Origin of the sequence: Streptomyces sp. NPDC048521 (genome assembly GCF_043199855.1) — a bacterium.
GTDB lineage: Bacteria > Actinomycetota > Actinomycetes > Streptomycetales > Streptomycetaceae > Streptomyces.
Genome location: NZ_JBICWR010000001.1, coordinates 687,946 through 744,883, shown reverse-complemented (window position 1 = coordinate 744,883; position 56,938 = coordinate 687,946). Strand labels below are relative to the sequence as shown.

Genomic DNA, 56,938 nt, shown 5'->3' with positions numbered 1-56,938 from the left:
CCCGGCCCATGCCAGTGCGGCGGGCATGAGCTGAACGAACCGTACCCTTGCCGCCATGCGACACGGCTCGATCCCGGGCGCCCACGGGCGCGTCCGGCCCCTTTCCCTGCTCGGTGACCCCGTCCTGCGCGAGCCCTGCCCGGAGGTCACGGACTTCGGTTCCGAACTGGCCGACCTCGTGGAGGACTTGTTCGCGACCATGTACGCGGCACGGGGGGTGGGCCTGGCCGCGAATCAGGTGGGGGTGCCTTTGCGGGTGTTCGTGTACGACTGTCCCGACGACGAGGACGTCCGTCACCTGGGTCATGTGGTGAACCCCCGTCTGGTCGAGACGGACGGCGTGGTGATCCGCGGCCCGGAGGGCTGCCTGTCCCTGCCGGGCCTGGAGGCGGGGACGGAACGCCACGACCATGCGGTGGTCGAGGGCTTCACGGTGACGGGGGAGCCGGTCACCGTGCACGGCACCGGCTTCTTCGCCAGGTGTCTGCAGCACGAGTGCGACCACCTGGAAGGCACGGTGTACGCCGATCACCTCACGGGGTGGCGCAAGCGCAGACTGAACAGGCGGATCGAGCGGGCGTCATGGCACCGGCCGGGTGGGCCCGCTCAGGGGCGCGGGGACCTGCGGGACCGGCCCCCACACACCCGCACGTGAGGGACGGGGGTCAGAACCCCGGACCCCCGATCCTGTCGCCCGCGGCCGCTAGGCGCCCCCACAGCAGATCCGCCAGCGACCGCACCAACTCGGCCCGGGAGCACGGCCGCTCCCCGAGCCACCAGTCCCCGGCCGCGTGCATCATCCCGACGATGCCGTGGCCCCAGACCCGGGCGAGCCGCTGACTCTCCGGTCCGAGATCGACTCGCTCCTCGATGACCTGGGCCAGCTCCTCGCCCATCCGCCGGAGCAGCGGAGCGCTGTGCTTGCCGACGTCGAAGCCCTGGTCGACCCCTGTGCTGCCCTCCGACGGGTGCATCAGGAACCGGTACACCTGAGGCCGGGCCTCGATCGCCGCGAGGTACGTGTCCAGCGTGGACTCGACCCGCTCCCGTCGATCGGCGGGAGCGTCCAGCGCCGCCCGCAGGGAGTCGAGCAGCGCGTCGGTGTGCCGCTTGGCAAGCGCCGCGTAAAGTCCGCCCTTGTCGCCGAAGTGGCGGTAGAGGATCGGCTTCGTGATTCCCGCCTCCGCCGCGATCGCGTTCATCGACGCCTGCGGGCCGTCGCGCAGCACCACCCGGTCCGCGGCCTCCAGCAACTCGCGCCGTCGGCGGTCGGCGGACCGCTGCTGGTCGGTCCGCTGCGTGGTGTCCATGTGCTCTCCCCACCCGTGCTGATTCGGTGACGCCTGCGCAAACTAACACTGACTGTGCCTCTGACATCGAACGGGATACCGAGGCGTCATCAGCGGTTGACTTTTCCTACCCGTCAGTAACAGACTCGGGTTACCGCTAGTAACATCGCACTGCCGCCGCTGGAGGGGACATGGCCGAGTTCACCATGGAGCTGAACGACGAACAGAAGGAAGTCCGGGACTGGCTCCATGGCTTCGCGGCGGACGTGATCCGCCCCGCGGCCGCCGAGTGGGACGAGCGCGAGGAGACTCCCTGGCCGGTCATCCAGGAGGCCGCGAAGGTCGGCATCTACTCCCTCGACTTCTACGCACAGCAGTACTTCGACCCCACCGGCCTCGGCATCCCGATGGCCATGGAGGAGCTGTTCTGGGGCGACGCGGGCATCGCCCTCTCCATTGTGGGCACGGGTCTGGCCGCCGTGGGCGTTCTCGCCAACGGAACCGAGGAACAGATCGGCACCTGGATCCCGCAGATGTACGGCGACCAGAACGACGTCAAGGTGGCCGCGTTCTGCTCCTCCGAGCCCGACGCCGGCTCCGACGTGGCCTCCCTGCGCACGCGGGCCGTCTACGACGAGGCCAAGGACGAGTGGGTGATCAACGGCACGAAGACCTGGGCGACCAACGGCGGCATCGCCAACGTCCACGTCGTCGTCGCCGTGGTCGACCCGGAGCTGGGCTCCAAGGGCCACGCCTCCTTCATCGTCCCCCCGGGCACGCCCGGCCTGGCGCAGGGCCAGAAGTTCAAGAAGCACGGCATCCGTGCCTCGCACACCGCCGAGGTCATCCTCGACGACGTCCGCGTGCCCGGCTCCTGCCTGCTCGGCGGCAAGGAGAAGCTGGACGAGCGGCTCGCCCGCGCCCGGGAGAGGGCGAAGGCCTCCGGCGGGGAGAGGGTCAAGAACGCGGCGATGGCGACGTTCGAAGCCTCGCGGCCGGCCGTGGGCGCGATGGCGGTCGGCACCGCCCGGGCCGCGTACGAGGTCGCCCTCGACTACGCCAGGACCCGTGAGCAGTTCGGCCGGCCGATCATCGACAACCAGGGCGTCGCCTTCCAGCTCGCCGACATGCGGACGCAGATCGACGCGGCCCGGCTGCTGGTGTGGCGGGCCTCGTGGATGGCGATCAACGGCAAGCCGTTCACGGCGGCCGAGGGGTCGATGTCCAAGCTCTTCGCCAGCGAGACCGCGAAGAAGGTGACCGCGCAGGCCATTCAGATCCTGGGCGGCAACGGGTACACACGGGAGTACCCGGTGGAGCGGATGCACCGGGACGCCGCGATCTACACGATCTTCGAGGGGACGAGCGAGATCCAGCGGCTGGTCATCGCCCGGACCTTGGCGGGGATGCCCATCCGGTAGTGCCGTCGGGGTGCGGGTGCGCTGCGCGTGCCGGCGCGTCGTGGCCTGTCGCGCAGTTCCCCGCACCCCTTCCGGCCGGGACTCTCACCGGTGCCGCAACGGTGTGAGCTGCTCGATGTCGTACTTCGCCCGCAGAGCCTCGATGGCCTCGTGGTCCGGCGGGCCGCCGTTGCCCAGGATCTCCAGCAGCTCCTCGAAATAGCGCTCGTGATCCGGTGGGGGAGACGCCTGGAAGAACATCCTCGCCGGGGTGTCCGTCGGGTTGGCGAAGGCGTGAGGGCAGCCCGGGGGTACGACGATGACCGTGCCCGGGGTGGCCCGTACGACTCTGCTGCCCGAACTCGACTCCCACTTCTGCCAGTTGTCGGGGGTACGGATGCGGGGCTCGAAGGCGAGCACGTCCAGCTCGCCCTCGAGGACGTAGAACAACTCCTCGCTGCGGGTGTGCACGTGCGCGCCGACGTCGAAGCCCGGCGGGACCTCCACCTCGAAGGTGGAGGCCATCCGCGAGTGGGTGCCGGTGACCTTGAACGTCACCCGCTGGGCGGGCGTCTCGACGACACGTCCGTGGCCCGGTGGTACGAGCAGCCCCTCGATCGGTGCCGCCTCCCGGTTCGGTGCGTCCGCCTGGGTCGGTGCCCTCCCCCGGGCCGCGGGCCCTTCGGGTACCGCCAGTCCTTCGGTCGTCGTCATAAGGCGCTCACCACGTCACGGGAAGGGCCTCGGGGCCCCGGATCAACGCGCCCTTGCGGAAGGGCACCTGATCCGGTGGCACGGCCAGCTTCAGGCCCGGGACACGGTCCAGCAGGGCGTCCACCAGGAGTTCCGACTCCAGCCGGGCCAGCATGCCGCCGGGGCAGTAGTGCGGGCCGTGGCCGAACGCCACATGCGGGTTCGGGTTGCGGGAGAGGTCGATGGTCTCCGGGTCCGGGAAGACGTCCGGGTCGCGGTTGGCGGCCAGGTAGGAGACGTAGACCGGGTCGCCCGCGCGGATGCGGGCGCCGGAGATCTCCACGTCCTCCAGGGCGATCCTGGACAGCCCGACCGCGTTGCGGTGCGGGATGTAGCGCAGGAGTTCGTCGATGCCCCTGGGGCGCGTCCTGGGCTCGTCGCGCAGCTGTTCGGCCAGCTCGGGACGGGTCAGCAGCAGGTAGAACATCTGCCCGCTGTTGTTGGTGACCGCCTCGCCGCCGATCTGGAGCAGGACGGCGAGGCCGACGGCCTCCTCGAGGGCGACCTCGCCCCGGCCCACGGCGGCACCGAGCAGCGAGGTGACGTCCTCGGCCGTGCTGTTCTCGCGCAGCCCGATCAGGTCGGAGAAGTAGGCGCTCATCTCGCGCTTCGCCTTCTCGCTGACCTCCTTGCCGTGCGCGGAGGACAGGATCAGCTGGGTCCAGAGGTGCATCCGGTGCCGGTCACCGGACGGCACGCCCATCAGCTCGCAGATCACGGCGATGGGGAACGGGCTGAGGACCGCCGCCGTGAGATCGGCGGGCGGGCCGTTCTTGAGGAGTTCGTCGACCAGCTCGTCCAGCATGGCGCGCGCCTCGTCGCGGACGCGTTCCACACCCTTCGCCGTGAAGGCGGCGGCGACCGAGCGGCGCAGCCGGGTGTGGTCGGGCGGGTCGAGGAAGCCGACCGCGCCCGGGTCGGGGATGAAGTGCGGGGCGAGCCGGGTCACCGTCGTCGCCATGACCGCCTCACGGCTGAACCGGGGGTCGTTGGTCACCCTGCGCACGTCGTCGTACCGGGTGACCAGCCAGGCCCAGCCCTCGCCGTTGGGCAACTGGACGCGGGTGACCGGGCCCTCGCGCATCAGCTCGGTCAGCACCGGGTCGAAGTCCGTCCCGGTCAGGTCGAGCGCAGGCCATGGCCGGACCGGGGGCATGGTCTCGGTGAGCGTGTCGTCGATCATCGCCCGTCTCCGTCGGAGGAGACCCAGCGGCCCACCGTCATCTCGGCGGTGATGCCGGGTCCGAACCCGGCGAGCAGGCCACGCGCCCGGTCCTCGGCGCCGCCCTCGTCGAACAGCCGGCGCAGCGCGTCCAGGACGACGGCGCTGGCGATGTTGCCGTACTCGGTGAGCGTGGCCCGGCTGAACCGGAACGCCTCCGGTTCGACCTGCAGGAACTTGCTGAGGTCGTCGAGTATTCGGGGACCGCCCGCGTGGATGATGTAGAAGTCCAGGTCGGACGCGTCCCAGCCGTGCGTGCCGGCCAGGTCCTTCAGCGCCGGGGCGAGCGGCTCCATGGTCGTCGGCACCCGCTTGTCCAGCAGGAAGTGGAAGCCGGTCGCCCGGACGTCGTAGGCGATCCAGTCCTCCGTCTTCGGGATCAGGTAGGAGCCGTTGCGCTCCAGCCGGACACCCGTGCCGCCGTGTCCGCGCACCACGGCGGCGGCGATGCCGTCGCCGAACAGGCCGTTGGAGAGCAGCGAGCCGACGCCGAGGTCGGTGGGCTGGTAGCACAGCGAGCAGAACTCGCAGGCCACGATCAGAGCGTTGGCGTTCGGGTAGGCCGAGCAGAAGTCGTGGGCCCGGTTGATCGCCGCGCCGCCGGCCGCGCAGCCCAGCTGGGCTATCGGGAGCTGGCGGGTGGTGCTGTCGAAGTCCATCTCGTTGATCAGCCACGCCGTGAGCGAGGGCATCATGAAGCCCGTGCACGACACGTAGATGATCACGTCGATGTCGCTGGTGAGCAGCTCGGCGTCGTCGAGCGCGCGCTGGATCACCGCGGGGACCCGGGCCTTGGCCTCGGCCTCGTAGAGCTTGTTGCGCTCCTCGAAGCCGGGGTGCTTGAGGGTTTCCTCGATGGGCTGCACGATGTGCCGGGTCTTCACGCCCGTGTTCTCGATCAGCCGCAGGGCGAGTGCCAGTTGAGGGTGGTCCGCGTGGCGGGAGCGCGCCAGCTCCAGCGTCTCCTCCATCGTGATCACGTGCTCCGGGACCGACACCGAGGGTCTGCACAAAGTCGCCATGAACCGTCCCTGCTTTCCGCGCGCCGGCGGGCCTTCGCCCACCGATCCGTAGGTGGTTCACCTCTGTGGGTGCTCCACCCACCGTCACCCGAGAGGGCGACGATCTCGCGTTGGGTTACTCCGAATCGGGGACCCCGGGTGTGGCTCGAAGGACGATCTGTGCGGCCGGACGAGGGAGAACGCCGTGACCACCGTTACGGCGAAGGAAGTGCCGACACGCGTGCTGAGCAGCTACGGAGCGCCGCTGCTGTGGGCGATGCAGGCCACGTCGATACGGTCCGCCAGCTTGGCCAGCTCGATGGTCAGCGCGGCCACCGTGTCCTCGTCCAGCCCCTGCTCCCCGGCCTCGACGAGATGCAGCCACCGCCCGCCCACGGTCCGCAACAACTTACTCACGTCGGCCGCAGCGACCTGCAAGGTACCGCGGTCGTCGACGATCAGAGGCAGGGTCACTTCGCGGTTCACAAAAGGGGATGGTAGCCGCGCAGTGCTCACGCACCCTGCCAAACCGTGGTGATGTTGCAGAACTCGCGGATTCCGTGCCCGGACAGCTCACGCCCGTACCCCGACCGCTTCACGCCGCCGAACGGGAACGCCGGATGGGAGGCGGTCATCCCGTTGACGTAGACGGCACCCGCCTCCAGGTCCCGCGCGAACCGCTCCACCTCGTTCTCCTCCCGCGTCCACACGTTCGAACTCAGTCCGAAGGGCGAGTCGTTGGCGATCAGAATCGCCTCCTCCAGGTCACCGGCCCGGTACAGCGTGGCGACCGGCCCGAACGCCTCCTCGCGATGGATGCGCATCTCCCGGGTGATGCCGGCGAGCACGGTCGGCGGGTAGTACCAGCCGGGCCCGTCCGGCCGCTCCCCGCCGCACAGCACCTCGGCCCCGCTGCGCCTCGCGTCGTCGACCAGCTCCTCCAGGTCGTCCCGCCCCCGCTCGCTGGAGAGCGGCCCGATCTCGGTGTCCTCCTCCAGCGGGTCGCCGACCTTGAGGGCCTGCATGCCCGCGACGAACTTCTCGGCGAAGGCGTCGTAGACGTCGGTGTGCACGATGAACCGCTTGGCGGCGATGCAGGACTGTCCGTTGTTCTGTACGCGCGCGGTCACCGCGACCCGGGCCGCTCGGTCGAGGTCCGCGGAGGGCATCACGAGGTAGGGGTCGCTCCCGCCCAGCTCCAGCACCGTCTTCTTGATCATCTCCCCGGCGGTGGACGCGACCGCCCGGCCCGCGGGCTCGCTGCCCGTCAGGGTGGCCGCCTTCACCCGCTCGTCGCGCAGGATGTCGTCCACCGCGCCGGAGCCGATCAGCAGCGTCTGGAAACAGCCCTCCCCAAAGCCCGCCCGGTGGAACAGGTCCTCCAAGTACAGGGCCGTCTGGGGGACGTTGGAGGCGTGCTTGAGCAGGCCCACGTTGCCCGCCATCAGCGCGGGCGCGGCGAACCGGACCACCTGCCAGAGGGGGAAGTTCCACGGCATCACGGCGAGGACGGGTCCGAGCGGCCGGTAGCGGACCTGGACCCGCGAGGCGCCGGAGTCCTTCACGTCCGCGTCGGCCGGCTCCTCGTCGGCCAGCAGCCCCTCGGCGCGTTCCGCGTACCAGCGCATGGCCTTGGCGCACTTCGCGGCCTCCGCCCGCGCCTGCTTGACCGGCTTGCCCATCTCGGTGGTCATGATCCTGCCGATCTCCTGCTGGTCCTCGTCCAGCAGGTCGGCGGCCTTGTTCAGCAGCCGCGCGCGTTCGGCGAACGTGGTCGTCCGGTACGTGCGGAAGGTGGCCTCGGCGAGCTGGAGCCGGCGTTCCAGCTCCTCCTCGCCCATGGGCTCGTACGTCTTGAGCGTCTCGCCGTTCGCCGGGTTCACCGTCGCGATGGGCATGGCTGACCTCCCTGGGAGCGGGCTTGCTTCGACCTTCGCGCGCGGCACGGCCGACCGCAACGCGTGAGGCCCTGTTCAGCCCGAGTGCTCCGCCAGGCGGTCGAGAAACGCGGCCTGCGCCGGGATGACCACCTCACGGGCCCGGTCCAGAGCGAGCCACGCCACCCGGTCCAGCTCCGGGAACTCCTGTGTCCGGCCGGACCTCGGCGGCCACTCCATGGTGAAGGTCCCCGGGTTGATCGACTCCGGGTCGAGGTCCGCCTCGACCGCCCACGCCGTGACGATCTTGCCGTTGCTCTGCACGACCTCGCCGAGCGCCACGGCCTCCCCGTCGGGCGGCGCCAGCCCCAGCTCCTCCTGGAACTCCCGCCGGGCCGCCTCCCAGGCGGGCTCGTCCGGCTCGTACTCGCCCTTCGGTACGGTCCACGCGCCCGCGTCCTTCTTGGCGAAGAACGGACCGCCCATATGCCCGAGCAACACCTCCAACCCCGCGTCGGTGTGCCGGAACAGCAGTAGACCCGCGCTGCGCTTCGTCGCACGCACCGTCACGGCAGGACCTCCGGGTGAGCCGCCAGCAGGGCCTCCACCGTATCGGCGTCCTCAGGCCGTTTGTCCTCGCGGTAGCGGACCACGCGGGCGAAGCGCAGGGTGACACCGGCCGGGTAGCGGGAGGAGCGCTGCAGACCGTCGTAGGCGATCTCCACGACGAGCTCGGGGCGGACCCGCACCACCCAGCCGTTGTCCTCGACCGCCAGTTCCCGCAGCCGCTCGGTCTGCCAGGCGAGCATGGCGTCGGTCATGCCCTTGAAGGTCTTGCCGAGCATGGCGAAGCCGCCGTCGGGGGTGCGGGCGCCGAGGTGGAGGTTGGAGAGCTTGCCGGTGCGGCGGCCGTGTCCCCACTCGGCGGCCAGCACCACCAGGTCGAGGGTGTGGACGGGCTTGACCTTCAGCCAGGAGGCGCCGCGCCGGCCCGCGCTGTACGGCGCGTCCAGCGCCTTGACCACCACGCCCTCGTGGCCGCGGGCCAGGGTGTCGGCGAGGAACCGTTCCGCCTCCGGGATGTCCCGCGGCCCGGCGGCCACCGTGCGCCGGACCCGCATCGGCTCGGGCACCAGCCGGGCCAGCTCCGCGTGCCGTTCGGCGAAGGGCAGGTCGAGGAGGTCGCGGCCGTCGACGGAGAGGGCGTCGAAGAAGACGGGGGAGACCGGGACCTCCTCGGCGGCCTTCGCCACGTCCGTCCGGGAGCCGACCCGGCCCGCCGTCTCCTGGAAGGAGCGGGGCCGGCCCGCGCCGTCGAAGGAGATCACCTCGCCGTCCAGGATGAAGCGCTCGCCCCGCAACGCCCGTGCGGCGGCGGTCACTTCCGGCAGCCGGTCGGTGATGTCGTCCAGCGTGCGGGTGTGGACGCGGACCGTGTCGCCGTCCCGGTGGACCTGGACCCGGATGCCGTCCAGCTTCTCCTCTACCGCGCAGGCCCCCAGTTTCTCCACCGCCTCGGCGACCGAGGAGGCGCTGTGCGCCAGCATCGGCAGCACCGGGCGGCCCACGGTGAGCCGGAACCGGTCCAGCGCCCCGGGCCCCTCGCCGAGCAGGGCCTGGGCCACCGTCTGCAGCGACCCGGCGAGCATCACCGCCCGCCGTACGTCCGCCGGGTCCGCGCCGGTCGCCTGGGCGAGCCCCTCCACGGCGACCGCGTCCAGCGCGCCCTGCCGGACCTCGCCGGTGAGCAGGCCCAGCAGGAAGCGCTGTTCCTCCTCGGTGGCCGCGCCCATCAGCTCCCCGACGAGCCGCGCCCGCTCCGCCTGGGAGCCCGGCCCGGCCACCTTGCCCAGCTCGGAGAGCCGGGCGTCGACCTCCCGGACGGTGAGGGAGGGCTCGGCCGCCGGCGGGACCGGCCGGCCGAGCACCTTCCAGCCGACGCCGAGCCGGCCCTGCGGCAGCCGTCCGGCCAGATAGGGGATGACGATCGGCACGTCGTCCGCCTCCGCCTCCCGGAACAGCTCCGCGAGCAGCGCGGTCTTGCGGGACCGGGCCGCCGTTGCGGCCACCTCCCGGGACACCTGGGCGAGCCGGCTCAGCAGCATGGAGTCATGGTGCCTCAGCGCTCAGCCGGACGCACATGCCTCAGCCGCGGGTACGTCGTGGCCGGCGCGGGGCGGTACCCGCACCTCAGGCACCGTCCCGTGCCCCTTCGGCGCTGCTGTCCAGGTCGGCCATGAGCAGCTCCCCGTTGATCGCGGCGCCCGCCCGGTAGCCCCGGCTGACCGCGTTCACCACCTGCTCGGCGAATCCACTGGCGTTGCCCGCCGCCCACAGCCCGGGCACGCTCGTCAGGCCCCGCTCGTCGATGACCGGGTAGGCACCGAAGGGCGTCTCGGCGAGCTGCGCGCCCAACCGGACCAGCAGGTCGTTGTTGGGCACGGGGCGCGGGGCGGCGTACAGCACCTCGCGGTCGTGGACCGTGCCGTCCGCGAGCCGGATCCCGGTGAGCCGGTCGTCGGCGACGACGAGTTCCGCGACCCGGCCGGGCACGACCGTGACCCCGGCGGCGGCCAGCCGGCGCAGGTCGTCGTGGCTCAGCTCCGACTCGCTCACCTCGTGCAGGAAGAACCGCACGTCCTTCGACCACTGCGTGACCATCAAGGCCTGGTGCACGCCGAGCACGGAGGTCGCGAGCACCCCCGTCGGCAGGTCGCGCACCTCCCAGCCGTGGCAGTACGGGCAGTGGACCACATCCCGGCCGAACCGCTCGGCCAGCCCCGGGACCGGCGGCAGCTCGTCGCGCAGGCCGGTGGCGATCACCAGCTGCCGGGCCCGTACGGTCCGGCCGTTCGCCAGCTCCACCGTGAAGCCCGCGCCGTCCCTGCCCGCGTCCACGGCCCGGTCCCGGACCAGCTCCACTCCGTACCGGGCGATCTCCTCCCGCCCGACGGCCAGGAACTCGGCCGGGGACATGCCGTCCCGGCTCAGATAGCCCTGCATGTGCGCGGACGGCGCGTTGCGCGGCTCCCCCGCGTCGACGACCAGCGTGCGGCGCCGGGCCCGGCCCAGCACCAGGGCGGCGGACAGCCCGGCCGCACCGCCTCCGACGACGACCACCTCGTAGCTCTCGGTCATGTGACCACCTCCGCTCCCGACGGTGGCCCCGGTCCTGCGGCATTGACAAACGAACTTGCCGAACCTGCAATACGGGCATGAGTACCGACGACGTTCTCGCCGAGGTGGGCCCGCGACTGCGGCGCATGCGCAAGGAGCGGGAGGTGACCCTCGCCGCGCTGTCGGAGGCGACGGGGATCTCCGTGAGCACTCTCTCCCGGCTGGAGTCCGGCCTGCGCAGGCCCAGCCTGGAACTGCTGCTGCCGATCGCCCGGGCCCATCAGGTGCCGCTGGACGAGCTGGTCGGTGCCCCGCCGGTCGGTGATCCGCGGGTGCGGGCCCAGCCCGTCCAGCGCTACGGCCGCACCTTCTGGCCGCTGACCCGCCAGCCCGGCGGACTGCAGGCCTTCAAGGTCCTCGAACCGCAGCGCAACCAGGAGCCGGAGCCGCGCTCCCACGAGGGCTACGAGTGGCTGTACGTGCTGTCGGGGCGGCTGCGGCTGGTCCTCGGCGAGAACGACGTGGTGCTGTCGCCGGGGGAGGCCGCGGAGTTCGACACACGCGTGCCGCACTGGTTCGGCTCGACGGGGGAGGGGCCCGCGGAGTTCCTCAGTCTGTTCGGGCCTCAGGGAGAGCGCATGCATGTCCGGGCGCGCCCCCGCAGGCCGTGACACACGCGTCACCGGCGGACTGTTCCCTGATCGGCAAGCGACCGCTTAGTATGCCGTCGGACCCGGTCAGAGAAGCAGCTCCCGTGGAGGCCCCGCATGCAGGCATGGCAAGTGCACGAGAACGGCGAGCCGAGCGAGGTGATGCGCCTGGCGGAGGTGGAGCGGCCCACGCCCGGTGACGGCCAGGTGCTGTTGCGCGTGCGGGCCGCCAACATCAACTTCCCGGACGCGCTGATGTGCCGGGGCCAGTACCAGGTACGTCCGCCGCTGCCCTTCACACCGGGCGTGGAGATCTGCGGCGAGACCGAGGACGGCCGCCGGGTGATCGCCAACCCCACGCTGCCGCACGGCGGTTTCGCCGAGTACGCCGTCGCCGACGCCCGCGCCCTGCTGCCCGCGCCCGAGTCGCTGGACGACGCGGAGGCCGCGGCGCTGCACATCGGCTACCAGACCGGCTGGTTCGGCCTGCATCGCCGGGCCCACCTGGAAGCGGGGGAGACCCTGCTCGTGCACGCCGCCGCCGGTGGTGTCGGCAGTGCGGCCGTGCAGCTCGGCAAGGCGGCCGGAGCCACCGTGATCGGCGTGGTCGGCGGCGCCGAGAAGGCCGCCGTCGCCCGGAAGCTGGGCTGTGACGTTGTCGTCGACCGCCGCGACCAGGACGTGGTCGCGGCCGTGAAGGAGGCGACCGGCGGGCGGGGCGCCGATGTGATCTACGACCCCGTGGGCGGCGATGCCTACGCCCAGTCCGCCAAGCTGGTCGCCTTCGAGGGGCGGATCGTCGTCGTCGGCTTCGCCAGCGGCACCATCCCGAGCCCGGCGCTGAACCACGCCCTGGTGAAGAACTACTCGATCGCGGGCCTCCACTGGGGCCTGTACAACACCAAGAACCCGAAGCTGGTCCTCCAGTGCCACGAGCAGCTCACCGAGCTGGCCGCGCGGGGTGCGATCAAGCCGCTGGTGAGCGAGCGGGTCCCGCTGGCCGACGCCGCCACGGCCGTGCAGCGGGTCGCCGACGGCGTGACCACCGGCCGGGTGGCCGTCGTCCCCGAGAAGGGAGCCATCGCATGACCGACGCCGAGGAACTGCGCAGCCGCACAAGGGAGTTCCTGGCAGCGCACCCGCCCGCCACGACGGACCGCACGGAGTTCCTCCGGGCCCGCTTCGACGCCGGCCTGGCCTGGGTGCACTACCCGGAGGGCCTCGGTGGCCTGGCCGCCCCGCGCTCCCTCCAGGCCGTCGTGGACGCCGAGCTGGAGGCCGCGGGCGCGCCCGACAACGACCCCCGGCGCATCGGCATCGGCCTCGGCATGGCCGCGCCGACGATCCTGAAGTACGGCACGGAGGAGCAGAAGCGCCGCTATCTGCGTCCGCTGTGGACGGGGGAGGAGGTCTGGTGCCAGCTCTTCAGTGAGCCCGGCGCCGGTTCCGACCTGGCCGCCCTCGGCACCCGCGCCGTACGGGAAGGCGACGACTGGGTGGTCAACGGGCAGAAGGTGTGGACGTCCAGCGCCCACGTCGCCCGCTGGGCCATCCTCATCGCCCGCACCGACCCGGACGTGCCCAAGCACGCCGGCATCACCTACTTCCTCTGCGACATGACCGACCCCGGTGTCGAGGTGCGGCCGCTGCGCCAGATCACCGGGGAGGCCGAGTTCAACGAGGTCTTCCTCACCGACGTCCGCATCCCCGACGCCCGTCGCCTCGGCGAGGTCAGCGACGGCTGGCGGGTCGCCCAGACCACGCTGAACAACGAGCGCGTCGCCATCGGCGGCATGCGGCTGCCCCGCGAGGGCGGCATGATCGGCCCGGTCTCGAAGACCTGGCGCGAACGCCCCGAGCTGCGCACCCACGACCTGCACCAGCGACTGCTGAAACTGTGGGTCGAGGCCGAGGTCTCCCGCCTGACCGCCGAACGCCTGCGCCAGCAGCTCGTCGCCGGCCAGCCAGGCCCCGAGGGCGCCGGCATGAAGCTCGCCTTCGCCCGCCTCAACCAGGAGATCAGCGGCCTCGAGGTCGAACTCCGCGGCGAAGAAGGCCTGTTGTACGACGACTGGACCATGCGACGCCCCGAGCTGGTGGACTTCACCGGCCGCGACGCCGGCTACCGCTACCTCCGCTCCAAGGGCAACAGCATCGAGGGCGGGACCACCGAGGTCCTGCTGAACATCGTCGCCGAGCGCGTCCTGGGCCTGCCCGCCGAGCCGCGCACCGACAAGGACGTCGCCTGGAAGGACCTGGCCCGATGAGCACACAGCCGGATCTTCTCTACTCCGAGGAGGAAGAGGCGCTGCGCGCCGCCGTCCGCGACCTGCTCACGGACCACTGCGCCGCCGCGGACGTCATCGCCCGCAGCGAGTCGGACGCCCCGCACGACCTCGCCCTGTGGAAGTCCCTCGCCGACGGCATGGGTCTCGCCGGCCTCCTGGTGCCCGAGGCGCAGGGCGGCCAGGGCGCGTCCCACCGGGAAGTCGCCGTGGTGCTGGAGGAGTTGGGCCGGGCGGTCGCCCCCGTGCCGTATCTCACCAGCGCCGTCGTGGCCACCGAGGCCTTGCTCGCCTGCGGCGACGAAGAGCTGCTGGGGCAGCTGGCCTCCGGGCGGACCATCGGTGCCCTCGCGGTCGGGCTGCACTCCGCTGCGGGCGCCGCCTTCGCCGTCGTACGCGCCGGGAACGGCGTCCTGCACGGCGAACTGACCGGGATCGCGGACGCCGCCGTCGCCGACGTCCTGCTCGTCCCGGCCGACGACGGCGGCCTGTACGCCGTGGCCGCCGACGCGGTGACCATCACCCCGCAGGCCTCCCTCGACCTGACCCGGCCGCTCGCCACCGTCACCCTCGAGGGTGCGGCCGGCCGCCGGGTCGGCGACGCCGAACCCGCCGTACGCCGGGCCCTGCGCGCCGCCGCCGGACAGCTCGCCTCGGAGCAACTGGGCGTGGCCGACTGGGCGTTGACCGAGACGGTCCGGTATCTGAAGGTCCGCAAGCAGTTCAACCGGCAGGTCGGCGGCTTCCAGGCGCTCAAGCACCGGCTCGCCCAGCTCTGGCTGGAGGTCGTCAACCTCCGTGCGGCCGCCCGCGCCGCCGCCGACGCGCTGGCCTCGGGCGAGGACGCCGACGTCTCGGTCGCCGTAGCGCAGGCGTACGCGGCGCCCGTCGCCGTCCATGCCACCGAGGAGGCGGTGCAACTGCACGGCGGTATCGGTATGACCTGGGAACACCCGGCCCACCTGTATCTGAAGCGGGCCAAGGCCGACTCGATCGCCTACGGCACCGCGGGCGCCCACCGCGAGGCGCTGGCCGGACTGGTCGGCCTCCAGGCACCCTGACGCACCACGGTGAAGCCCGCCCCACCTGGGGCGGGCTTTGTCGTGCGCCCACCGCGGTGAAGTGAACAGAGGGCGGTAGTCCGGCCAACTCTGCGCCCCAGAGGGCCCGTTGGGCGGGAAACGCACGCATACTCTCCCCGGTCCCGTCCGGCACCTCATGGGAGGCAGCGCATGGCCCTCACCACCCGTCGCAGAGCCCTCACCACCCTCGGCGCCGCCCTCGCCGGCGCGGTCGCCGTGCCCACCGCGCAGGCGTGGGCGGCCGGCGGCCACCGCGGCAGGCGCCCGCTGTGGCACGCCCACGCCCACAACGACTACGCGCACCCGCGCCCCCTCTACGACGCGCTCGACCACCGCTTCGGCAGTGTCGAGGCCGACATCTTCCTCGTCGGCGATCAGCTCCTCGTCGGCCACGACGCCACCGAGCTGGATCCGTCCCGCACCCTGGAGTCCCTCTACCTCGACCCGCTCGCCGCCCGTGTGCGGGCCAACCACGGCACCGTCCACCGGGGTGGGCGCCGGCCACTGCAACTCCTCATCGACATCAAGACCGAGGGCGCGTCGACGTATCTCGAACTGGACCGCCACCTCAGGCGCTACCCGCGCCTGTTCACCCGGTACGCGCACGGCCGCGTCCACCCCGGACCGGTCACCGCCGTCGTCTCCGGCGACCGCGCGGCCCGTACGCCGATGGAGGCGCAGACCGAGCGCCGCGCCTTCTACGACGGCCGGCTCACCGACCTCGGCGGCAGCGCCCCCGCCGCCTTCGCCCCGCTGATCAGCGACAACTGGACGCTGAACTTCACCTGGCTGGGCGACGGGCCCTTCCCGGACGCGGAGCGGCAGAAGCTGCGCGGCATCACCGCCGCCGCTCATGCGCGCGGGCAGCGGATCCGCTTCTGGGCGACCCCGGACACGGCCGGTCCGGCCCGGGACGCCCTGTGGACGGAGCTGCTCGCCGGGGGCGTCGACCACCTCAACACCGACGACCTCGCCGGCCTGGAGGCCTTCCTCGACGCCCACCCCTCCGCGTAAGACCACACGATCGGAGGACACGTCAGCCGCCCGGCGGAACCCTCCGCTACGCCACACTTGCGGCCGAACGCCGCTCCTGGGCGTGGCGGAGGAGGTTCCCGATGGCCGTTTCCATCTCTGTGGTACTGCTGCTCCTGATCCTGGCCGTGGTCTTCATGCGCAACGGCGCGCTGAAGATCTCCCACGCCCTGGTCTGCATGCTGCTCGGCTTCTATCTGGCCAGCACGAGCATGGCGCCCACGATCCACAGCGGGCTCACCGCCACCGCGGAACTGGTGAGCAGCCTGCGGCCCTGAGGACGCGGGGCCGGGTCAGCCGGCCGAGAAGACCCCGATGCCGTTCGGCACCGGGCGCTCGGCGCCGCCGCTCGGGTGGTTGCGGACCGTCACGGCGGTGGCGTCCTCGTCGCGGGTGACCAGCTCCGTCGAGCCGCCGCCGTCGAGGTTGAACGCGTCGGACGCGCCCAGTGCCCGCATGGTGTCCGCCTCCTCCGCGACGGTCATGCCGGTCCGGTAGGCCTCGGCCCCGTCCAGCGCCAGGACCAGCAGTTGCTGTCCGCCGCCCTTGAAACCCACGACCGTGCGGACCGCCGAGGCGGTCCCGTCCAGGCCGGACAGCGGCTTGCCGTCGCGCAGGACGGGGAAGCCGCCGATCGCGAACGTGTACGGCACCCCGGACGTGGCCGCCACCAGGGTGTGGGTGACGGTCACCGGGTCACCCACCGAGAGCCTGCGCAGCCGCTGCGCGCCCTCCTCGCGGCCCAGCAGGACCGTGGTGTCCGCAGCGATCGAGCCGCTGCCCGGGGCGTCGGACACGGAGACCACCCGGCCGCCCTTCACCTGCACCTCGTAGGTGTCGGCGCTGCACGGCGCCGCCCGCTGGGTGTCGGTGCCGCAGACGGCGCGCTCCCGGGAGGCGCTGCCCCACTTCGCGGTGAAGGCGCCGACGGAGTCCAGCGGGAGCGCGTACTGGTTGAGGCCCTTGAGGGGCAGCCGCCCCTCCGGCGTGCCGACGGTGCCGACGAGGGAGAGGCGGTCGAGGCGGGCCCGCCGGTCGGTGCCCACGCCGAAGACGTCCTGGGTGTCCGTGCCGGAGGGGAGTGCCGGCCCGAACCGCTGGCCCTTGGGCACCGCCGCCTTGAGCACCTGCCCGTCCGCGACGGCCGGTCCGACGGGCGCGCCGGTGGCCGGTACGCCCGGGTGCTGGGTCTCGGTGATGTTGAAGAAGTCACCGTTGACGCCGGCGACGGCTCCGGCCGAGTCCGCCAGCCGGGAGACGGTGGCCCGGGCCGCCACCGCACCCGGGTGGAGCAGGCCGACCCTCACGTGCGGATTGCCCAGGTCGACCGTGAGCAGATGCGCGTGCGCGATACCCGCGGCCGCGGCGACGTCGAACTGCCGGTAGGTGACGCCCGGCGCGATCCGCCGGCCGGCCGGCGCGGCACCGGCCGGTGCCGCACCCGCCAGGGCCGCGCCGGCCAGCACACCGAACGCCGTGACCGCCGTGAGAACCGCTCTGCCCGCTGCCGAATGCCTGCGACGTCCGGTCACCGTGCCCCCTGATGTCTCGTCAACTTCCCTTGCTCCCAAGGGCAGTGGACCAGACGGTGGGGACCGACGGGACGACTAGACGTCGACTACGCGAGAACGGGTGAGAAAACGCACCCCCTCGGGTGCCTCCAGCGAGAAACCGCTGCCCCGTCCCGGAACGACGTCGACGATCAGCCGGGTGTGGCTCCACGCCCGGTACTGGCTCCGCGACATCCAGAAGGTGACGGGCTCCTCGACGCCGTCCACCGACAGCTCCGCCAGCAGCACGTCCGAGTCGCCGGTGCGGAACTCGCCGTCCGGATAGCACATCGGCGCGCTGCCGTCGCAGCAGCCGCCGGACTGGTGGAACATCAGCGGGCCGTGCTCGGCGCGCAGCCGGCGCACCAGTTCCGCGGCCCGCGGGGTGAGTTCGACGCGGGGGACTTCCTCTTCCATGTCACCGTCCTGGAGAGCGGGGGCGCCGGATCCGGTCCAGTCTCACGGATCCTCATGAACCCGTCCAGAACGCGTCGTTGCCCGCCTGCTGCTGCGGACGGGCGGCGAGAGCAGGAGGGCGGCCGGTTGAGAGGATGGGGTCATGCACGCGTTCCTCGACCTGCCCCGGCCCCGCTTCGTCCCACCGGGGGAACACCCGCTCTGGGACGAGGCGCTGGCCGTCGTCAACCGGGACCTGGCCGTGACCCGGCCCGAGCAGGGTCCGCTGCGCCTCATCGCCTACCCCGGCGGGGCGGAGGGCGAGGCGGAGCAGCTCTACGTGGCCCTGGCGAACGGGGACGCGCACGGCAACTCCCTGGGGCCGGAGTCGACCGCCGCCGGAGCCCTCCTGGCCGTCGCCGAGGCCGCCCAGGACACCGTCATGGAATGCCTGTGGCAGGCGTGGCCGGTGTGCAGCGTCCACGAGCTCGGGATGCATGTGGCCGAGGACGCCGGACGGGCGTCCTGGCGGTGTGCCGGGACGTCCCGCCCGAACGATTCGGCGCATGTCCGCGCGGCCGTGGGGGAACTGGGCACGCTCCACCGCCCCCACCGCCCGAACCGTAAGCGCCGCAAGGACCGCAAGCCGCGTTGACCTGGCCCGGGCGGTGCCGGACTGTGGGACCTGGGTTCGGGTGCTGCCGGACTGTGGGGACCTGGTTTCGGGTGCTGCCGGGCGACGGTGCCGGGGACCAGCGCCAGCAGGAACACCGGGCGGAACCAGCCGGGCAGCAGCCGCTGCAGCGAGGACTCCGGGTCGCCCATGTCGACGGCGGTCGCGGCGAGCGCGCCGAGGCCGCACACCACGATGCTGGGCGCGAAGCCGCCGAACGCCGTCCAGCCGGCCACCGCCTTCGCGGGCGTGGTGCGCGGCAGGTAGCGGGAGAAGTCGGCGCTGGTGGTGCAGGAGATGCAGGAGAGCGGACCCGAGGCGATCATGGCCACGCCGGCCGGCAGGGCCGCCCACAGGGCGGTGCCGGTCAGCGGCCGCTCGGCGGCGTAGCCGAAGTCGGTGTGCCGCACCACCGCGACGGCCACCACGGCGAAGACGGCCGTCAGGGCCAGGGTGATCGGGACGTAGAGCCGGACGATCGCGGAGTGGCCGTAGGCGCTGATGGCGAGGGTGACCGCGGCGATGAGCACCACGACGACCGCCTTCACCGCGGAGTTCACCGGCAGACCGGCCCGGCCGGCCAGGGAGAAGGCCGCGGTCGCCGCGGCGGCCAGGTTCAGCGCGAAGTAGCAGACGGAGATCACCCAGCCGGTCACCGCGTTGTCGACCCGGTTCCCGCGCACCCCGTACATCGCCCGCGTGATGACCTCGCTGGGCGCGCCCGCCGCCGGGCCCGGGATCGCCAGCAGTCCGGTGAGCAGCCAGAACAGATTGCCGACGACGATCACCGCCAGCGCCTGCCACAGGCTCAGGCCCATCAGCACCAGCGCGCCACGCGGCCTGGGCGGCGGGGGAGGAGCACCACGCCGGCCGGCTCGCCGTCGGCCACCGCGCCGACCTCACGGTCCTGGCCGACGACCCGCTGGCCGTGGCCGACACCGACCTGGCCGAGCTGCCGGTCGTGCTCACGGTGGTCGGGGGACAGGCGACCTACCGGGCGGCGGATCTGTAGCGCGCCGGCCCTGGCCGGGGAGGAGGACCGGCGCCGTGGGCCGGCCGCCGGAGGAGAGCGGCTGCCGGCCGTACCCTGCGGGAGGCGGAGCCGGGCGGCTCAGGGCGAGGACCGGCGGCGTTCGCGGCGCGCACGCCGGGCCTCGACCAGCAGGGGCAGCAGCGAGAGGACGACGACCACGGCGACCAGCGGCAGCAGATAGTCGTCGACGTGCGGGACGGAGGCACCGAGGGTGTATCCGGCCAGGACCAGCGTCTGCGACCACAGCACACCGCCCACCACCTGCCAGACCGTGAACGTCCGCTTCGGCACCCCGAGCGCACCGGCCACCGGGTGCAGGACCGTCCGCAGCACCGGCACGAACCGGCCGATCACCAGCGCCTTGCCGTAGCCGTACCGGGCCAGCAACTCCTCCGCCCGGGCCGCCGCGTCCTTCACCCCCCGGCGGGACGTGCGCGCCAGCAGGGCCCGCCCGCCGTGCCGCCCGATCAGGTACCCCACCTGGCCACCGGCCACCGCTCCCACGGCCGCGCACACCAGCACCTGCCACAGCGACAGCCGCGGCGCCTGGTCGGCGCTCGCCGCGCACAGCACACCGGCCGGGAACAGCAGCGTGTCCCCGGGCAGGAAGAAGCCGACGACCAGCAGACCCGACTCCGCGAAGATCACCGCCAGGACGCCCAGCGCGCCGAAGGCGGCCAGCACCGAGGCGCTGTCCATCGGATTGACGGCGATCACCGACCGAGCCTCCTGGCCTCCTCGCGGGGCTACCAGTATGTATCCGTTCCCCTCCCGGTGCCGGAGGCCCCCCCGGGCGGAGGCGCGCTACGGTCTTCGCCGGCGGCCCGGCGCCCGTGACGCCGGCTTGACCTCCTGGGGTGGTGCGGTGCTCGCCTGCTCGGGATCGAGGACGTGATCGCCGTACAGGTCCTGCAGCCAGTTGGTCTGGTAGACGGTGTCGAGGTAGCGCTCGCCGAGATCCGGCGCGATGGCCACCGCGGTCAGGCCACGGGTGTCATGCCGTGCCAGCCAGTCCGTCGCGCCGCTGACCACCGTCCCGGTGGAGCCGCCGAACAGGAAACCGCGCCGGGCCATGAGGTGACACGTGCGGATGGTGTCCGCCTCCTCCACCCGGATCACCTCGTCCACGTAGGACTCGTCGAGCAGCGGCGGGCGCATGCTCATGCCCAGGCCGGGGATCATCCGCCGGCCGGGCTCGCCGCCGAAGGCGACCGAGCCCACGCTGTCCACGGCGACGATCCGTACCGGCCGGTGCCACTGCCGGAAGTAGCGGGCGCACCCCATCAGCGTTCCCGTGGTGCCCGCCCCGACGAAGAGGACGTCCAGTTCCGGGAACTTGCCGGCGATCTCCGGGGCGGTCGTGCGGTAGTGCGCCCGCCAGTTGCCCGCGTTGGTGTACTGACTGAGCCAGACGTAGCGGTCGTCGGAGGCGCAGAGCTCACGGACGTACTCGATCCGCATGCCCAAGAAGCCGCCGTTGGAGTCCTGGTCGGCGACGATATGCACGTCGCTGCCGAGGGCCTCCATGAGCAGTCTGGTCGACAGGTTGCAACGGGAGTCCGTCACGCACAGGAACCGGTAACCCTTGCTCGCGGCGATCATGCTGAGCGCGACGCCCAGGTTCCCGGACGAGGACTCGACGAGGATGGAATCCGGCTTCAGGACCCCCTCACGCTCGGCCGTCTCCACCATCTCGTTCGCGGCCTTCAGCTTGATGGAGCCGGCGAAGTTGAAGCCTTCGCACTTCAGGTACAACGGGTATCCGCAGATCGACGCGAGGTCGACGAAGAGCTGGCCTTCGTTGAAGGCGTGGGGAGCCGATATGACAGGCACGACGGGCCTCCTGGTGCCAGGCGGAGAACGACGGCTTCAGCCGTACCGGCGCAGGTCGTGGAAGAAGTCGTCGATGAGGCGGAGCTCTCCCGCCCGGGCTACTTCGTCGTAGACGTACTTGCCGACGGCCAGATCGAGGACACCGAGCCCGAAGGGCGAGAAGACCACCGGCCGGTCGGTCGGCGGTGCTGCCCGTCCGAGCATCACGTCGTTGAGGGTGCCGTTCAGGAAGTCGCGGTTGCCGGTGAGCTGTTCGACCAGATGGGGCGAGGTGTCGGCTTGCAGGCAGTGCTCGACGTCGTCGACGAAGTTGGCCGAACCGAGCAGGACCTCGGGGGCGAGGTCCCGCAAGGACACGTGCAGGACCAAGGGGTTGTGGCTGAACCACGCCGGGGTGGTGACATGGGGCCGGCCGGCGACGGTGGCGAAGACGACGAGGTCGCTGGAGCGGATGAGGGCCTCGGCGCTGTCGTGGAGGCTGACCGGTTCGGTGGCGCCCGCCTCACGCAGGTAGCCGCAGAAGCCTTCGGCGCTGTCGGCGGACACGTCGTGCACGCCGATCGCTTCGAAGGCCCAGCCGGTGCGGGCCAGGAAGGTGTGGATGTAGCGGGCGATCAGGCCCGTACCGCAGAATCCGACGCGGCTGGGGCGGGGCCGGTTGCGGCTGAGCCAGTCGGCTGCCAGCGCGGCGGACGCAGCGGTCCTGGTCGCGCTGATGATGGAGCTCTCCAGACAGGCGAACGGGTAGCCCGTGTCGTGGTCGTTGAGGATGAGCACCGCCGAGGCCCGCGGCAGTCCGGCGCTCACGTTCTCCGGGAAGCTGGAGATCCACTTCAGGCCGTCCACGGGGACGGACCCGCCGATGGAGGCCGGAAGCGCGATGATCCGCGCCGTGGGGCGGTCGGGGAAGCGCAGGAAGTACGACGGCGGGTTCACCGAGTCGCCGGCGCCGTGCAGTCGGTAGGTGGCCTCGACCAGCTGCACGAGCTGTTTCTCGGCGCCGTTCAGCGCGTTGTGCACCTGCTCACCGGAGATCACCGCGAACGTCGGCGCGGAGGCCGCCTCGGGCACCGCCGCCTGGGAGGTGGTGGACAGCAGATCGGTCATCGCTCGCTCGCCTCCGGGGTGGGGCAGTGGTCGGGCAGGCGCCGGGGCTCGCCCATGCCGACCAGCACCTGCCGCTCTCCGGTGAACGGCTCCCGGCTGTGCGCCGTGCGGATGTTGTCCACGAGCAGCAGGTCACCGGCCTGCCAGGGCTCGCGCCGGGTGTGCGTCTCGTACGTCGTGTTGAGCAGCTGGACGACGTCCTCGCCGATCGGGGTGCCGTCCCCGTAGCGGGTGTTGAACGGCAGCCCGTCCGCGCCGTACTCGTCCACCAGGTACTCGCGCACCTCCGGGGCCAGCGTCCATTCGTTGAGGAAGGCGATCTGGTTGAACCAGCAGGGCCTGCCCGTGAGCGGATGCCGTACGACGGCGCTGCGGCGCTGCTCGGTGTGCAGGGATCCGTCGGCCTGCCAGGTGAAGTCGATGGCGTGGGCCCGGCAGTAGCGCTCGATCTCGGCCCGGTCGTCCGTGCCGAACGACTCCGCCAGGGACGCCCCGATCTCGTCGTTGTAGGTGCGGGTCAGCAGCCAGCCCTCCCGCTCGAACCGCTGCGTCAGCCCGGCGGGCAGGGCCCGCAGTACCTGTTCGGCGTCGGCCACGGCCGTCGCCCCGCCCTGCTCGGGCGCGGTCAGGCACGCGAACAGCATCAGGCCGGGCACCTCCAGCGTGTAACTCAGCTCGTGGTGCATGCACATCGGCTGGTTGGCCGGCCAGGACGTGGAGGAGTACAGACCCGGGCCATGAGCGTCGCGGGGGGCGAAGGCCTCCCGCTCCGTCATGAGAGCACCGGCCAGCCGCGCGAAGACGGCGCCGACCTGGTCCGCGTCCCGCAGGCCGAGGCCGCGGACGACCAGCGCCCCGTGCTCGGTGACCTGCGCACGCAGCGCCTCGCGGTACTCGGCTGCCCAACTCGGGGCATCACCAGGGCGGTCGACACGCAGCAGCGCGGGTCTGTCCGGCCGCAGCTCCACATCGAGCGGTGGTGCCAGGGATGAGAACGGCATCTTCGTTTCCTTTCGGTGGCCCGTCTGGAGGTCTACGAGGTTCAGGGGGAGGCCAGTGGCAGGGTGGCGCTCAGGACGGCCTGGGCCGCCTCGGCCGGACGGGTGCGCGGGAAGTAGTGGCCCCCGTCGGCCAGCTCGTGCAGATCGACGTGCTCGGCCATGAGCAGCCAGTCCCGGTGGTGACCGGCGTGTCCGGCCGTGTGCGGGTCGTCGGCGGCGACGACGACGGTGACCGGCGCGGACAGCTTCACCGGCGGCGGGACGTCCAGGGTGGCGCAGAAGTAGCGGTGCGCGGACACACAGTCGTGCCGGTAGACGGCACCGATGCGCTCGGCGTGCCGCGTGTTCAGTTCCGCGAGTTCCGGGTAACCGCTGTCCGCGGTCAGCCGCGCCGCGATCTCGGCGTCGCTCAGGCTCGTCAGTTCGCCGATGGCCGCGCGCCGGTCGGCGGCGGTGCCGAGCAGTTGCGCACCGACGAACACGCGGGTCGGGCACACGCCTCGCTCCTGGAGCTTCCTGGCCGTCTCCAGGGCCGGCGCGGCACCCGACGAGTGGCCCCACAGCATGACCCGGGTCAGGCCACGCGCGGTGATCTCGGCGGCGACCTGCTCGGCGACCTGCGCGATCGACGCCAACGGCTCCTGGTGCGCGGCCAGGTCGTGACCGGGCAGGTCCACGGCGAGGACGGCCACTGCGCTGCCGGCCAGCGCGCTCGCCATCGGCTGGTAGTTGACCGCGTTGCCGCCCGCGTAGGGGAAGCACACCAGCGCGCACTCCGGGGCACCGCCCGCGTCGGACAGGGGCTGGAGCAGCTCCCCGTGCTGCCGGGGCGTGCCGTCGAGGAGAGCCGCGAGGTCGGCGAGCACCGGGTGCCGGGTGATGTCCTTGAGGGACACCGCGCGGTCCAGCGCGAGGCTGAGCTTGACCGCCGTCAGGGAGGTGCCGCCGGAGTCGAAGAAGTGGTCCGTGCGGCCGACCTGCTGCTCGGGCACGCCCAGCACCTCGGCCCAGGCCGCCGCCAGCCTCCGTTCGGCCGGGCTGAGCGGGCCGCGATCCTGCGTGCCCGCACCGCCCCCTTCGGTGGTCGGCGGGCTCTGTTCGGCGAGCGCGGTCAGGGCCTTTGTGTCGGTCTTGCCGTTGGCGGTCAGCGGCAGGCTGTCCTGCCAGTGGAAGGCCGAGGGGACCATGTAGGCGGGCAGCACCGCGCCGAGCGCCTCGCGCAGTACCTCCGGCCGGTGCCGCCTTCCGGTGTAGAAGGCGATCAGATGCCTGCTGCGGCCGGCCGGTTCGGCGACGACCACCGCGCCGTCGCGTACGCCGTCCACCCGCAGCAGGGAGTTCTCGATCTCGCCGATCTCGATGCGGAAGCCACGGATCTTGACCTGGTTGTCCCGTCGGCCGAGGAACTCCAGCTTGCCGCCGGGGTGCCAGCGTCCCCAGTCACCGCCCAGGTAGAGTCGCTCACCGGGACGGTACGGGTCCTGACGATAGGCCTCTCGGGTGCGCTCGGGATCGTTGACGTAGCCCCGGCCCACGCAGACCCCCGAGAACGCGATCAGGCCCGGAGCGCCCAGCGGTACCAGCGACAGCTGCTCGTCCACGACGTAGACGTGCACGTTGTTCACCGCGCGCCCCAGCAGCACCCGGTCCGGCACCCGGTCCATCACCTCGTGGTTGGTGTCGTCCGAAGTCTCCGTCAGCCCGTAGGCGTTGACCAGCTTGATGCCGGGCTGGATCGCGAACCAGCGCTGCACCAGCTCCCGCTTCAGGGCCTCACCGGTGACCGACACACACCGCAGGTCCGGCAGGCTGCGGGGATGCTGCTCCAGATAGGAGACCACGACCTCCAGATAGGAGGGCACGACCTGCGCCACGCCGACCCGGCCGCGCACCAGCGTGTCGACGAACCGCTCCACGTCCATGATCACGTCCTGCTCGACCAGCAGGGTCCGGCCGCCGACCAGCAGCGCGGACACCAGCTGCCACAGGGAGATGTCGAAGCACTGCGGCGCCGTCTGCGCCACCACGCACCCCTCACCGATACCGAGGTCGTCGATCTTGGCGTGGAGGTGGTTGAGCATGCCCGCGTGCTCGCACATCGCCCCCTTCGGCTCGCCGGTGGAGCCGGAGGTGAAGTAGATGTAGGCCAGCCGGCCGGCCTCCACCCGCACGCCGGGATCCCCGTCGCCGTGCGGTTCCGCACAAGCCACGTCGATCGGCAGCTTCTCGATCCCCGGTAGCGTGGCCAGCGCCTGGTCGAGGGAGGCGGTGCTGCCCGTCTCGGTCAGGACCAGCCGGCACCCCGCACGCGACAACGTCGCCCCGATGCGTCCGGCCGGGAAGTGCGGCTCGATCGGCAGGTAGGCGCCGCCCGCCTTGAACACCGCCAGCGTCGCCGCCAGCCAGTCCAGGGTGCGTTCGGTGACGACGGCGACCACGTCCTCGGGGCCCAGCCCCCGGTCCAGCAGCGCCCGCGCCAGTTGGTTCGCGCGCCGGTTCAGCTGCTCGTACGTCCACTGCCGCTCGCCGTGCACGGCCGCCACCGCGTCCGGATGCATCCGTACCCGCTGCTCGAACAGTTCGTGCACCCGGGCGTCGGGCAGTGGCCGGCGGGGCCCGGCCAGCCCGTCCAGCTGCTCACGGACCTCGTCGGCGGACAGCAGGCTCCCCCGCGTGTGGTCGGCGTCCGCGTCGGCCGTCATCAGCCGCAGCGCCGTCAGGTGGTAGCCGGCGATCCGGGCCGCGGCCGCGGCGTCCAGCACGTCGGTGCGGTACCGGAGCCGCAGCATCAGCCGCCCGCCCCGGTCGGACCAGCGCACCTGCAGCACGCCGTCGTCGACGTGGGTCTCGTCGGCTCCCATGGGGCCGAACACGACCTCGTACGACGGCTGGGTCACCCCCAGTTCCCGACACAGGTCCTCCACCGGGAACTCCCGGTGGGCCAGCACCTCCGCCTCGGCGCGCTCGGCGGTCGACACCAGTGCACGCCAGGAACCCGGCGGGACGGTCAGGCGGCACGGCAACGGCTCGCCTCGCACTCCCGTGGTGTAACCCGTCACCACGTCCCGCTCGCCGGACAGCGCGGCCAGCACCTTGGCGTGCGCGGCCAGCAGCAGCGCACTGACCGGCACCCCCCACCGCCGCACCAGTGCCCGCACGGCGTCCGTCACGTCGTCCGGGACCGACGTCTCGTGCTCGGCCGCTCCCGGAACCGGCTCGGCAGCCCACCGGGGCACCGCGGTGACACCGCCGGCGGTCAGCATGCGGCTCCAGTACTCCCGGTCCGTTTCCACGCGCGTTCCCATCGAATGGCCTTCCTCAACTCACGGTCGCCGTAGTGGCGTCGGCGGAGAACGGTGGTACTGCCTGGCCGGCGCGGCGGTCCTGCCCGGTGGTGTCCGGCATGTCGACGGCCGGATTGCCACCCCACCGTGCGTGCGGCGGGACTTCCTCGCCCTTCATCAGGAAGGAGTCGGGTGCCAGCACGGAGCCTTCACCCATGGTCACGCCGTAGTGCACGACGGCTCCGACGCCCAGCGTGCAGCCGGCGCCGAGCGTGGTGACGTCGGACTTGAAGGTGCCGTCCTCCTGCGAGTGGCACTGGATCTTGCTTCCGGCGTTGAGGGTGCACCCGTCGCCGATGGTGGCGAGGGTTCGGTCGGTCACGTAGCAGCCGTCGTCGAAGACCCTGCGGCCGGTCCGCACGCCCAGCAGGCGCCAGACGAGGATCTTGAAGGGCGTGCCGTTGTAGATGTTCAGGTAGTGCGAGGGAGCCTTCCACAGCCGCTCGATCTGCCAGAATCTCCGGTCGTAGATGGAACACAACTCGGGGTGCAGGCGGCGGAACCGCAGCAGGCAGCGCTCCACCAGGACGTAGTACGCGGTGGACAGCGCGAGCGTCATCGCCAGGTATCCGGCGATCACCACGTGCCCCAGCACCCCGTACAGGTCGACGGAGGCCAGCGCGAGCAGCGTGAGCGCGAACGTGTGCAGCCAGCGCATGAAGAGCATCAGGGCCATCGAGCGAAGGTTGTAGCGGTTCTTCGCGGCGAGGCGGCGGCGCAGCGTGTCGCCCGTCCTGAGGTGGTCGAACCGTGAGTCACGGTCGACCGAGCGAGGGATCTCGAAGCAGGGCGAACCGAGGAGTCCGACGCCCTCCCGGACCTCGCCGTCGAGGGGGATCATCACCTTGGTCGCGAGCAGGCAGTTCTCGCCCGTTCGGCCGCCGACGGGATAGGCGATGAGGTTGCCCAGGAAGTTGCGCGCCCCGATCGACACCCGGGAGACCCGGAAGGACGTGCTGGAGAAGTCCGCGTTCATCACGGACAGCCCGTCGGCCACCATCGTCCCGCTGCCGACCGAGACCAGGAAGGGGGTTTCGTGCTGCATCTCGGTGCCGAAGTTGGAGCCGGTCTGCTCGACCCGTGACAGGTCGTAGCCCAGTCCGCTGAGGTAGTGCACGATGTAGGAGCTGTCACCGAAGAGCCAGGCGAAGAACTTGATGTTCGTCATGCGGGCCGTGGCCCGGTGCAGCGTGTAGTGGAATCCGTAGAGCGGGTAGACACGGTCCGGCTTGATCGCCAGATGCAGCAGACGCGGGACGGTGTACAGGACACCGAGGCCCACGACGACGAAGCCGCAGAACAGGACGAGGGAGAGAACCAGCGCGTCGGAGATCAGCTCCGGCCGGCTGAGCGCGGCCGTGCGCGGATCGAGTCGCTTGCCGATCGCCGGGATCTCGGTGAACAGCATGTACACCCCGCCGACGGCGAGCGGGAGGTACAGGAAGACCAGCTGCAGCAGCGTCATCGTGCTGAACCAGGCCCGGCGCGCGGTGCCGCATCTGGCGGGCGGGATCCGCACGTAGTCGATCCGCGTCGGTTCCGCCGGGGAGCCGTGCCAGTGCTCACCGTCCGGGACGGCCTGGCCGCGGTGCAGCGCGGAGGTGTGCCCGAGCTGTGCCCCGTCGCCCATCGAGGCGTCGATGTCCAGGACGGTCTTCTCACCGATGAACACATCCCGGCCGAGCGTGATCCGGCCGGTCTGGATGTGGCCCGCGTGGGCCCGGTAGCAGAGGAAGTACGACTCCTTGCGGATGACCGTGCCGGCGCCGATCGTCAGCAGGTCGGTACAGACAGGGACGGCACGGGAGAGGATCGTGACTCCTTTGCCGATCCGCGCGCCGAGGGCCCGCAGATACAGCACGTACAGCGGAGTTCCGACGAGGAGCACCATGGGATTCGCGTGGAGCAGCACCTTGACAAGCCAGAAACGTAGATAGGCCGGGCCCCATACGGGGAACTCGCCCGGTTTCCAGCGGCCGACGAGCAGCCATTTGGCGACGACCGGGAACACGCACAGGGCGAGGAACGCGATGCCTCCGAACACGACCGAGCGCAGATAGATATCGGCCAGGCCGGAACCGGAGGCGATCCACTCGTATCCTCCGGCGGTGACGAATCCGGAGACGAGGGAATATCCCAGGAAGACGAGCAACTGGACGGTGCCGCAGAGCACATGGCCGAACCGGCTCGTGCGTGACGTGGGAGCCGCCGGCGTCGCGGGTTCCGGCGCCGGCGTGGTGAGCGCCGGACCGGTAGGGGAGGGAGTGGTCCCGGCGAGTGCCGCTGCCAGGCTCCGGACGGTGGGGTGCCGGTAGATGTCCCGCATGGAGGGGGACGGCAGATCCGGCACTTTCCTCACCCGGGCGCAGAACTGGGCCATGACCAGGGAGTTGGCGCCGATATCGGTGAAGAAGTGACCGTCGACCGGGACGTGCTCGACGCCCACGACGTCGGCCAGCGCGTCTGCGAGTCTTCTCTCGGTCTCCGTCTCGGTCGGGCCGGCGCCGCTCATGGTGACGGCAGGTTCGTCCGGCCCGGATATGTGGACCTCGGAGGACTGCTCCACCATTGGATCTCCTGGGGACGTATGGATCGGAAGTCCGAGATCGTTCTTTCCTGATCACGAACTGCCAGATTCAGTCTGGCCAGGTCGGCGTCAGGCTGCCACTTCGGATCGGCGGCCAGAATGGCGAGAAAATGCTCGTCGGCTCCGTAATACCGGCCTTCCGCGCGGGGCGGGACCGCGCCAGTGTTCACCCGAACGGGGGTGAGAGCGGGGCGGGCGGACGGTGACCGCACGGTTTCCATGCGCTTCCCGGGCGCTTCCCGAACGTTCACGGCGACCGTTTCTATCTCGGTGTTGAACACAAAACGTTTCGGAGGGTGTCTCGGTCTGTCCGTACTGTGCGCAGAGGTGACGGTGTGATTACGTAATCGGGCCGTTACCAGCGGAGGGACGATCCATGTTGAGCACGTCCAGCGGCAAGATGCCGCAACCGAGGACCGGTCCGCTCACCACCACCGAGGCCACGATCCGCACCCGGGTCGAGGTACCGGTGAACCTGAGCGACGGCTCCTGGCGCACTGCCGAGATGATCAGCTTCACCGGGCTCGCCGACGGACGGGAACACATCGCCGTCGTGTTCCCGTACGCACCGCCCGTACCCCTGGTGCGCGTGCATTCGGAATGCCTCACAGGCGACGTCTTCGGTTCCGCCCGTTGCGACTGCGGACCGCAACTCGCCGAAGTGGTAGACCTGTTCGCCGAGACGGGGGGCATCCTGCTGTACCTCCGTCAGGAAGGGCGCGGCATCGGGCTCTACAACAAGCTGGACGCCTACCGGGTCCAGGACGACCAGGGCCTGGACACCTTCGCCGCGAACCGGGAGCTGAACTTCTCGGACGACATGCGCGACTACCGCGTCGCCGCGCAGATGCTGCGCGCCCTGGACGTGGCGCGCATCCACCTGCGGACCAACAACCCCGACAAGGTCCAGCAGCTGAAGGGCTACGGCATCGACGTGGAGGAGGTCATCCCCACCGGCATCCACCGGACCGAACGCAACCACGACTATCTGCGGGTCAAGGCCGAGCAGGGCGGACACACCATCGAGCTTCTGGGAGAGTCCATATGATCCAGCATCGTGGACCCATCAGCGGCATCGCCGCCTGGCGGGACGAGTACGTGGCCACGGCCGGCTACGACAACCAGGTCATCTGCTGGGATCAGCGCACCGGGCGGGCGGTGGCCCGATCCTTCCACGACCACTTGGCCAACCAGTGCCAGTTCGCACCGGACGGCAGGCACCTGCTGACCTCCTCCAGCGACTACACCGCCCGCTTATGGACCGTACCCGACTTACGGCTGGTGGCGGTTTTCGGGGACCAGGAGGACGACGTGGAGATGTCCGTCTTCCACCCCGGCAAGGAACTGGTCGCCACCGCCTCCCGTGACCACCGGGTGCGCGTCTACGACTTCACCGGTCGTCTGCTGCACCGCTTCGAGGGGCACACCGCCGACGTCATCTCCGTCGAATGGGCCCGCGACGCCGACGAGTTGATCTCCTCCAGCGACGACGGCACCATCAAGCGCTGGTCCCTGCAGTCCGGCGGCATGATCGCCGACCTGGACATGGACGGCGTGGAGACCGACACCGTCGCCATCTCCTCCTCCGGCACCATCTTCGCCGGCAACGACGAGGGCCAGATCATCGTCGTCGGCCCCGACGAGCGCAGCACGGTCCCCGCGCACGACGCGGGCATCAAGCGCCTCGTCCTCGACGACTCCCGCAACCTGCTGGTCAGCCTCTCCTACGACCGCACGATGCGGCTGTGGGACGTCTCCTCCGGTGCCCCCGAGGCCCGCGACACCACGGCCCTGCCCGACGACGTCTGGCCCCGCTCCTGCGCCTTCGCGGGCGGCACCCGCCTGGTCTTCGCCACCTTCGGCGCCACCTACCGCGGCTACGACTACCAGGCGCGCACCTGGGACACCGCCGTCGTGCCGCCCACCGGCGGCGTCAACGCGGTGCTGCCGGAGCGCGGCGGCTCGACGCTCACCGTCGGCGACGCGGGCGTGGTGCGGCGCGACGGCGAGCCGGTGGCCGAGACCGGCAGCCTGTGCAACTTCCTCACCCCGCTCGGCGGCCTGGTGCTCTCCGGCGGCCAGCTCGGCAAGGTCTTCGACGCGCTCACCGGCCGCGAGCTGTACCAGCACCGCTCGCCCCTGAACTGCGGCGTCGCCTTCGAACGCGACGGTGAGCGCTACGCCGTGGTCGGTGCCTACACCGGCGAGGGGCTGCTGCTGAGGCTGGCCGGCGACACCGTCGAGCACGTCACGGACCTGCCGCTGAACGTCAACGCCGTCAAGAGCGTCGCGGTCTCCGGCGACCTGCTGTTCTCCGTCGCCGCCGACGCCTCCGCCACCTGGTACCGCATCTCCACACTGGAGAAGGTCGCCACCGTCGAGGACGCCCACGACAAGATCGCCAACGGCTGCACGGGCCTCGGCGACGGCTGGTTCGCCAGCATCAGCCGCGATCTGAAGCTGCGCATCTGGAACCCCGACCGCACCGTGCAGGTCCTGTCCACGCCGCACACCCACTCCATCAAGTGCGTCGCCGCCGACACCGACGGCCGCCTCATCGCCACCGGCAGCTACAACGGCCGTGTCGCGATCTACGACCGGTCCGACGGCCGCTGGTCCGTGACCGACCGGCCCACCACCGCCGGCATCTCCTCCCTCGCCTACGACGCGGCCCGCAAGCTCTTCGTCGCCGGTTCGTACGACGGGCAGGTCTACACGGTCGCCGGCTGAACGACAGCGGGAGCGGGGCCGCACCGGACGCGACGCCCGGCAGAGCCCCGGAGCGGGCCGCACCGGTGCGGCCCCCGGCAGGGCGCCCCGGGCGCCCCATGACGAGCGGTGCCGGAGCAGCGTGACCTCTCCGGCACCGTCGGCACGTCCGGCCCCCTCCCGCCCTCCTCGCCGCCCCCGTGCCTCCACACGACAGGACTCATCACGCATGTCCAGCCACTCACCCATGTCCAGCCACCGGATAGCCGACCGGTACTCCGTCGTCCCCGCGCCCGCCCCGCCGCTCGACGAGTCGGCGTACGCGGACGTCCTGCGCTCCGACTTCCAGGACCACTACGTCAACGGGCGTGATGTGTGGACCGCCGAGGACGCCATGCGCGAGGCCCCCCGCCTGCTGCTGCGTGCCCTCGGCGACCGCCCCGGCGCGCACGTCCTCGACATCGGCACCGGGCACGGCCGCGACGCCGCCATCCTGAGCGACGCGGGCTGCCGGGTCACCGGCATCGACCTCGTCGAGTCCCCCGAGTGGGCCGCGCTCACCGCCCGCAGCGACGGGCGTGCGCGGTTCGCGGTGTGCTCGCTGTCCGACCTGGACGGCACGGCCGTCCACGATGCCGTTCTCGACAACGGCTGCCTGCACCACCAGCACCCCGACGGCTACGGCCGCTACCTCGGCCGGATCCGCGAACTGCTCCGCCCCGGCGGCCTGTTCACGGTGTCCGTGTTCCGGTCGGCCGACGGACCGGGCCGCCTCTTCGCCAACGGGGCACGGCGCCTGTACCGGGAGTTCACCGAGGAGGAGCTGACCGAACTGGTCACCGCGCACGGCTTCACGCCCGTCGAGGTACGACTGGTGCCCCGCGGGACGGCCGGGCTGCACTACCTGGTGGGCACGTACCGCGCCACGGGCGCGGGCGCGACCGGGGGCGGTGACCGATGAGTGCGGCCCGGACACAGGCCGCCCCGGCCCCGGCCCGCGCACGCGGTGGCCGGCTGTCCGGCGTGCTCGCGGCGGTGGCCACGGCCGCGCTGCTGGGCGGCGCCCTGCTGGGCACCACCCCGTCGGCCGCAGCCCGCCCCGCCGGCGATCCCGCCGCCGGCCCGGCCGGGGGCTCGGGCGCGGGTCCCGCCGGGGGCACATGGTCCGGCACCTGGGGCACCGCCCCGGCGCCCGCCGCGCCGGACGGCATCTCGCAGACCGGCATCGACGACCGCACCGTACGCATGATCGCGCACACCTCGGTCGGCGGCGGTGAGCTGCGGCTGCGGCTGTCCAACGCCCACGGCACCCGGGACCTGGTGCTCGGCCGGATCACGGTGGGCCGGGCCGAGTCGTCCGGCTCGGCGACCGCCGTCCCCGGCAGTCTGCGCCCGGTCACCTTCGGCGGCGCCACCGGCACCACCGTGCCCGCCGGAGCGGAGACCGTCAGCGATCCGCTGCCCTACGACGTGCCCGCCGGCGCCGACCTGCTGGTGAGCGTCCACCTGCCCCGGCCGACCGGCCCCACCACCTGGCACTGGCTGGCCCAGCAGACCAGCTACCTCTCCGACCCCGGCGACCACACCGGCGACCAGGGCGCGGCCGCCTTCACCGGCACCCAGACCTCCTGGTTCTTCCTGACCGGCGTCGACGTGCGCGGAACGGCCACGCGCGGCACCGTCGTCGCGCTCGGCGACTCGCAGACCGACGGCTCCGGCTCTACCCCCGACGGCAACGGCCGCTGGACCGACGCCTTCGCCCGCCGTCTCGCCGCCGACCCCGCCACCCAGGGCCTCGGCGTGCTCAACAAGGGCATCGGCGGCAACCGGGTGCTGCGCGACGGCACCGAGACCGAGCGTCCGCAGCGCGGCACCAGCGCGCTCGGCCGACTGGACCGGGACGTGCTGAACCAGTCCGGGGTACGCGCCGCCGTCCTCTACGAAGGCATCAACGACCTCCAGCTCGCCCCCTACGCCGGCGCCGAGGAGGTCCTGGCCGGACTGCGCACCCTCGCCGGACGGCTGCACGCGCGCGGCATCCCCGTCATCGTCGGGACCCTCACCCCGTTCAAGGACTCGCCGCTGTGGACGGCCGAGGCCGAGCGGCAGCGCCTCGCCCTCAACGCCGCGCTGCGCACCTCCCCCGACTTCGACGCCGTCGCCGACTTCGACGCGGTCGTGCGCGACCCCGCCGACCCGCAGCGGGTGCGGGCCGCCTACGACTCCGGCGACCACATCCACCTCAACGACACCGGCTACCGGGCGGTGGCCGACGCCGTCCCCACCGACCTGCTGACCGCCGGTGACCCGGCGATCTCCGCTCCGCGCACCGACGGGAGGCATCCGTGACCGGCACTCCGGTGATGGCCAACCCCAACACCCTCTCCGACCGGGCCGCGATGGCGCTGCCCGACTCCTTCGTGGCCCGCACCGGCCCCTGGCCGCTGCGGGACCACCGCGACCTGCTCGGCGCGCCCGCCGACACCCTCGTCGCGGTCGCCGAGGACCCCGAGCTGTCCTTCGCCCGCCGGTACGCGGCCGGCACCGTGCTCGGCCTGATCGGCGACCCCCGCGTCCGCCCCGACGACCCGCCCATGGCCGACGTCCCCGCCGCACGCGTCCGGCTCGGCCTGGACCCGGACGAGGTCGGCCGGGTCACCGCGCGCTGGCGGCACGCCGGGGTGATCGAGGACTGGATCGCCAAGGAGTGCCCCGTGCACGAGGTGGACCTCCCGGCGTTCCGCATCGCGCTCCACCCCGTCACCAACGCCGAGTACCGGCGCTTCCTGGAGGACACCGGCAGCACCGTGCTGCCGACCTCGTGGCGGTTCGGCGGCTACCCCGACGGGCTCGGCAACCACCCGGTGTGGACCGTGCCGCCCGAGGCCGCCGACGCCTACGCCGCCTGGCTCGCCGGCCGTACCGGCCGCGCCTTCCGGCTGCCCACCGAGGCGGAGTGGGAGTACGCCGCCGCCGGGCCCGAGGGACGGGAGTTCCCCTGGGGCGGGACGTTCGAGCGGGACCGCGCCAACACCGTGGAGGGCGGGCCGCTGTCCACCACCCCGATCGGGGTGCACCCGGCCGGACGGTCGCCGTTCGGGGTGCACGACATGGCGGGCAACGTAGAGGAGTACACCGCCGACGACTACGGGCCCTACCCCGGCGGCAGCGCCGTCGCCGACGACCTGGCCGTCACCCGGGGCACCTACCGCATCGCCCGGGGCGGCAGCTTCACCCGCTTCGGCGACCTGGCCCGCACCCGGCGCCGCCACGGCTGGTACGACCGCGCCATCTACGCGATGGGCTTCCGGCTCGCGGAGACACCGTGACCGGGCGGGTGACGGGCAGTCAGGACCCCTCCGCGGACGACGAGGTGACGTCACCGCCGCCGTCCCCGGCCGAGGAGTCCGCCATGCGCCGGGCCGTCGAGCTGGCCGCGACCGCGCTGGGCCGGACCAGCCCCAACCCCGTCGTCGGCTGCGTGATCCTCGGCGCGGACGGCACACCGGTGGGGGAGGGCTTCCACCGGGGCGCCGGGCAGCCGCACGCCGAGGTCGAGGCGCTGGCCGTGGCCGGGGACCGGGCGCGCGGCGGGACCGCCGTGGTCACCCTGGAGCCCTGTGCGCACCAGGGCCGCACCGGGCCGTGCGCCGAGGCGCTGCTGCGGGCCGGGATCGCCCGGGTGGTGTACGCGGTGCCGGATCCCGACCCGACCGCGGCGGGCGGCGCGCGGCGGCTGCGGGACGCCGGGGTCGAGGTGACCGGAGGGGTGCTGCGCGCCGAGGCCGAGCGCGGCAACGAGCTGTGGCTGACCGCCGTCCGCCGGGGACGGCCGTGCGTGACGTGGAAGTTCGGCGGCACCCTGGACGGCCGGGCGGCGGCACCGGACGGCACCTCCCGGTGGATCACCGGCCCCGAGTCCCGGCAGGACGCGCACGCCCTGCGCGCCGCGCACGACGCGGTGCTGGTCGGCTCCGGCACGCTGCGCACGGACGACCCGCACCTGGGTCTGCGGCACGGCGTGGCCGGCGCGCCTGCGCTCCGCGTCGTCCTGGACCGCGACGGAACCATCGCGCCGCACGCGCGCGTGCTCGACGACGCGGCGCCCACCCTCGTGGTCACCGGGCCGCACACGCCCAAGCCGGCACTGCACGACCGGCACGAGGTGCTGCGGGTGCCCGTCACCGGGGGCGCGCTCGACATCGCCGTCCTGCTCGATGATCTCTGGGCCCGGGGCGTGCGCTCGGTCCTGCTGGAGGGCGGTGCCCGCCTCGCCGCGTCGTTCGTCGCCCAGGGCCTGCTGGACCGGGTCGTGGCGTACGTGGCGCCCCTGGTCCTGGGAGCCGCCGCCCGTCCCGTCCTCGGTGACTTCGGGGCCCACACCCTCATGGCGGGCCTTCGGCTGCGGCTGGGCGAGGCGACCCGCCTCGGCGACGACGTACGGCTGCTGCTGCGCACCCGGGAGCTGCCGGGCGGGGAGGCGCCGGGCGCCGGGGCCGGGGATCGCGCGGAGGGTCGTACGGCGGGGGGAGGCGTGGGATGAGCCACCGGATCGCGGTGGTGTACCACAGCCGGCGCGGCACCGTGCGCGCCCTGGCGGCGCAGGCCGCCGAGGGGGCGCGGGAGGCCGGTGCCGAGGTGCGGCTGCTGAGCGTCGCGGACGACGAGCCCGCCGGCCGGGTCTGGCCCGAGCGGGTGGCCGAACCGGAGGACGTGGTGTGGGCGGACGGGCTGGTGTTCGCTTGCCCCACCTACTACGGCAATGTGTCCTCGCCCTTCAAACGGTTCCTGGAGTCGACCGCGCCGCTGTGGGGGGAGGGGCTGCTCGCCGACCGGGTGGCGACCGGCATCACCGTCTCCACCCAGCGCCACGGCGGCCGGGAGGCGACGCTGACGGCCCTGCACCACACCCTGTACCACTGGGGCTGCTGGGTGGCCGGTGCCGACCCGGCCGACCCGGTCACCCGCGCGGCGGGCGGCACACCGTACGGCCTGGCCGCCGACAACCGCCGGGGCGACCCGGCCCCGCACGAGCGCGCGGCGGCCCACGCCCTGGGCCACCGCCTGGCCACCCTCACGTCGCGCGCCCGCACCACACCCCTCACGTCACCCGTCCCCGAACAGCGAACAACACCCCCGACACCGGGGGCGACCGCGTCGGCCGATGCGGCGGGTCGTACTGCTCCGGGTGTGCCGGTGCCTACCGGGCCGGTGGGCGGCGCGTCGGGGGTGGCCGGTGCGGCCGGGGGAGCGGGTGGTGGTGCCTTGGGGGTGCCGGTCCCGGCCGGGCCCAGGGGTGGGACCGCGCCGGGGGAGGTCGCTGCGGCCGGGGGAGCGGGTGGTGGTGCTTCGGGTGGGTCGGTCCGGCGTGGGCGGGTGGCCGGCATCGCGTCGGGCGGACCTGCCCCGGCCGGGCGAGTGGGGGGTGCCGCGCCGGGCGCGGCCGCACCCGGTGCCGCCCACGCCGCGTACTCCGGGCTCCTCGACGTCGGTCTCCGTCCCGTTCGGCTGGCGGTGGTGTACCACGGCGAGGACGCCGCCACCCGGATCCTCGCGCAGGAGGCCGCCGCGGCGGCGCGGGCCGTGGGGGCGCGGGTGCGGTTGCGGCGGGTGCCCGGTGGGGGCGGGGCGCGGTCCGCGAAGTGGCTGGGGCCCTGGGCCGCGCCCGCCGCACCCGAGGACATCGCCTGGGCCGACGCGGTGCTGTTCGGCGCGCCCGTCCGACTGGGCGCCCTGGCCGCGCCGCTGCTGGACTTCGTACAGGCGCTGGAGCCCGCCGACGGCGGCCGGAGCGCGCTGTGGGGGAAACCGGCGAGCGGCTTCGCCACCACCCCCGCGCCGCACGCGGGTTCGGAGACGGCCGTCCTCGACCTCGGTCATGTGCTGCTGCACGCCGGCGCGGTGCTGGTGCCGCCCGGATACACCGACCCGGCCGTCGAGGCGGCGGGCGGCAACCCCTACGGCACCTCCCACGCCCGCTCCGCGGGCGAGCTGCCCACCCCGCAGACCCTGGCCGCCGCGGCCCACCAGGGCCGGCGCACCGCCCTCGCCGGAGACCTGCTCCGCCGTGCCCCGCGCCCGCGCCGCGCGGCACGGCAGGACACCGTACGCACCGGCCCCGAGCCGGTGCGGCTCGTACCCCGCACCACCGGAAGGAGTACGGCATGAGCGTGCAGCAGTACGACGAGATCGGCGAGACCTACGAGGGCTTCAAGTCGCTGCCGATGGCCCGCTACGCGGAGTCGGCCGGCTTCCTGGCGCTGCTCGGCGACGTACGCGGCCGTTCGGTGCTCGACCTGGCCTGCGGCACCGGCTTCTACACCCGGCAGATCAAACGCCTGGGCGCCGCCGACGTGCTCGGCGTCGACATCTCCACCGAGATGGTCGCCGCCGCCCGGGCGATCGAGGAGCGCGCTCCGCTCGGCGTGCGCTACACGGTCGCCGACGTCGCCGAACTGCCTGTCCCCGAGCGGGCGTTCGACGTGGCGAGCGCGGTGTACCTGCTCAACTACGCGGAGGACGCAGCCGCGATGGAGCGGATGTGCCGGGCGGTGCACCGCAGCCTCGAGCCCGGCGCCCGGTTCTGTGTGCTGACCCAGGCGCCCGACTACCGCTTCGACGGCCCGTCCATGGCCAAGTACGGCTTCACCTACGAACCCGTGGGGGAGGGCCCGATCGGCCCCCGGGTGCGCATCACCGCGCTGCTCGACCCGCCGGTGGAGTTCGTCACGTCGTATCCGCGTCGCGAGGTGTACGAGCAGAGCCTGCACCGGGCGGGCTTCCACGACGTGACGTGGGTGCCGCTGCACGTGCCGGAGGACGGCCTGCGCGCACTGGGCGCCGACTACTGGGCGGACTTCCTCGCCAACCCGCCGCTGACCATGCTCCACTGCCGGGCCTGACCGGGCGACCGGAAGAGCGGGCAGAGGAGAAGTCCTCGCCCGGCCGTGCTGACGGCCGGACGAGGACTTCCTTGTGCCGCCGGGCGGGTCCGGCGCGGAACGGGGTCACGCGGACGGGGGATGAGACGCGCGCACCGTCCGCCCGGCTCGTCCCGACGGCAGTCTCGGGGAGGGGCACACGTGCCCGACGGCCCGTCCTCGGCGGGCGTACGGCAGGCCGTTCGGCGTCCGGCACGGGGAACCGTGTCCGTGCCGGACGCCTCAGCGGTGCTCCCACCGCAGCCCCAGCGGTGGAGCACCCTCGGCACGGTGCCGGCCGTTCCCAGCAACCGGCACCGGCCGTTCCCTGCCGGACCCGGGGCCCGGCAGGGAAACCGTCACCCGGCCGTGGCGGCGGGCCGCAGGCGCCGGGAGATCAGGACGCCGATCAGGGCGAGCAGCGCCGTCAGCGCGAACAGCCCGGCCAGCGCCGTACGGGTGGTGGCGTCGTAGTGCTCGGCGATGGCCAGCGCCGCGCCGCCGAGACCGGCGATCACCCCGGTGGCGAGGGTCTGCGCGAGCTGGAGCGCCCCGCTCATCTCGCCCTGCCGCTCCGCCGGCGCCTGCTCCAGCGTGTCGGTGGTGGCGGCGTTGAACGCCACACCCATGCCGATGCCGCCGATGGCCCAGCCCACGACCGCGAGCCACGCCGGGACCGTCTCGGTAAGGATCGACAGGGCGATCACGCCCACGCCCAGCAGCAGGACGACGAAGCCGAGGACCACGCTGCCGGACCGCCCGCCCGCCCCGGCGTCCCGCTTGGCCTGCCAGGCCGAGCCCACCACCCAGGCGATGGCACCCGCCGACAGGCCGAGACCGGCCGCCCACGCGCTCTGCCCGCGCAACTCCTGCAGGCCCAGCGGCAGGTACGCCTCGCTGCCGAAGTACACCCCGCACAGCAGGCCCCGGATGACGACACCGGCCCCCAGCCCAGGGCGCGCCGTCAAGGTCCCCTCCGGGGTGACCCGGCGCAGCGCCGGCAGGGCGACGGCGATGCCCACCACCGCGAGCACGGCCAGCAGGACCAGGTTCTCCAGCAGCAGCGCCTGGAGCAGCACACCGGTGCCCGCCGTCAGCAGCACGGCGTTGGCCAGCGGGCCCTTCCACCACGGCTCGGCCGGGGCCGCCCGCCGTTCGTCCCGCGGACGCTCCAGGCGGCGCAGACCGGGCAGCGTGAGCAGCGCCGCGATCGCCACGATCGGCAGCATCAGCAGGAAGACCGCGCGCCAGGTGGTGCTGTCCGCCAGTGTGCCCGCGACGACCGGGCCGATCAGCGACGGGATCGTCCAGGCCGAGGAGAGCAGGGCGAACATCCGGGCCCTCAGGTGCTCGGGGTAGGCCAGCCCGATCACCGTGTAGGCCATGGCCATCACGGCGCCCACGCCCAGGCCCTGGAGGAAGCGGCCCACCAGGAACAGCGGCCAGGAGCCCGCTGCTCCGGCCACCGCGCAGCCCACCGCGAAGACGGCCATCCCCGCCGTCACCGGACCCCAGGGGCCGCGCCGGTCGGCGGCCCGCCCCGCGAGGACGGTGCCGATGATGTTGGCGAGCATGAGCGCGGACAGGCCCCATCCGTAGGCGCCCAGGCCGTCCAGGCTCCGGGCGATGTCCGGCAGCACCGTGGCGACGCCCAGGGACTCGAACGCGACCATGCTCACCGACAGGATCACGCCGAGGCTGAGCGCCCGGTACGGGCCGGAGAAGACGCTCTCGGCCCGCGTCGGCCGCGTGGACTCGGCGGCGGTCGCAGGCCGCCCCAGGTCTTCCGGTAACTCGCCGACGTGCTGAGACATGACGTCACCTCGTGTGAGAGAATTACTTTCCGATGCGGAACGGAATCATAAATATACTGGAGGCATGGTGAGCACGCCACAGGGCGCCGCGGGCACCGCTCCGTTTACGGCGCAGCGCTCGCGCGGCCGGCCGCGCGACGAACGCATCGACGCCGCGGTACGGCGCGCGGTGATGGAGATCCTCAACGAGGTCGGCTACGGCCGGCTCACGCTGGAGGCGGTCGCCGCGCGGGCCGGCACCAGCAAGCCGACCCTGCGCCGCCGCTGGCGCTCCCGGCAGCACCTCGTGGTCAGCGCGCTCGTGCAGACGATGGGCGTCTCGCCCACCCCCGACACCGGCTGCACCCACTGCGACCTCATCGCGGGGATCCGCACCCTGAGCCACGCGTTCACCACGACCATCGGGCGGCGCGCGCTGCCCGCGTTGATCGCGGACCTCGCCGACGACCCGGAGCTGGAGTCGGAGTTCCTGAACGAGTTGTTCCACCCTCGCCGCGCCGCCACGGCGGCCGCGCTGCGCCGGGGCGTCCGGCGCGGCGACATCCGACCCGACGCCGACATCGACCTGCTGCTGGACATGCTCGGTGCCACCGCCTACTACCGGGTGCTCTTCGGCCACCTGCCGCTCACGCCCACCCTCGCCGAGGACGTGGTGGAGGTCGTTCTCGCCGGCGTGGCCACACCACAGTGGCGCAGCCAGCACGGAGCCGTGGACAGCGTCTGAATCCGGACACCCCTCCGGCCGGTGGGCAGTGGGGGGCGTCCGGCCGCGCCGGCCCGGGCCGCGTACGGCGTCACGCGGGGCGCGGGAGCCACAGCATTCCGGGGCCAACGGGACGAAGAAGGGATTCGTGTGCTCAGCCGCGACTGTGAAGTGTCCGATTTACAAAGGGTCCTGGCCTCTGCGGCGTCCGGCGCGGGGGCCAGCCTCCTGCTGGAAGGGGGTATCGGGTCCGGCAAGTCGTACCTGATGCGCGCCGCCGTCAGAACCGCCAGGGCCGCCGGATTCGAGACGATCTCCATCCGCGCCCGGCCGTCCGGCACCGCCCTGACCTGCGACGTGCTGCGCCAGCTGCACCCCCGCCCGTCGGCCGTGCCGAGGTCCACGGGCGCGTGCGCCGGGCCGTCCGCCGAGGAACCGGACACCCCCGATGCCGCCGCCGGCCGGCTCGACCAGCTCATCGGCGTGCTCACCCCCCGCACGCCGCTGCTGATCGCGGTGGACGACCTGCACTGGACCGACCAGCGCTCGCTGCGCTGGCTGGAACACCTGACGGCCCGGCTGGAGGGGCTGCCGGTGGCGCTGCTGGCCACGATCGCCCCCGGCCTGTCCCGGCCGCGCGACGACGCGGCGCGCGGTGACGGCGCCGGGCGTGGCGGCGACGGCCCCGGCGGACGGGAGGGCATCGGGCGCGGCGGCGACGGCCCCTGGGGAGACGGCACCGCCACCCTCGCCCGCGTCGTCTCCGACTTCCACCAGCGCACGGTGCTGCCCGGCCTGGACCCGGATGCCGTCGGCTACCTGCTGACCTCCTTCTTCGGCCGCCCCGTCGCCGACGCCCTGGTGCACGCCTGCCACCGGGTCACCGGCGGCAACCCGCTGCTGGTGCACGCCCTGCTGCGCGAACTCCGACGCGGCGGCACCGCCATTGAACCGACCTGCGAACAGATCGAGGCCCTCGGCTCGGTGGAGGTGGCGGAGACCGTCGTCGCCCGTTTCGAGGAACGTTTCCCCGGCGTCGGCCGGGCCCTGGACTCCGTCGCCGTCATCGGCCGGGCCGCCACCGCCGCCCTGGTCGCCGACCTCGTCGGCATCCCCCCTACCGAGGCCGCCGACATGCTCCACACCCTCGTACGCTGCGGCGTGCTCCGGGAGACCGGCGGGGGCGTCGCCTTCGCCCAGCCGATGATGCCGGTCTCCTTCCTCGCCGCGCTGCCGCCCAGCGAACACGCCCGGCTGCACGCGGCGGCGGCCCGCGCCCTGCACGGCTCCGGCGCCCCCGCCCACGAGGTGGTCCACCACCTGCGGCACGCCCCGCGCATCGGCACCCGCTGGGCCTACCGGCTGCTGTTCGACTCCGCCTGCGCGGCCCTGTCCCGGCACGACCTGGAGGAGGCCCGCACCCTGCTGGAGCGGTGCGCCCAGGAAGGCGACCCCGACGACCGGCCCGAACTGCTGCGCAGGCTCAGCTGCGTGGAACTCGCCGCCGACGCGCCCGCCGCCGCCGTCAGCCGGCTGCGCGCCCTGGGCCGGCCGCGCCACGGCGGCGACGTCGCCGCCCTCGCCGCCCTCGTCAACCTCGCGCAGGCCACCGCCCTCGACGGCGACCTGGACGGCGCCGAGCGCACCGTGCGGGGCGCGCTCGCGGAACTCGGTCCCCTCGACCCCGCCCAGGAACCGGCCGCCGGCGCCTTCGCCGTCCTCGGCGTGCTCACCCTGCTCACCGGCGGCAACCGCGCACCGCTGCCCGTCCTGACCGCCCCCACCGCCGCCCGCACCTCCTGGGTGCGCTGCGCCCAGGCGACGCTCTCGGCGCTCACCGCCCGGGTACAGGGCGGGCGCCGCGAGGAGGTGGTCCGCCACGCCCGCGCCGGACTGAGCGAACCTGCCGGCCCGGCCGACGTGCCCACCACCCCGCTGCGGCTGCTGCTCGCGGAGCTGCTGTGCGACGCGGGGGAGCACGACGAGGCACTGGACGCCTGCCGGGCGCTGGCCGACGCGGCACGCGAGGAGGGCGCCCGCACCATGGCCGCCCTCGCCGAGGCCATCCTGGCCGTGTGCGGCTATCGCGCCGGGCGGCTGTGCGAGGCGGCCCGGGCGGCCCGCGCGGCCCTGGCGGACGGGCCCGCCGGGACCTGGCTGGGCAGCGCTCTGGCCCGCTGCTGGCTCGGCGGCGTCCTGCTGGAGACCGGCGACCTCGACGGGGCACGCCGGCTCCTCCTGGACGACCTGGCGCTGACCGAGCTGCCCGAGGCGGCCCTGCCCGACCTGCTGTTCCACCGGGGCCGGCTGCAGGAGACGCTCGGCCGCACCCAGGCCGCGCTCGCCGACCTCGAGGAGTGCGGGCGGCAGCTGCTGCGCGACGCGCACTGCCACGACCGCCACCCGTGGCGCACGGCCGCCGCCCCCCTGTACGCCCATGCGGGCGACGTCGCCGCCGCCGAGCGGCTGGCCCGCGAGCAACTGGACCTGGCCCGCGCCTGGGGCGCTCCGCACGCCGTCGCCACCGCCCTGCACACGCTCGCCGTCGTCACCCGGGGCGGCCGGCGCGCCCCCCTGCTGTACGAGGCGGCCGATCTGCTGCGGGACTCCGGGGCGTGGCTGGAGCAGGCCCGCGTGCTGCGCTCCCTGGGCCACGAACTGCGGCGGCTGCGCAAGGTCCGCGAGGCCCGCGAACAGCTGCGCGCGGCGCTCGCCCTGGCCGAGAAGTGCGGCGCCGGGGCGCTCGTCGACGTGCTGCGCGCCGAACTCGCCTCGGCGGGCGCCCGCCCTCGGCGCGGCGCCGAGACCGGCCTGGACGCCCTCACCCCGGCCGAGCACCGCACCGCCCTGCTGGCCGCCGAGGGCCTGACGAACAAGGAGATCGCCGACCGCCTCTACGTCACCCGGCGCACCGTCGAACTCCACCTCAGCCGCGTCTACCGCAAACTCTCCGTCTCCGGCCGCGCCGACCTGCCCGCCGTGGTCGCCGACCAGCGCCCCGACGCGGGACGCCGCGCCCTGCGGCGCGTCGACGGCGCGATGAGCCCACCGGACCGCGCCACCCGCTCGATGACACTCCGCCCGGCCTCCTGAGCTGAACCGGCACCGCTGCCCGCGTCCACGGTCGGTCTTCCTCGGGCAGGGCGTTCAGCGGGGCTGCGACGAGGCCTGTACGAGAGCGAGGCTCTGTTCGGCCGCCGCCGGCGTGACGGGGCCGTGGCCGAACAGAGCCCGGTGGTACCCGGGGGGCGGCCAGGGCGTCCGGTGCGGACTCCGTCCGGGACGAACTCCTCGTGGCTTGTTCGGCACGTCCTGTGTCGTGCCGGGGGCCGATCTTGAGGTGTAGCGGCGTCACCTGGGGAAACCTGCGGAACATGAGGATGCTGGCAGAGCTTCGTGCGGTGGATCGGGGGCTGGCCAAGCGGCTGGGGTCCTGGGACCCGGTCGGCGTGGGCAAGCCGCTGTCGGCGGTGGAGGAGGTGGCCGAGAGCGCCAAGCTGTGGTGCGCCGCAGCCGGAATGATGGCGTGGTGGGGCGGCCGGCGGGGGCGCCGCGCGGCGGCGGCGGGTCTGACGGCGATGGCGCTGGCGCAGCTGGGTTCCAACGCCGTCTGCAAGCAGTTGGTCGACCGTCGCCGGCCACCGAAGGAGTGGTTCCCGCATCACGAGGTCGACGACCGCCCCGGCTCGTCCTCCTTCCCCTCCGGCCACACCGCCGCGGCGGTCGCCTTCACCGCCGCGGTGGCTCCGTCGTGGCCCGCGGTCGGTGTTCTGTGCGCCCTGCCGGCGGCGCTGGTGGCCGTCGAGCGTGTGCAGAGCGGGGCGCACTATCCGAGCGATGTCGCCGTCGGCGCCGTGCTCGGTTCGGCCAGTGCCTGGATCGTCCGCAGGGTCCCGCTCCTGATGCTCCGCCGTCGGCCGTAGTCACGTGGCGGCCGGGGCGCCGCCCGCGGGATGGTCGACGGCGGTCCGCGAGCCACCCCGTGTTCGAGCGGTGGCCCGGCGCGAACGGCCGGGCCGCGCGTGCGTTTCCCGCACCCGGCCGGGCCCGACGGCTCCGCGGTCCAGGGCGCCGCCGCCGTGCTTCAGCCGTCCGGCGACCCGCCCGCTGGCACACGCCCGGACCCGACGCTCGCACTCTGTCCGATATAGGTAGGTTTGCCACTGTGTGGTGGGTACTCGACCTCTCTCGGATGTACAGACCGTGAATCACTGAGGCAGGAGACGATCATGACCGACCGGACCCACACCACGATGGAGTCGCACCCGGACATCCTGGAGATGCGGGAGCGGCATGCTCTGGCCGAGCGGGCCGCGTCGACCCCGCAAGGGCAGGCCGTCGAAGCGCTGTCCCTCCTCTGCGGCCTGTACCTGGCCGCGTCTCCCTGGATCGCGGGCTTCAACGGTTTCAGCACCCTGACCGTGAACAACCTGATCACGGGCATCGCCTACACCCTGCTGCTCAGCGGCTTCGGCCACGCCTACGAGCGGACGCACGCAAGGGCCTGGGCCGCAGCCCTCCTCGGTGTCTGGACCATCATCGCGCCGTGGGTGGTGGCGGGGAACGTGGACACCACCCGCACCGTCGTCAACAACGTGATCGTCGGCATCGTCGCGCTGCTGCTCGCCCTGGCGGCCAGTGCCGCAGCCGGCAAGACCGACAGGACCGATCGCGGCCGCACCGCCCGAATGGCTCGCTGACGCAAGGGCGTTGACCGTTCGACGCGGACGGACCGGTGACCTGACCGGCCTGCCCGAGCGCCCGCGCACCCAGCCGCCAACTGGGCCATGCACCACGGCCAGGCCGCCCTCTCGGCGTACTGCGCTCGGTCATGGCCCAGGCCGGGCTGCGCGGGCCGCCGGCCTCCGCCAAGTTCACGGTCGTCCGTCTCACGAACGACCAGATCCTCGAGAACGCGACCGGCGTGTGTGCGCCGCCGGCCACCTGGCCCCGCCGAGAACTCGTCGTGGACGTCCTGCACAAGGCCGTGTACGCCTTCACCACCGGAGCCGTCGCCGACGCCCTGGCCACCCGCGGCGGCCCCGGGCAACGGCACGCCGCGCTTCGACCCGGCCGCCACGCCGACGCCGGGCCTCTTCCCGGCGGGGACTCCTACGGCCGGTGAAACCCTCGGTCCGCGCCCACGGGCACCACACCGCCAGGCTCACGTCGAACGCCGTCCGGGCGCGATCGTACGGGTCGGGGCGCCACCGACGTGATCACCCTTGTCACCCGGGCCGCGTTCATGGAGGCGCGACGGCGAGGTCGTCCACCACAGCCTGGAGGCGACCCTCGTGCTGTTCCGCGACACGCCTCTGCCGTGCGGAGCCGGGTCCATGGAGCTGGACATCGCTCAGCCAGTCGCCGACGCACCGGTCATCGCCGTACCGGCTCAGGAGTGGCTCGATGCGCTTCCACAGCTCCTCGATCAGCCGGCTGACGGCCGTCGGAGCGCAGTCGCGGGTGTGGGTGGCGGGCAGGGTGCCGATCGGTCCGTGCCGCGCGGCCTGCCAGCACGCCGCCCGCAACAGCAGGTCGGGGACGTCGGGTGCGGGTTCGCCGGTGCGTACCGCCTCGACGGCGTGAGCGACGAGAGCGCGGACGAGCAGCGCGTACGCGGCGGTGGTCCCGGCGTCGGGCATCACATCCGCGATGCGCACCTCGATGGTGGGCAGATGCGCCGAGGGCCGGACGTGCCAGTAGATCATGGCCGGGTCCATGGCCACTCCGGTGGCCACGAGCTGGTCGACGACCCAGGTGTGGTGGGCCGTGCCGCGCAGGTAGGGCGCAGGCCCCGCCGAGGGCCACCGGCTCCACACCATCGACCGCCAGCTCGCGTACCCGGTGTCCGCCCCGCCGCTGTAGGGGGAGTTGGCGGTGAGGGCCAGCAGGAGGGGCATCCAGCCCCGTAAGTGGTTGACCGCCAGTACGGCCTCTTCGCGATCGGCCACGCCGACGTGCACATGGCAGGCGTTCACGCCTTGTTCGTGGACCACGGGCCCGAAGCGGCGCGCAAGGGCGCGGTAACGTGACCGGTCCAGGACGGGCGGTGGTCCGGAACGGCCGAGGACCGCCGTGCCACTGGGCACCAGGAGGCAGTCGTACTCGGCCGCGGCGGCGGCCGCGCCCCTGCGCAGCCGGACGATCTCCGCCCGCAGTTCGTCGGCCGTACGACAGACCGCGCTGACGGTCTCCACCTGGGACCGCGAAAGCTCGGGTGTGGCATGCGGCGCGCCGAGGTGAGCGCGGGCGGCACACACCACAGAAGAGGACCGGTACACAGCCGACCTGCTGTGCCGGTCGGCCAGGACGAACTCCTCCTCCACACCCACCGTCGGCGGTGCGGTCTCCTCCGGTGGGAGCCCGGGCAGGCCGAAGGCGGCACGGGGCACGGCATCAAGCGGCTCTGGCACGTCCAGCCCTTTCGGGAGACACGGGACACCCGCAACCTCTCCTCGCCGGCTCTGCGCGGCTCGCGATGACCACTGACGCGCTCGGGCGCATGGGCCACTCCCTGTCGAACAGCGGGTGAGAACCGCCATGGTGGGCCTTCGCCCGAGGCTGCTGCAAGCTGCTACCAAGCCAGCATCAGGGCTCGCAGACCCCCGTGCCCCGTGCGGCGGCACGACGGTCGCGGCGATTGCCGGCGCCGCGCCCGCACACGGGTGGGACGCCACCGGCCACGAGCTACCGGTGCGCACGGCGAGGCGGGACCGACGGTGCTCCCGGGCCGACGCATCCCGGTGGCCGAAAGCCTCGACTCATGGCCCAGCCCGAGCCCGGCAAAGGCGCCCGCGGGCTTCTGCCCGGTCAGGCACCCTCTGCCGTGCCTCTGTGGCGCGCCTCTGGCAGAAGCCCGGCTTCTTCGGCGAGTTCGACACCGGCAAGCACGGGCGATCGGCATCAGCCTGACGATCGACCGGCGCGCCCCCCGCTTCGCCGGCCTGCGCGCCGTGGTGCGCGGGACGACAGCGGGCCGGCCGCGGTGCGCCGACCGGGGGCGACCTGCTGGGCGAAGGCCTGCAGGGCCACACGGCTGTTCGCCGGCAGGACGGCCATCAGCCCCCGCTCCTGGGCCTCGGCGATCGTGGGGGCGGCGGCGCTTCCCTCCGGTACGAAGGCCAGGCGGACGTGCCCGTCACCGGAGCCGCGGCGGTCCACCGGCGCGACAGCGCCGTGGGTGCCGTCGGGCAGGGTCACCCACAGTTGGAAGTCGTCGTACCGGACGAAGTCCGCGCCCTTCACCGGCCAGGGATAGTGGTGTTCACCGGGCACGCTCGGAAGGATGCCCTGGTGGTTGGAGTGGCTCAGGGGCACGCACGAGTTGAACAGGGAGTCGGTCCACGCCTCGACGTCGTCGGCGTCCTTGATCGGCGTGCGCAGCAGGTCCTCGGCGCGCTCGTATCCGAGGTCCGCCAGCGCGGGCAGCGTGAGCGGGAAGGCGTCGACCAGTTCTGCGGCGTCCTGCCGGAGCCGGTCCACCTTCGCGGGGTCGGCGCAGAACTGCATGCTCCACTCGATGCCGACCCGGGCGCGGTACATGCACCAGCCGCGGGATTGCTTGACCCACAGACTGCCGCCGTGGTGCATCTCCCAGCGCTCGGAATTCTCCGCCGCCGTGACGTCCACGGGCCTCGGCCCGTACGGCAGGTCGGCGTCGTCCATGGCGTGGAGGATCTTGTGCGCTGTCTTTTTGGCGGCCCGGAAATGTGACGACTCAAAGCGCTTCGGGTGCTCGACGAGGCGGATCTTCCACGGATGGTTCTCCGATTCGATGCCGCCCGGCCGGGGTTGGGGGTGACCCATGGCTGACCTCCTCGGCTCGGCTCCACGGGCCGGCCCGCCGGCTCGCGGGGCGGAATCCCTCTGCTTCCATCGTGCTCCGCGAACCGGCCGGCCGCGACCCAGGTGGCGACGACCGTGAGCAAATCCCTGACGTGCACGGACCGTTGACACTGTCCGGACTCCTGCGGCGCGCGGTCGTGGAAGGCCGGCCCGATCCGCTCGGGCAGTCCGGTTGCGGGGCATTGCGGGCGGAGTAGCGTGGAGTTGATCGGTCCTGTCCGATCTGGAGGTGGGCGATGTTTCTCCGATTGCTGCGGCGTCGTCAGCCGCATCGGCTGGTCCTTCTCGGCAACGGCCGTCTGATCCGGGGCTTCAGCGGCGGATTCTACGACGGTCACGGGTACATGTCCTGACGCCCTTCACAGTGAACCCTTGGAGGAAGTGCGGTGACGGACACCCGTGCCCTGGCAGCCATGGCAAGGTTCCTGTCACCGCACTGCCGTGTCACCGGGATGTCGGACGGAGCGCTGATCGCGGACTGGAAACGGACGCGTTTTCTCGGGATGGCGGCGGCGGACGTCCGCAAGTTCACCGAAGGAACCCCTGAGGAACGCGCGGAGCTCGTCACCGTTCTCCTGCGCGCCGGGTGCGCGAGAGACCGCCGGAAGCAGCACGTGGACGCAGGCGTCGGAGGCTGGTTGCGCGGAGTGCACCTGCTGATCCGGACGCTGGGATTCGGCCGCGTCCTACGGCTGCTGTCCTTGGCGGCCCCGGACTACGCCCGCGCGGACGTCCCCTCCGTGGAGGAGGTCCTGCGGCTGAAACGAGCGGTGCAGTCACACAGCCGCGGCAGTTGGCTGGTCGACGGGGACTGCAAGTCCGAGGCGGTGACGGCGTTCGTCCTGCTGCGGCGGTCCGGTCTGAAGGCCGTACTCCACGTCGGTGTACGCGAACACCCTTTTGCCCTGCATGCCTGGACGGTCTCGGCCGGCCTGTGCATCCCCGACGCCGATCCGCGAGGGCACGCCTTCGAGCCGGTGCTGTCGATCGACGGCGGGGGGCGGTGACATGGACGCGCTTCGTCTCGAGTGGTCCGACGGCGTCCCGAGGCTCCGGACCGCCGATGCCCTGGCCCGTCAGGGACTCGTGACGACGGTCTCCTCGCCGGCCGGCAGCGCGGCCGTCGTGGGCTGGGTCGGCTCGGCCCGTGACCGGCTGACGGGCGCACGCGGCCTCCTCGACGCCTACGGCCGGCAGGGAGCGGCCCCGCCGGTGCCGGCCGGTGACTACGCGGCCGTTGTGGTGTGCCGCGACCGCATCCTTCTGACGCGCGACGAGCAGGCACGCATCCCGCTGTTCTTCAGGATGTCCGGTGGCCGCGTGAACGCCGTGAGCACCTCCGCCCGCGGTCTGGGCCGCGCCACCGAGCTGGAACCCCGCTACTTCTGCCGGTACCTCACCGGAAACATGGCGCAACCGCACACGGACCTCACCCCCTTCACCGGCGTGCACCGCGTCCTCGGCGGCGAGGTGGTGGAGCTTTCCCGCACAGGACAGCTGCGCGGTCGTACGTCGCGACGCGTCCGTCCCGCCACCGACCCGCCTGCCGACGACCCCCACCTCGATGAGGCCGCGCAGGGCCTGCGTCTGGCACTGGAGAACGCCGTCGGACGCCGTATGGGCACGACGACGGCATGCCATGTCTCGGGCGGCACCGACTCCACCGGTGTCGCGCTGCTCGCCGCGCGTCTGCTGGCCGCGGGACGCGGCGGCCCCGGGGAACTCGTCCTGCTCTCCGGGCGCTTCTGTCACGGAGAGCTGGTCGCGGAGCAGCCGTACCTCGAGCTCGCGCTGGAGGAGATCCGCCGGCACGCACCCGCGGCCCGCCCGGTGATCGTCGACGCCGACGACGTGGCCGACTTCGACGACTTCCCGCACCACGCGGGAGACGCGGACGAGCCTCATGCGCACGCGTTCCGCGCCCCGTTCTGGAGCAGGCTCCACGGCGCGGCCGCGGGACTGGGCTGCGACACCCTCCTGACCGGTTGCGGGGCCGATCCCGTCGCCGACGCCAACCCGTTCCACCTGCACAGGCTCGCCCGCACGGGCCGGCTTAGGGAGATGACCCGGCAGGCACGGGCCTGGGCCGAGGGAAGCGAACGGGGCCTGCGGGAGGTCGTTTACGCCTATGTGGTCCAGCCGGCTTTCCCGCTCACCGCGGAACGGATCACCGCACTGGTCCGCGGCGGTACGGTCCTCGGCGGACTCGGCACCTTCGACCGCCCCCGATGGCTGCGGCCCGGATTCGCGCGGGCTCACGGTTTCCGGGAGGCCCGCATCGCGGAGAGCCGCTTCGTGTTCGGGCGCAGACCGGAACGGTCGCTGTACGACGCCGCCAACTACGTCGCCGCTCCCGATCCGCTGTCCTGGCACCGTGCGGAACAGGACGGGTTCTTCCTCTCGCACCCGTTCCTCGACCCGGAGGTCGTCGCCACGATGAGCCGCCTCCCCGCCGCGGCCACGTTCCGGCCGGGCCGTCCGAAGGCCGTCCTCCGCGAGGCCTTGGCGGACCTGCTCCCGGCCCCGATCCGCGGCAGGGCGGTCAAGGTCCCCTTCGACGACCTCTACGCCCGTGGCCTGCGCAGGCACGGCGACGAACTCATCGCCCTGTGCCGCTCCGCCCGGCATCCGCTGATCACGGAGATGTTCGACGTCGAGACGCTGTGCCAAGCCGTGCGGGAGGCGCAGCTCGGCATGGGGAACGCGTACTCCTGGGACCGGATGAACAGCTCGCTCGCCCTGGTGGCCTGGCTGGAGCGGCTCACCGCTGGTTCTTGATGTCCCACAGGTTCTGCACGTAAGGACCCGCGAGGAGCTCGATGACGCCGTACCGGGTCGACACCTCGCGTTCTTCCTTGGCATTGAGCCTGTGGCCCTCCTCGCCCTTGCGCGTAATGGTCGTCACCACGTTCGCGCCGTGCGAGCCGAACCTCCAGTAGACGGTGACGTAACGCGGATCTCTCGTGTACTCGTCGATCGCATTGTTCTCGTGCACCCTGGCACGGTAGATGAGGGCGTCGAAGTCCGATTTCTGTTCGCTCTTCACCCATTCGGGGAGATTCTTCGTGCCCCAGGTTTTCGTCATGAAGAGGAGTGGTGGCTGCAGCACCAGCCGGTCCTTGCGTGCGAGGTTCGCGGTGGCATAGAACGTCACCTGGTCGTACGGCGTGTCGAGGGGCAGTTGTACCACCAGTCGCGTGGCGAAGGAGTCACTCGACTCGATCCAGTGTCCATAGGGCATCCACGGCTGTGCGTCCAGCAGATCGCCGGGCTGGTGGATCTCCCTGCGGGAGAGCGGGTTCACTTCGGAGGGTTTGGTCCACTGTTCGGCATCGGCTCGCCACTGGTCGCGCAGCCGGTCCTTGGGGCTGAGCTCCACCTCTTGGGCCATCGCGTGGAATTCGGAGCCGAGCACATAGAAACTCCTGTCACCGCGGTTCTGGAGAGTGATGTCGACCGGCACCATGAAAGCCTTGCGATCTTGGCTCAGCACCGCTTTGCCCGTGGACAACGTGATGACGGGCCTGGTTTCACGTTCGTAGGGCTGATAGAGGTTCTGATAGCCGTAATTGGCGATCGCGATGACCGAGGGAAGGATCACCGCGACGGCCACCCGCTTGGGAGTGGGGACCAGAACCGACGTCCGCCACACCGCGAAGGCAGCCGCTGCCGAACCCGCCGCGAGCACGGCGAACATCACCTTGTAGAACGTGGAATCGCCGTCCCTCCACGTCGAGACCAGGATCATGAGGTTGGCCAGCAGGGCCGTGAACGTGCAGAACAGGGCGACCAGGCCGGAGTAGGGGAAGCAGTGCCGGACCCAGTGGTCCAGGACTGCCACGGCGCCCACCAGCGTGGTGAGCGAGCCCACGAGGAGAACGGCACCGGTGAACCGACCCGGGAAGTTCAGGGCATGGAAGAAGTCCTCGAGGCCGAACCGGGCCAGCAGCACCGTCGTTGCGAGCAGGACCAGCTCGATCAGCGCCAGGGCCACCCGCGACCGCCAGGTCTGCAACGAGGGCCGGCGCACTTTCGGGCGCCGACCTGTATGCGGCTTGGGGGGAGTCCGCACCCGATCACCTCCTGAGACCACGGTCCGTGCCCCGCACATGTGCCGTACGGAGACACACGTGTGCGGCGCGGCCGCGGGGGGATCCGCTGCCGTGCCGAGGGTTCGTCACCATCGTCCGCGGTGATCCACCGGACCGCCATCCGACGCCCCCGGACGGGGGGACCCCGGTGCTCGCGCGGTTCACCAGGTGGGCTTCGCGACCTGGCTGGCCCCGGGCGCTCGCGCCGAGGCGGACGTCGGACAGGGAGACCAGGACCGGCTCCTAGTAGCCGTGCGGACGGCGGTGAGGGTCCGCCTGCTGCACCCGGGCGGCGAAGTCGGAACCGGAACGGTTCACGTGGTAGCGGTCGCGGACGTAGTTGATCGTCGCGCACATGTCCGCGACCACGTCGTACGGGGTGGTGGCGGTACCCGCCTGGTGGTAGGCGGCGAAGGTGGAGGGAATGCACTGGGTGGCGCCCCGCGAGGAGTTCTGCGGGTGGCCGTCGGGTGCTCTTCGGCCCCGCGCGTTGATGTCATGGAGGTTCACCCGCGACTGCGGGGCGTTGTAGCTGGACTCCCGCTCGGTGATGGTGAGCAGCGCCGGGACGCCGTACTGCGGGTCCATGCCGGTCAGTTCGCAGGCCGTCTGCGCGTAGCGCCGCATCGCGTCCGGCCCGGTGTCGTCGTGCGGATCGTCGTAGGTGACCTGGCTGAGGCTGAGCCGTCCGCTCCCCGTCGCGGCTGCGGGGCGTGAGACGGTGAAGCCGGCGTGTTCGCCGAGCGTGCTCAGCGAGGCGTAGCCGGGGATGCCGTCGGCGTCGGCTCCCGTATAGCCCTGGGCGAGCTGTTCCTCTCGGTAGGCGGCCCTGGTCTGTTCGCCGAAGAATCCGGTGGGGCCGTCGGGGATCGGGTGGCCCCGGGCGATCAGGGCGTTCTGCACGATGCGGATGTCGTCGTTGCTCGCGCCGAGGCGCACGTTGGAGAGGGAGACCATGACCGGCTCGCTTCCCTTTCGTGTCGTCAGCCCCAGGGGGCCACGGTGAGCCTGATCCGCGCGTCCTCCCCGAGGATCGGGGCGGCGGTGGCGGGCAGGGGGATGTGGCCGACCCGGAAGCCGGGGGCGGGGTCGTCGTGAAGGGTGTGGCCGTCGGGCCGGTAGGCGCTGATCGGGCCGGTGATGGCGGAGTTCCAGGTGGCCGAGACCCCGGGTACCTGGGCGGCGGGGTCGGCGCGGACATCGATCACCAGGATGTCGTCGAAGTCGGCGGTCTGCTCCAGATGGTCCGCGAAGCTCAGCAGACCGTCACGGCGCCGCAGCGACAGGATCCGCAGGTGCAGCGCGTACCGCATGGTGCCCGTGTCGTCCGGTCGGAGGCTGCTGCACAGGAACGTCTGCACCAGGGGGACCGTCGCCCCGTCGTCCGCGCTGCCGTCCGGCAACTGGAGGGGGCACCAGTGGGCGCTCGTCCGCTCGTGCGTGACGATCTGCAGGCCGCGGACCGACAGCCGGACCTCGGCCTGCCACACCGTGTCGGCCCGCTGCGGCAGCCGGACACCGACGAGCGCCGCCTCCGCCTTCCAGTCCCCGAACAGGAAGCGCCGCAGATTCTGGTACCCCTCCTCGGAGTTGACCAGTCCGTAGCGTCCGCTGTGGCTGCGGTGCACATACGCCTGGTAGGCGTCGGGGACGTACGCGTTGTCGATCTGCACCAGACCGTCGCTGCGCGGCCCGACCGTGGCCGCCGACAGGCCGTGCGCCACGTCGTAGTCGGTCGGGTCGGTGCCGATCAGGCAGAAGACGCGGTCGGCGGCGTGGAACCTCCCCACGTCGGGCATCACGCGGGCGTCCCATCCCGGCGGCGGCCCGTCGGGGTCCGTCTGCGCCTTCGGCGTCAGGTACTCGTACATGCGCTCACGCCCGAAGACGTCCGCTCCGTGGATACCGGTGACGTCACGCAGCCTCTCCAGCGCGCCGAAGCCGACGTCGAACGCGATGCCGCCGTGCGGGGTGCCGTAGGTGAAGAGCCCGCCCACGCAGTCCGCCGGATCGCGGCCGAGGTCCGGCAAGATCTTCTGGATCAGACAGCGGCACACCAGGCCGCCCATGGAGTGGGCGACCAGGTGCACCCGCTCCGCTCCGGACTTGGCCCGGACCGTGTCGATCAGCCGCAGCAGGTCCTCCGCGGCCGTCTCCAGCCGGAACGCACGGGGGCGTCCGCCCCAGGTGGTCGCGGACGCGTCGTAGAAGCGGTGGATCCAGATGGTCTCCGGCGGGATGCTGTCGTGGCCGGCGAGGTAGAGCGCCTGGCCGCCGTCGACGAGGATCCGGTAGCCCTCGTCCAGGTGGAGACGGAGCAGAGGGCTTTCGAAGTCGTAGAAGCACGGTGCGTCGTCCGGCCCGATACGGATGTGTGTGGAGCCCTGGTTGAACCCGTAGAAGGGGTCGGTCACCATCTTGTCGATGCCGGCGGTGTCACCTGCGTATCCCCGGACGTAGACGATCGGCAGTTTCGGGGTCGGTGCCATGCGGTCCTCCAGGATCAGCATGTCGAGGCTACGGACGTGCCGTCAGCCCGGCGTCAATCCGGCGTCACCCGCCCGGGAGGCGCCACCCGTGGCGGGCCAGCATCCGGGTGAACCGGGCGGAGGGCTCCACCCCCAGCTCCTCCCGCAACAACCGCCGGAACCACCGGTAGTGACGGACCGCTTCTGTGAGGTTGTCCTCCGCGAGATGCGCGGAGACGGCGGCCCGGTGTGCGCTCTCCCGGAGCGGTTCCGTCCGCACGCTCTCCCACGCCGCCTCCAGGGCGAGCGCCGGCCTGCCCTCGCGTACGAGCGCCTCAGCCAGCGTGTCGAGGGCGTGCAGCCGCAACTGCCGCAGGCGTTCGCGCTCCAGCCGCACCCATTCCTCGTCCCAGCCAGGCAGCAGGTCCTCTGCCCGCAGCAGTCCCTGCGGGAGCCGGGTGGTGAGCGGCGGCCCGCAGCCCTGGACGACATCGAGTGCCGTCTCGGTGAAGGCGTGCACGTCGACGTGCAGGGCGTCGGCGGTCACGAGCGAGTCCCCGGAGCACCGGATCAGGGGCTGCTCACCACGCGGTAGTTTCCACAGGGTGGTGCGCAGGCTGCCCCTGGCGTGCTCCTCGGTGACCTCGGGCCACAGCGTCCCGGCGAGGACCGAACGGGGAACGTGTCTGCGCAACGCGACCAATGCGAGCAGACGCTGCCCGTTGCGGCACAGCTCGACAGGCTCGGCTTCACATTCCAGCTGGAAAGGGCCGAGCAGTCGCAATTCGGGAGGGGAAGACACGGTGAGCCTCTCGACATCAGTCTCGGCCGGTGCGACCGGGCCGTGCAACTTCGCGGTGTGCGGACCCATCGACCGGCGACCGGATCCGGCAGGGGGGAGGTCCACGCAGGCACGGTCTGTCCTCCGGATCGCTGGTGGAAGGACGGAACCAGGGGCGTTCTCCGGTTGCAGACGAACCACCCGGCGACCATCGCCCGACGCGTGGTGTCGAGCCGCATGGCAAGGGCGCCGAGGATGCCCGCCGGGAGCCGGGACGTGCTCGGCGCCGCATTCGGGAGCGAGGAAGTGGTGCACGACCTGATCGAGTGCACCAAGGATCAGGCCGCCGTGAAGCTGGTTGCGCCAGGACCCCGC

Annotated in this window: 47 protein-coding genes and 2 pseudogenes; 24 read left to right on the top strand and 25 right to left on the bottom strand. The window is 72.5% G+C overall.

Annotation, left to right across the window (positions count from 1 at the left end):
* Nucleotides 1-55: 55 nt before the first annotated feature.
* Complete coding sequence (gene def / locus ACGFRF_RS03625; protein ID WP_393736803.1) at nucleotides 56-655, top strand: peptide deformylase; 600 nt, start codon at nucleotides 56-58, stop codon at nucleotides 653-655.
* Between the two features lie 10 nt (nucleotides 656-665).
* Here the strand turns inward: def and ACGFRF_RS03620 are convergent, their stop codons facing one another.
* Entirely contained in the window at nucleotides 666-1,310 is a 645-nt protein-coding gene (locus ACGFRF_RS03620; RefSeq protein ID WP_393736801.1) for a TetR family transcriptional regulator, read from the bottom strand.
* Between the two features lie 170 nt (nucleotides 1,311-1,480).
* Here ACGFRF_RS03620 and ACGFRF_RS03615 point away from each other — a divergent pair, with 170 nt between their 5' ends.
* Nucleotides 1,481-2,710, top strand: a complete 1,230-nt coding sequence (locus ACGFRF_RS03615) for an acyl-CoA dehydrogenase family protein (RefSeq protein WP_393736799.1) — start codon at nucleotides 1,481-1,483, stop codon at nucleotides 2,708-2,710.
* A gap of 84 nt (nucleotides 2,711-2,794) precedes the next feature.
* On the opposite strand, the gene ACGFRF_RS03610 is transcribed toward ACGFRF_RS03615, so the two are convergent.
* The 8 genes from ACGFRF_RS03610 to ACGFRF_RS03575 all read right to left on the bottom strand — a co-directional run bounded on the left by ACGFRF_RS03610 (nucleotide 2,795) and on the right by ACGFRF_RS03575 (nucleotide 10,680).
* Nucleotides 2,795-3,403 (bottom strand): cupin domain-containing protein, encoded by a 609-nt coding sequence (locus ACGFRF_RS03610; RefSeq protein ID WP_393736797.1) that lies wholly within the window; start codon nucleotides 3,401-3,403, stop codon nucleotides 2,795-2,797.
* Nucleotides 3,404-3,410: 7 nt separating this feature from the next.
* Nucleotides 3,411-4,625, bottom strand: a complete 1,215-nt coding sequence (locus ACGFRF_RS03605; protein ID WP_393736795.1) for a cytochrome P450 — start codon at nucleotides 4,623-4,625, stop codon at nucleotides 3,411-3,413.
* Complete coding sequence (locus ACGFRF_RS03600; protein WP_393736793.1) at nucleotides 4,622-5,686, bottom strand: type III polyketide synthase; 1,065 nt, start codon at nucleotides 5,684-5,686, stop codon at nucleotides 4,622-4,624. Before ACGFRF_RS03600 ends, ACGFRF_RS03605 begins: the two co-directional genes overlap by 4 nt.
* 231 nt (nucleotides 5,687-5,917) lie before the next feature.
* Nucleotides 5,918-6,151, bottom strand: coding sequence for a DUF6213 family protein (locus ACGFRF_RS03595; RefSeq protein WP_073894992.1), 234 nt, complete (start codon nucleotides 6,149-6,151; stop codon nucleotides 5,918-5,920).
* A 26-nt stretch (nucleotides 6,152-6,177) separates the two neighbouring features.
* Nucleotides 6,178-7,563 (bottom strand): NADP-dependent succinic semialdehyde dehydrogenase, encoded by a 1,386-nt coding sequence (locus ACGFRF_RS03590; RefSeq protein WP_393736791.1) that lies wholly within the window; start codon nucleotides 7,561-7,563, stop codon nucleotides 6,178-6,180.
* 75 nt (nucleotides 7,564-7,638) lie between these two features.
* A complete protein-coding gene (locus tag ACGFRF_RS03585; RefSeq protein ID WP_393736789.1) occupies nucleotides 7,639-8,112 on the bottom strand; it encodes an NUDIX domain-containing protein in 474 nt (157 codons plus the stop codon).
* On the bottom strand, nucleotides 8,109-9,647 hold the full coding sequence (locus ACGFRF_RS03580; protein WP_393736787.1) for an ATP-dependent DNA ligase: 1,539 nt from the start codon (nucleotides 9,645-9,647) through the stop codon (nucleotides 8,109-8,111). Before ACGFRF_RS03580 ends, ACGFRF_RS03585 begins: the two co-directional genes overlap by 4 nt.
* Before the next feature lie 85 nt (nucleotides 9,648-9,732).
* Nucleotides 9,733-10,680 (bottom strand): NAD(P)/FAD-dependent oxidoreductase, encoded by a 948-nt coding sequence (locus ACGFRF_RS03575; protein ID WP_393736785.1) that lies wholly within the window; start codon nucleotides 10,678-10,680, stop codon nucleotides 9,733-9,735.
* A 77-nt stretch (nucleotides 10,681-10,757) separates the two neighbouring features.
* Between ACGFRF_RS03575 and ACGFRF_RS03570 the strand changes: the two genes are divergently transcribed.
* From ACGFRF_RS03570 to ACGFRF_RS03545, 6 genes are all read left to right on the top strand, one after another.
* Nucleotides 10,758-11,330, top strand: a complete 573-nt coding sequence (locus ACGFRF_RS03570) for a helix-turn-helix domain-containing protein (RefSeq protein WP_393736783.1) — start codon at nucleotides 10,758-10,760, stop codon at nucleotides 11,328-11,330.
* Between the two features lie 96 nt (nucleotides 11,331-11,426).
* Entirely contained in the window at nucleotides 11,427-12,398 is a 972-nt protein-coding gene (locus tag ACGFRF_RS03565) for an NADPH:quinone oxidoreductase family protein (protein ID WP_393736781.1), read from the top strand.
* Nucleotides 12,395-13,576 (top strand): acyl-CoA dehydrogenase family protein, encoded by a 1,182-nt coding sequence (locus ACGFRF_RS03560; protein WP_393736779.1) that lies wholly within the window; start codon nucleotides 12,395-12,397, stop codon nucleotides 13,574-13,576. The genes ACGFRF_RS03565 and ACGFRF_RS03560 overlap by 4 nt, the downstream gene beginning before the upstream one ends.
* The gene (locus tag ACGFRF_RS03555) at nucleotides 13,573-14,655 is read left to right on the top strand and encodes an acyl-CoA dehydrogenase family protein (RefSeq protein WP_393736777.1); all 1,083 of its coding nucleotides are present in this window, start codon (nucleotides 13,573-13,575) and stop codon (nucleotides 14,653-14,655) included. The genes ACGFRF_RS03560 and ACGFRF_RS03555 overlap by 4 nt, the downstream gene beginning before the upstream one ends.
* Nucleotides 14,656-14,826: 171 nt before the next feature.
* Nucleotides 14,827-15,690 (top strand): phosphatidylinositol-specific phospholipase C/glycerophosphodiester phosphodiesterase family protein, encoded by an 864-nt coding sequence (locus ACGFRF_RS03550; protein ID WP_393736775.1) that lies wholly within the window; start codon nucleotides 14,827-14,829, stop codon nucleotides 15,688-15,690.
* A gap of 101 nt (nucleotides 15,691-15,791) precedes the next feature.
* Nucleotides 15,792-15,986: a hypothetical protein gene (locus ACGFRF_RS03545; protein ID WP_393736773.1), complete on the top strand. Its 195-nt coding sequence runs from the start codon at nucleotides 15,792-15,794 to the stop codon at nucleotides 15,984-15,986.
* Nucleotides 15,987-16,001: 15 nt separating this feature from the next.
* On the opposite strand, the gene ACGFRF_RS03540 is transcribed toward ACGFRF_RS03545, so the two are convergent.
* The 3 genes and pseudogenes from ACGFRF_RS03540 to ACGFRF_RS03530 all read right to left on the bottom strand — a co-directional run.
* Nucleotides 16,002-17,174 carry a phosphodiester glycosidase family protein gene (locus ACGFRF_RS03540; protein ID WP_393737100.1) on the bottom strand — a complete coding sequence of 391 codons (1,173 nt, stop codon included), beginning with the start codon at nucleotides 17,172-17,174 and terminating at the stop codon, nucleotides 16,002-16,004.
* Between the two features lie 141 nt (nucleotides 17,175-17,315).
* Entirely contained in the window at nucleotides 17,316-17,675 is a 360-nt protein-coding gene (locus ACGFRF_RS03535) for a DUF779 domain-containing protein (protein ID WP_393736771.1), read from the bottom strand.
* A 714-nt stretch (nucleotides 17,676-18,389) separates the two neighbouring features.
* Nucleotides 18,390-19,160 (bottom strand): annotated as a pseudogene (locus ACGFRF_RS03530) (cytosine permease); the annotation flags it as partial.
* Nucleotides 19,161-19,216: 56 nt separating this feature from the next.
* Here ACGFRF_RS03530 and ACGFRF_RS03525 point away from each other — a divergent pair.
* Nucleotides 19,217-19,339 (top strand): annotated as a pseudogene (locus ACGFRF_RS03525) (hypothetical protein); the annotation flags it as partial.
* A 99-nt stretch (nucleotides 19,340-19,438) separates the two neighbouring features.
* On the opposite strand, the gene ACGFRF_RS03520 reads toward ACGFRF_RS03525, so the two are convergent.
* From ACGFRF_RS03520 to ACGFRF_RS03495, 6 genes are all read right to left on the bottom strand, one after another.
* Entirely contained in the window at nucleotides 19,439-20,077 is a 639-nt protein-coding gene (locus ACGFRF_RS03520) for a DedA family protein (RefSeq protein WP_393736770.1), read from the bottom strand.
* An 87-nt stretch (nucleotides 20,078-20,164) separates the two neighbouring features.
* Nucleotides 20,165-21,193, bottom strand: a complete 1,029-nt coding sequence (sbnA, locus tag ACGFRF_RS03515; protein WP_393736768.1) for a 2,3-diaminopropionate biosynthesis protein SbnA — start codon at nucleotides 21,191-21,193, stop codon at nucleotides 20,165-20,167.
* A gap of 36 nt (nucleotides 21,194-21,229) precedes the next feature.
* On the bottom strand, nucleotides 21,230-22,300 hold the full coding sequence (gene sbnB, locus ACGFRF_RS03510) for a 2,3-diaminopropionate biosynthesis protein SbnB (protein ID WP_393736766.1): 1,071 nt from the start codon (nucleotides 22,298-22,300) through the stop codon (nucleotides 21,230-21,232).
* Nucleotides 22,297-23,301, bottom strand: a complete 1,005-nt coding sequence (locus ACGFRF_RS03505; RefSeq protein WP_393736764.1) for a TauD/TfdA family dioxygenase — start codon at nucleotides 23,299-23,301, stop codon at nucleotides 22,297-22,299. The genes sbnB and ACGFRF_RS03505 overlap by 4 nt, the downstream gene beginning before the upstream one ends.
* A gap of 41 nt (nucleotides 23,302-23,342) precedes the next feature.
* Entirely contained in the window at nucleotides 23,343-26,606 is a 3,264-nt protein-coding gene (locus ACGFRF_RS03500) for an amino acid adenylation domain-containing protein (protein WP_393736762.1), read from the bottom strand.
* A gap of 13 nt (nucleotides 26,607-26,619) precedes the next feature.
* A complete protein-coding gene (locus ACGFRF_RS03495) occupies nucleotides 26,620-29,214 on the bottom strand; it encodes a Pls/PosA family non-ribosomal peptide synthetase (RefSeq protein ID WP_393736760.1) in 2,595 nt (864 codons plus the stop codon).
* 418 nt (nucleotides 29,215-29,632) lie between these two features.
* On the opposite strand from ACGFRF_RS03495, the gene ribA reads away from it, so the two are divergent.
* From ribA to ACGFRF_RS03455, 8 genes are all read left to right on the top strand, one after another.
* Entirely contained in the window at nucleotides 29,633-30,280 is a 648-nt protein-coding gene (gene ribA / locus ACGFRF_RS03490) for a GTP cyclohydrolase II (protein WP_393737099.1), read from the top strand.
* Nucleotides 30,277-31,962: a hypothetical protein gene (locus ACGFRF_RS03485; protein WP_393736758.1), complete on the top strand. Its 1,686-nt coding sequence runs from the start codon at nucleotides 30,277-30,279 to the stop codon at nucleotides 31,960-31,962. The genes ribA and ACGFRF_RS03485 overlap by 4 nt, the downstream gene beginning before the upstream one ends.
* A gap of 208 nt (nucleotides 31,963-32,170) precedes the next feature.
* The gene (locus ACGFRF_RS03480) at nucleotides 32,171-32,902 is read left to right on the top strand and encodes an SAM-dependent methyltransferase (RefSeq protein WP_393736756.1); all 732 of its coding nucleotides are present in this window, start codon (nucleotides 32,171-32,173) and stop codon (nucleotides 32,900-32,902) included.
* Complete coding sequence (locus ACGFRF_RS03475) at nucleotides 32,899-34,290, top strand: SGNH/GDSL hydrolase family protein (protein WP_393736754.1); 1,392 nt, start codon at nucleotides 32,899-32,901, stop codon at nucleotides 34,288-34,290. Before ACGFRF_RS03480 ends, ACGFRF_RS03475 begins: the two co-directional genes overlap by 4 nt.
* Nucleotides 34,287-35,270 (top strand): formylglycine-generating enzyme family protein, encoded by a 984-nt coding sequence (locus ACGFRF_RS03470; RefSeq protein ID WP_393736752.1) that lies wholly within the window; start codon nucleotides 34,287-34,289, stop codon nucleotides 35,268-35,270. The genes ACGFRF_RS03475 and ACGFRF_RS03470 overlap by 4 nt, the downstream gene beginning before the upstream one ends.
* 44 nt (nucleotides 35,271-35,314) lie before the next feature.
* Nucleotides 35,315-36,484: a bifunctional diaminohydroxyphosphoribosylaminopyrimidine deaminase/5-amino-6-(5-phosphoribosylamino)uracil reductase RibD gene (gene ribD, locus ACGFRF_RS03465; protein WP_393737098.1), complete on the top strand. Its 1,170-nt coding sequence runs from the start codon at nucleotides 35,315-35,317 to the stop codon at nucleotides 36,482-36,484.
* Entirely contained in the window at nucleotides 36,481-38,109 is a 1,629-nt protein-coding gene (locus ACGFRF_RS03460) for an NAD(P)H-dependent oxidoreductase (protein ID WP_393736750.1), read from the top strand. The genes ribD and ACGFRF_RS03460 overlap by 4 nt, the downstream gene beginning before the upstream one ends.
* The gene (locus ACGFRF_RS03455) at nucleotides 38,106-38,843 is read left to right on the top strand and encodes a class I SAM-dependent methyltransferase (protein ID WP_393736748.1); all 738 of its coding nucleotides are present in this window, start codon (nucleotides 38,106-38,108) and stop codon (nucleotides 38,841-38,843) included. The genes ACGFRF_RS03460 and ACGFRF_RS03455 overlap by 4 nt, the downstream gene beginning before the upstream one ends.
* Nucleotides 38,844-39,220: 377 nt before the next feature.
* Here the strand turns inward: ACGFRF_RS03455 and ACGFRF_RS03450 are convergent, their stop codons facing one another.
* The gene (locus ACGFRF_RS03450; protein ID WP_393736746.1) at nucleotides 39,221-40,675 is read right to left on the bottom strand and encodes an MFS transporter; all 1,455 of its coding nucleotides are present in this window, start codon (nucleotides 40,673-40,675) and stop codon (nucleotides 39,221-39,223) included.
* 64 nt (nucleotides 40,676-40,739) lie between these two features.
* Here ACGFRF_RS03450 and ACGFRF_RS03445 point away from each other — a divergent pair, with 64 nt between their 5' ends.
* The 5 genes from ACGFRF_RS03445 to ACGFRF_RS03425 all read left to right on the top strand — a co-directional run bounded on the left by ACGFRF_RS03445 (nucleotide 40,740) and on the right by ACGFRF_RS03425 (nucleotide 46,503).
* Nucleotides 40,740-41,399: a TetR/AcrR family transcriptional regulator gene (locus ACGFRF_RS03445; protein WP_393736744.1), complete on the top strand. Its 660-nt coding sequence runs from the start codon at nucleotides 40,740-40,742 to the stop codon at nucleotides 41,397-41,399.
* 129 nt (nucleotides 41,400-41,528) lie between these two features.
* Nucleotides 41,529-44,471 carry an AAA family ATPase gene (locus ACGFRF_RS03440; protein ID WP_393736742.1) on the top strand — a complete coding sequence of 981 codons (2,943 nt, stop codon included), beginning with the start codon at nucleotides 41,529-41,531 and terminating at the stop codon, nucleotides 44,469-44,471.
* Between the two features lie 281 nt (nucleotides 44,472-44,752).
* Nucleotides 44,753-45,301 (top strand): phosphatase PAP2 family protein, encoded by a 549-nt coding sequence (locus tag ACGFRF_RS03435; protein WP_393736740.1) that lies wholly within the window; start codon nucleotides 44,753-44,755, stop codon nucleotides 45,299-45,301.
* Nucleotides 45,302-45,607: 306 nt separating this feature from the next.
* Nucleotides 45,608-46,078: an SPW repeat protein gene (locus ACGFRF_RS03430; protein WP_393736738.1), complete on the top strand. Its 471-nt coding sequence runs from the start codon at nucleotides 45,608-45,610 to the stop codon at nucleotides 46,076-46,078.
* Nucleotides 46,079-46,209: 131 nt separating this feature from the next.
* A complete protein-coding gene (locus tag ACGFRF_RS03425) occupies nucleotides 46,210-46,503 on the top strand; it encodes a hypothetical protein (RefSeq protein ID WP_393736736.1) in 294 nt (97 codons plus the stop codon).
* Between the two features lie 118 nt (nucleotides 46,504-46,621).
* Here ACGFRF_RS03425 and ACGFRF_RS03420 read toward each other — a convergent pair whose 3' ends face one another.
* Complete coding sequence (locus tag ACGFRF_RS03420; protein WP_393736734.1) at nucleotides 46,622-47,791, bottom strand: glutamate--cysteine ligase; 1,170 nt, start codon at nucleotides 47,789-47,791, stop codon at nucleotides 46,622-46,624.
* 490 nt (nucleotides 47,792-48,281) lie between these two features.
* On the bottom strand, nucleotides 48,282-49,184 hold the full coding sequence (locus ACGFRF_RS03415) for a DUF6424 family protein (RefSeq protein ID WP_393736732.1): 903 nt from the start codon (nucleotides 49,182-49,184) through the stop codon (nucleotides 48,282-48,284).
* A gap of 425 nt (nucleotides 49,185-49,609) precedes the next feature.
* Here ACGFRF_RS03415 and ACGFRF_RS03410 point away from each other — a divergent pair, with 425 nt between their 5' ends.
* Entirely contained in the window at nucleotides 49,610-50,230 is a 621-nt protein-coding gene (locus ACGFRF_RS03410) for a lasso peptide biosynthesis B2 protein (protein WP_393736730.1), read from the top strand.
* A 1-nt stretch (nucleotide 50,231) separates the two neighbouring features.
* Entirely contained in the window at nucleotides 50,232-52,001 is a 1,770-nt protein-coding gene (locus ACGFRF_RS03405) for an asparagine synthase-related protein (protein WP_393736728.1), read from the top strand.
* Here the strand turns inward: ACGFRF_RS03405 and ACGFRF_RS03400 are convergent.
* The 4 genes from ACGFRF_RS03400 to ACGFRF_RS03385 form a co-directional block, all read right to left on the bottom strand.
* Nucleotides 51,985-53,217 (bottom strand): hypothetical protein, encoded by a 1,233-nt coding sequence (locus ACGFRF_RS03400; RefSeq protein ID WP_393736726.1) that lies wholly within the window; start codon nucleotides 53,215-53,217, stop codon nucleotides 51,985-51,987. The two genes, ACGFRF_RS03405 and ACGFRF_RS03400, sit on opposite strands and share 17 nt — an antisense overlap.
* Nucleotides 53,218-53,557: 340 nt before the next feature.
* Entirely contained in the window at nucleotides 53,558-54,271 is a 714-nt protein-coding gene (locus tag ACGFRF_RS03395) for a peptidoglycan-binding protein (RefSeq protein WP_393736724.1), read from the bottom strand.
* Nucleotides 54,272-54,297: 26 nt separating this feature from the next.
* Nucleotides 54,298-55,803 carry an esterase/lipase family protein gene (locus ACGFRF_RS03390; protein WP_393737097.1) on the bottom strand — a complete coding sequence of 502 codons (1,506 nt, stop codon included), beginning with the start codon at nucleotides 55,801-55,803 and terminating at the stop codon, nucleotides 54,298-54,300.
* A 64-nt stretch (nucleotides 55,804-55,867) separates the two neighbouring features.
* The gene (locus tag ACGFRF_RS03385) at nucleotides 55,868-56,584 is read right to left on the bottom strand and encodes a BTAD domain-containing putative transcriptional regulator (RefSeq protein WP_393736722.1); all 717 of its coding nucleotides are present in this window, start codon (nucleotides 56,582-56,584) and stop codon (nucleotides 55,868-55,870) included.
* Between the last annotated feature and the right edge of the window lie 354 nt (nucleotides 56,585-56,938).

What these genes read in the sequence shown, in the direction of transcription:
- def (WP_393736803.1), top strand. Translation starts at nt 56, where the DNA reads ATGCGACACGGCTCGATCCCGGGCGCCCACGGGCGCGTCCGGCCCCTT.
- ACGFRF_RS03620 (WP_393736801.1), bottom strand. Translation starts at nt 1,310, where the DNA reads ATGGACACCACGCAGCGGACCGACCAGCAGCGGTCCGCCGACCGCCGA.
- ACGFRF_RS03615 (WP_393736799.1), top strand. Translation starts at nt 1,481, where the DNA reads ATGGCCGAGTTCACCATGGAGCTGAACGACGAACAGAAGGAAGTCCGG.
- ACGFRF_RS03610 (WP_393736797.1), bottom strand. Translation starts at nt 3,403, where the DNA reads ATGACGACGACCGAAGGACTGGCGGTACCCGAAGGGCCCGCGGCCCGG.
- ACGFRF_RS03605 (WP_393736795.1), bottom strand. Translation starts at nt 4,625, where the DNA reads ATGATCGACGACACGCTCACCGAGACCATGCCCCCGGTCCGGCCATGG.
- ACGFRF_RS03600 (WP_393736793.1), bottom strand. Translation starts at nt 5,686, where the DNA reads ATGGCGACTTTGTGCAGACCCTCGGTGTCGGTCCCGGAGCACGTGATC.
- ACGFRF_RS03590 (WP_393736791.1), bottom strand. Translation starts at nt 7,563, where the DNA reads ATGCCCATCGCGACGGTGAACCCGGCGAACGGCGAGACGCTCAAGACG.
- ACGFRF_RS03580 (WP_393736787.1), bottom strand. Translation starts at nt 9,647, where the DNA reads ATGCTGCTGAGCCGGCTCGCCCAGGTGTCCCGGGAGGTGGCCGCAACG.
- ACGFRF_RS03575 (WP_393736785.1), bottom strand. Translation starts at nt 10,680, where the DNA reads ATGACCGAGAGCTACGAGGTGGTCGTCGTCGGAGGCGGTGCGGCCGGG.
- ACGFRF_RS03570 (WP_393736783.1), top strand. Translation starts at nt 10,758, where the DNA reads ATGAGTACCGACGACGTTCTCGCCGAGGTGGGCCCGCGACTGCGGCGC.
- ACGFRF_RS03565 (WP_393736781.1), top strand. Translation starts at nt 11,427, where the DNA reads ATGCAGGCATGGCAAGTGCACGAGAACGGCGAGCCGAGCGAGGTGATG.
- ACGFRF_RS03560 (WP_393736779.1), top strand. Translation starts at nt 12,395, where the DNA reads ATGACCGACGCCGAGGAACTGCGCAGCCGCACAAGGGAGTTCCTGGCA.
- ACGFRF_RS03555 (WP_393736777.1), top strand. Translation starts at nt 13,573, where the DNA reads ATGAGCACACAGCCGGATCTTCTCTACTCCGAGGAGGAAGAGGCGCTG.
- ACGFRF_RS03550 (WP_393736775.1), top strand. Translation starts at nt 14,827, where the DNA reads ATGGCCCTCACCACCCGTCGCAGAGCCCTCACCACCCTCGGCGCCGCC.
- ACGFRF_RS03545 (WP_393736773.1), top strand. Translation starts at nt 15,792, where the DNA reads ATGGCCGTTTCCATCTCTGTGGTACTGCTGCTCCTGATCCTGGCCGTG.
- ACGFRF_RS03535 (WP_393736771.1), bottom strand. Translation starts at nt 17,675, where the DNA reads ATGGAAGAGGAAGTCCCCCGCGTCGAACTCACCCCGCGGGCCGCGGAA.
- sbnB (WP_393736766.1), bottom strand. Translation starts at nt 22,300, where the DNA reads ATGACCGATCTGCTGTCCACCACCTCCCAGGCGGCGGTGCCCGAGGCG.
- ACGFRF_RS03505 (WP_393736764.1), bottom strand. Translation starts at nt 23,301, where the DNA reads ATGCCGTTCTCATCCCTGGCACCACCGCTCGATGTGGAGCTGCGGCCG.
- ACGFRF_RS03500 (WP_393736762.1), bottom strand. Translation starts at nt 26,606, where the DNA reads ATGGGAACGCGCGTGGAAACGGACCGGGAGTACTGGAGCCGCATGCTG.
- ACGFRF_RS03495 (WP_393736760.1), bottom strand. Translation starts at nt 29,214, where the DNA reads ATGGTGGAGCAGTCCTCCGAGGTCCACATATCCGGGCCGGACGAACCT.
- ribA (WP_393737099.1), top strand. Translation starts at nt 29,633, where the DNA reads ATGCCGCAACCGAGGACCGGTCCGCTCACCACCACCGAGGCCACGATC.
- ACGFRF_RS03485 (WP_393736758.1), top strand. Translation starts at nt 30,277, where the DNA reads ATGATCCAGCATCGTGGACCCATCAGCGGCATCGCCGCCTGGCGGGAC.
- ACGFRF_RS03480 (WP_393736756.1), top strand. Translation starts at nt 32,171, where the DNA reads ATGTCCAGCCACTCACCCATGTCCAGCCACCGGATAGCCGACCGGTAC.
- ACGFRF_RS03475 (WP_393736754.1), top strand. Translation starts at nt 32,899, where the DNA reads ATGAGTGCGGCCCGGACACAGGCCGCCCCGGCCCCGGCCCGCGCACGC.
- ACGFRF_RS03460 (WP_393736750.1), top strand. Translation starts at nt 36,481, where the DNA reads ATGAGCCACCGGATCGCGGTGGTGTACCACAGCCGGCGCGGCACCGTG.
- ACGFRF_RS03455 (WP_393736748.1), top strand. Translation starts at nt 38,106, where the DNA reads ATGAGCGTGCAGCAGTACGACGAGATCGGCGAGACCTACGAGGGCTTC.
- ACGFRF_RS03450 (WP_393736746.1), bottom strand. Translation starts at nt 40,675, where the DNA reads ATGTCTCAGCACGTCGGCGAGTTACCGGAAGACCTGGGGCGGCCTGCG.
- ACGFRF_RS03445 (WP_393736744.1), top strand. Translation starts at nt 40,740, where the DNA reads ATGGTGAGCACGCCACAGGGCGCCGCGGGCACCGCTCCGTTTACGGCG.
- ACGFRF_RS03435 (WP_393736740.1), top strand. Translation starts at nt 44,753, where the DNA reads ATGAGGATGCTGGCAGAGCTTCGTGCGGTGGATCGGGGGCTGGCCAAG.
- ACGFRF_RS03430 (WP_393736738.1), top strand. Translation starts at nt 45,608, where the DNA reads ATGACCGACCGGACCCACACCACGATGGAGTCGCACCCGGACATCCTG.
- ACGFRF_RS03425 (WP_393736736.1), top strand. Translation starts at nt 46,210, where the DNA reads ATGGCCCAGGCCGGGCTGCGCGGGCCGCCGGCCTCCGCCAAGTTCACG.
- ACGFRF_RS03415 (WP_393736732.1), bottom strand. Translation starts at nt 49,184, where the DNA reads ATGGGTCACCCCCAACCCCGGCCGGGCGGCATCGAATCGGAGAACCAT.
- ACGFRF_RS03405 (WP_393736728.1), top strand. Translation starts at nt 50,232, where the DNA reads ATGGACGCGCTTCGTCTCGAGTGGTCCGACGGCGTCCCGAGGCTCCGG.
- ACGFRF_RS03395 (WP_393736724.1), bottom strand. Translation starts at nt 54,271, where the DNA reads ATGGTCTCCCTCTCCAACGTGCGCCTCGGCGCGAGCAACGACGACATC.
- ACGFRF_RS03390 (WP_393737097.1), bottom strand. Translation starts at nt 55,803, where the DNA reads ATGGCACCGACCCCGAAACTGCCGATCGTCTACGTCCGGGGATACGCA.